Here is a 57671-nt window from a genome sequence, read left to right as displayed (position 1 = left end):
AGGAGACACCATGAGCGAGAAGCTCGCAGCCGAGAAGCGCACCGAGTTCGGCAAGGGCTACGCCCGCCGCACCCGCGCCGCCCACAAGATCCCTGCCGTCATCTACGGCCACGGCGCCGAGCCGATCCACGTCGCCCTCCCGGGCCACGAGACCATGATCGCCGTCCGCGTGCCCAACGCCCTCCTCACGCTCGACATCGCCGGCGAGGAGCACCTCGCCATCGTCAAGGACATCCAGCGCAACGCCGTGCGCCAGACCATCGAGCACATCGACCTCCTCACGGTGCGCCGTGGCGAGAAGGTCACCGTGGACGTCCCCGTGCATGTCACGGGCGAGGTCGCTGCCGGTGCCGTCGCCAACCAGGAGGCCGTCACCGTCTCCGTCGAGGCAGAGGCCACGCACCTGCCGACCGCCCTTGAGGTCAGCGTCGAGGGCCACGAGGCCGGCCAGCACGTCCACGCCTCCGACATCGCCCTCCCGCAGGGTGTGGCCCTCCTGACCGACCCCGAGACCCTCGTGGTGAACGTTGCCGAGGCCGTCGAGGTCGCCCCCGAGGAGGAGGCCGGCGAGGCCGAGGCTCCCGCCGAGGCGCCCGAGGCCGAGGAGGCCTCCGCCGAGTAGTCTTCCGACTCCTCACCCGTCAGGCGGCCCGTCCCACCCGGGGCGGGCCGCTTCGACGTGGCGGCCCCGGCCGCCGACCCCGCCGTCGCCTGCCAGACCAAGGAGCGCATCCATGAACGACACCTGGCTCATCGTGGGCCTCGGCAACCCCGGGCCCGAGTACAGCGGGAACCGCCACAACGTGGGCCAGATGGTCCTCGACGAGCTCGCCTCGCGCATGGGCGGGAAGTTCACCGCGCACAAGGGGGCACGCGCCGTCGTGCTCGAAGGACGCCTCTGGGTCGGCGGACCCCGGGCTGTGCTCGCCAAGCCCTTGACCTACATGAACGTCTCCGGAGGCCCGGCCTCCGCCCTGGCCAAGTACTACGGCATCGAGCCCTCGCACGTAGTGGCCGTACACGACGAGCTCGACATCCCGTTCAACACCGTCCGGCTCAAGCTCGGTGGAGGAGAAGGCGGCCACAATGGCCTGCGGGACATCTCGAAGGCGCTGGGCACCAAAGACTACCTCCGCATCCGTGTGGGCGTGGGCCGGCCGCCGGGCCGCATGGACGCCGCGGACTTCGTCCTGCGCGACTTCGCGGCGTCGGAGCGCAAGGAGCTGCCGTTCCTCATCGACGAAGCCGCCGACGCCGTCGAGATGCTCGTGCGCGAGGGCCTCACCGCCTCCCAGCAGAAGTTCCATCCCGCCAAGGCGTAGCCCGCCCGTGGCGTGCACCTGCCGAATATGACGCGGGCTCCTGACCCCCGGTGCCCAAGCGCGGTATCGTGGGCGCGGGCAACGGTCCGCCGGGGCGGACTGTTGTAGGGTCTGCGGAGGTTCCATGGGGATGAGGCTGGGGTTGTCCGGCGACGGGCACTTGGCCCGTGAGGCGCGTGCGCGGGTCGGCGACCGCTTGGCGTGGGCGCGGGTCGTGCGCGCGCGCGACGTCGGGAACGCCCTCGAGGCGCTCGCGGATCCGGCCACGTTCGGCGTCGTCATCACCGGGGATCCGAGCCTTGCGAAGTCGGCAGTGGGCTCGGTCGTGCTGAACGACCTCGAGGCCACCCACCACACAGTCCGGCTGCGCAGCACGATCGTGGGAACCGAGACCCCCTACGGCGCACTCGCCGTCCTCCTGGCAAGGCTGCCGGAGGACGCGCAGGACGACCCCGTCAGCATCATGCGCGGCATCATCGCGCTGCTCACGGCGGCCGCCGGGGGCAGGCCGACCGTGCTGCTGCTCGAGACCTCCAACAATCTGGACGAGCTGAGCACGGCCACGCTCGTGAACATCATGGTGACCGGCACGGCCAAGCTCGTGGTGGTGGCGGACAGGGCCAGCGACCTCCCTGCCGACTTCCACTGGATGCTCGCCGAGGAGCGCCTCCGGGAGGTGCCCCTCTCGACCCTCTCCGCCGATGCGATGCACGCCGGGCTCCGGGAACTGCTCGGGGGCATCGTCCCGCAGACCGTGAGCCTCCAGCTCGAGGCGCTCTCGCGGGGCAACCCGCAAGTGGCCTTCCTGACCGTCGCCGAGCTGCTCGCGCGCGGGGACCTGGAAGCGGTCGACGGCGTGTGGGTGCTCGCGCCGGATGCCGACACGACCGGGATGAGGCAGCTGGACGACCTCGTGCGGGCTCGGATTGAGCGGCTCCCCGCCGGCATCAAGAGCGCGATCGAGGCGATCGCCTGCGCCCGCCGCATCCCGCTCGCGCGGCTCACCACCGCGTTCGGCCATGAGGACATCGCCCGCATGGAGCGGGAAGGCCTCATCGCGGTCGAGGAGACGGGCCGGCATTCGGTGACACTCACGGACCCGCTCATGGGAGAGGTGGTGCGCGGATGGCTCTCGGTGCCCCGGCGCCGCGAGCTCCGTGCACTTCTTCTGGCTGACGGACTTCCGCCGCTCGAGGTGCTCACGCACTTCGAGCTCCTCGGACTGGCAGCATGGACGCACGAGTGCCACGCGCAGCTGCCCACCGGGCACGCGATCGCGGCCGCCAAGGAGTCGCTGCGCCTCTGGGACGCCAAGTTCGCGCTCGAGTGCCTGGACTGGGTCGAGCGCGACGAAGCCTTGTGGCCCGAGGTCCAGCGCCTGCGAGCGGGCGCCCTCCTCATGCTCCAGCTGCCCCATCAGGCCCTCGCATGCATGGACCAGGTGAGCGACGCCGAGCTCGAAGCGCAGTCGCGGCTCGACGTGGCGGCGTTCGCCTCCGTCAAGGCCACCGCGATGCGGAGCGTGCCCGGCCGGGCCGACGACGTCCCTGCCTACCTCGACACCGTCCGTGCCCGTCTCCTGGCGAAGGCAGGAGGACCCGACGCAGCCGGGGCCGGCCGAGATCCCGGCGCCGGCCGAGAGGGCGGCGCGGGCCGAGATGCCGACGGCACGGACCGCATCGTGGCGGCGCGCCTGGACCTTGCCGAGTTCGAGTACTGGGCCTTCTGCGGCGACTTCGCGCGCATCGTGGACCGCCTTGAGGCCGCGGTCGCGGAGAGCCAGCCCGCCGAGGAGGAGGCCCGTCTTGTGATGGCGAGCATCCTCATGGAGGCCCGCACCGTCCTGGGACGGGAGCGCGACGGGCTCGCGCTGCTGCACGAGCTCACCTCCGAGATCAGCCTCACGAGCGCATCGATCAGGGTGCGGCAGGCCTTCGCCACCCGCGCCTTCGACGTACTCCTGTACAACGGGCACTGGCGCCAGGCGCTCGCCGTCCTCCGGGCCACTCCTGACACCTCATCCCACTACCTGCGCAGTTCCGGAGCATCGGTGGAACTCGCGACGGGGCTCGCGCTCGTCATGGCGGGAAGGGGACAGGAGGCGATGGGCTCGCTTCAGGCGGCCATCGCGCTGCTCGAGCGGAGTCCGGCGGCCAGGTGGCTCGGCCTTGCCTACGCGGCTGCCGCCTTCGCCTGCGCCCAGCGGGGCGATGCGGCGGCGACCCGGTCCTGGCTCGCGAAGCTGGACTCGTCCGAGCCCGCAGAGGCCTACCGCACCCGCTTCTACACGCAGTTCTGCTCGGACATGGCACGGCGCTGGATCGGGGACGCCCACGCGGCCGCCCGGCTCGTGGCCTCTGCCCGTGAGGACATCGCGCACGGACGGTGGAATCCCGCGGGCATCAAGCTCGTGGGAGCTACCGTGGACGCCCGGCCGGACGAGCTGCGGCTCCTCGAAGAGGTCTGCCGGCACCGGCAGGGGCAGCTCGCCGAGATCGGGGGCCTCCTGGCGCGGGGCACGCGCACGGGCAGCCTGACCGATCTGGCTGCGGCTGCGGACCTCGCGGCCGGCCTCGAGCTCGACGCTGTGGAGTCGCGCTGCGCCGCCGTCGCCCTGGACAAGGCGCGTTCCCGCGGGAACACGGTCATGGCCAATCTCATGCAGGCGCGCCTCGACGCGCTCGAGGGACGCGTCGCCGTCCTGCCTGTCACCCCGAGCCAGGCCACTCCGACGCTGACCCAGCGTGAGCAGGAAGTCGCGGTCCTCGCGGCCGCCGGCACCTCGAATCGGCGCATCGCCGAGGACCTCGGGCTCTCGGTCCGCACTGTCGAGGGCCACCTCTACCAGGTCTTCGCCAAACTGTCCGTGTCGAACCGGGGCGAGCTCGCCGGCCTCGTGGTGGGCGGTGGCCGCGGCGGGCGCCCATGAGCGGTGAAGCCCGGAGCCCGTTCGAGCCGAGGGACACGGCGCGCGTGGTGGACCTCATCCGCCGTGCTGCCACCGCCGCCGTCCTCGTGCTCGGCGAGATGGGCGTCGGCAAGTCGGCACTGCTCGACGGAGCCTGCCGCCGGCTCGAGGACACGATGGAGCCGTTCCGCCTGCACGGCAGCCCCGCGCTATCCAAGGTGCCCTATGGTGTCCTCGCGCCGTTCCTCGGCGCGCTGCCCGCGGACGAGGCCGGGTCGCGTGTCCAGGTGCTGCGGGCGTTCTGGAGGGCTGTCGAGGCCCTTCGGCGGGACCGGAAGCGCGACCTGCTCCTCGTGATCGACGACGCGCAGGAGCTGGATGCGGCCTCGAGTGCCGTGGTCGCCGAGCTCGTCTCCGCCCGCTGGATGAAGGCCCTCGTGGCGGCTCCCAGCGGCGCGGCACTTCCGCGGCCGCTCATGGAGCTGTGGCTCGACGGGGGAGTTGAGCGGGTGGACCTCGGACCCCTGACGGTCGCCGAGGTGCGGGAGTTCATCGAAGCGGCTGTGGGGGGCGCGGTGCTGCCCTCGGTCGCCCAGTACCTGTGGCAGGAGTCCGAGGGGAACCCGCTTGTCCTCGGCCGCATCGTCGACGAGGCGCGCCGGGCCGGTGCCCTTGCCCTGCGTGGAAAGACCTGGCTCATTACGGCAGACCTCCCGGGCCGAGGTGAGGGACTTCTCGGGCTCGCCCGGGCACAGCTCGCCCGGCTCACGGACAACGAGCGGGAGGCGCTGAGCCTGATTGTGGTTGCCGAGCCGGCGCCGTTCGAGCTCATCGAGCGGGAATGCGGCGCGGAGGCCATCAGCCGCCTCGTCTCCACCCGGCTCGTCCGGCCCCCCGAGGGGCCGGAAGGGGTTCTCCGGCTGCGCCACCCCGTCTACGGGGACGCGCTCCTGAACCTCATCCCGTACACCACCTCGCTCAAGCTGCGCCGGCATGCCACCGCCTATACGGCCCGTCAGGCAGCCAGTGCCCAGGGGCTGCTCCGGGCCACCACGTGGGCCCTCGAGTGCGGCTTCCCCATCGAGGACTCGACGCTGCTGGACGCGGCGAGGCTCGCCCACCGGCTGTTCGAGAACGGACTGGCGGTGCGCGCGGCGCAGGCCGTGCAGGATCCAGACCTCCAGGCTGGCGCCCGCGAGGTCCTGGGGCAGGTCGCCTACGGCCGCGGCCAGTATGCGGAGGCGGTGGAGCTGCTCAGGCCCTTTGCCCTCCCCGACGGAGCCGTTCGCCCTGGCATCTCGGGGGCGCTCGTGTGGATCGCCGCCAGGATGGCCCTCGGCCATGCGCCGCAGGACATCCGGGCCGATCTGGACCAGCTTCCCGAGGGGGAGTGCCGCATTGTCCTCACGCTCGTCACCGACTTCCTCGCCAATGACTCCGAGCGGGTCGCGGCGGGCATCGCGAGCTGGCGCCGGAGGAACCCGCCCGGCGCCGGAGGCTCGCCGGCTGACGGGGCGGCCGCCGAGTCGGCCGGCGAACGCGCCGCGGAGGCCGTGGTCCGCACGGTCGAGGCGGAACAGCTCCTCGGCGCTGGCCAGCCCGTGCAGGCCATGGCCGTGCTGCGCGGAGTCCTCGAGAGTGCAGTCGCGGAAGGAGCCCTCGAACCGTACGTGCAGGCCTTCGCCGGGGTCCGGCTTGTCATCGCGGACCTCAGCGCGGGCGAGTGGGACACCGCCGAAGCCGACATCAGGAGGTTCCTGGCCGCCACGACCCTCGGACTCGTCTCGGACGGTGCCGCCGCAGAGACGGCACGCGGCCTGGCCCACCTGCGGCGTGGACGGTTCCGGAAGGCGCAGTCCACGCTCCTCCACGCGGTGGACGCTCTGCGCGAACGGGATCCGCAGCACATCCTTCCCCTCGCCGCCGCCGCGGCAGCCTACGCGAGCGCGCACCTCGGGGAGCACGACGGCGCGAGAGACCTCTTGGGCGAGGCAGGCTCCCGCTCCCGGGACTCAGAGGACAGCGCCGTCGTCGCGGCGCCCTTCGCAGGCCTGTTCGCCGCGGCCGCACGCGAGGTGCTCGGTGAGGGGACGGACGGAGCCGGTCTCGAGCAGGTCCTGGCCGATGTCTCGGACCGGGGGCGGCTCGACCTCGAACTCCAGGCCGAGATCCTCTGGTTCGAGGCCGGCCACCGCGACCGGCTCGAACGCCTCGCAGCGGTGGCGCGGCGTTCGGAAGGCCGGTGGGCGGCGTCGGCCGGGCGCACCGCGTCGGCCCTCGCGAGCGGCGACCCCGATGTGCTGCTCGAGGCGGGAGAGGCGCTCATGCGCGCCGGTGCCATCCGCTATGCGCGCGAGTGCTTCGCGGAGGCCTCTCGCGCCCTGGACAGGGCTCAGCGCCGCGCCGCTGCGCGTGCGGCGTGGTCCAGGGCGTTGGAGTGCGGTGCGGCACTTGGCGACGAGGAGCCGCGGAGGCCGCCCCACGCGCAGCGGCTCACGCGCCGGGAGCGGGAGGTCGTGGCGCTGGCCGTGGCCGGGCTGAGCGACAGGGATATCGCTGCCAGGCTCACGGTGTCCGTCCGGACGGTGGAGGGGCACCTCTACAGGGCCTACGCCAAGCTGGATGTGACAAGCCGCGAGCAGCTCACCATGGCGGTGGGCCCCGGGTCGGGTCCGGCGGCACCAGGAGCGGCAGCGCCAGGCCCCGGGGCACCAGGAGCGGCAGCGCCGCGGCCAGAAATCTCGCGGCCCGAAAACTGAGTACACGCCAAGGGCACCCAAGTAGTCCGTGCGCCTCTGCGGCCCCAAAGACGAGTAGTGGCTACGCATGTGCCCAAGATCACAGGGTGGGACTGTAGAGGGGTGGCGGGGCCAAGGCGGCCCGACCACCCTCCCAAGGACTGGGCCGGCGGCGTCGGAACCTCCCCGAGACCAAGGTTCCTCCCCCCAGCCGCCGCCGGCCCGATCTTGGATTCCGACTTGATTTCCCGTGGGACAATGATTCCGGCACGTCTGTGTGCCGTAATTCAGTCTGGCTGCGACCGCAGCCTCGTTCCACCGAAGGAGCCCGCGCCCGTGGCCCTGGTCAAGACGCCGCCAACACTCGTCCGCTCCCAGCCTGCGCTGGATGACGCCGAAGTCACCCGTATCCGCAACGACTTCCCGGTGCTTGACCAGCAGATCCACGGGCACCCGCTCGTCTACCTCGACTCGGGGGCAACCAGCCAGAAGCCGCGCACCGTCCTCGAGGCCGAGCAGGACTTCTACGAGCAGCGCAACGCCGCAGTCCACCGTGGGGCCCACGAGCTCGCCGTGCGCGCCACCGACGCGTACGAGGACGCCCGGGCCGCTGTCGCGGGATTCGTCGGCGCGTCGCCCGAGGAGATCGTGTGGACCTCCAACGCCACCGAGGCGATCAATCTGGTCGCCTACGCCCTCGGCACCGCCGCCATCTGGGCCGAGCGGGGCCGCGGCGGGGAGGCGGTCAAGGACCTCGCCCTCCGCCCGGGGGACGAGATCGTCGTGACCGAGCTCGAGCACCATGCCAACCTCATTCCCTGGCAGGAGCTCGCCTTCCGCACCGGTGCGTCGCTGCGGTGGATTCCGGTTGACGACGCGGGTCGCCTCCGGATGGACGAGGCCGAGAGGATCATCGGCCCGAAGACGCGGGTCGTGGCGTTTGCCCACGCCTCCAACGTGCTCGGCTCAGTCGCACCGGTCACCGAGCTCGTCGATCTCGCGCATCGCGCCGGGGCCCTGACCGTCCTCGATGCGTGCCAGTCCGCTCCGCACATGCCGCTGGACCTCGCCGCACTCGGCGTCGACTTCGCCGCCTTCTCCGGCCACAAGATGCTCGCCCCCACCGGGATCGGCGCCCTGTACGGGCGGCGCGAGCTGCTCGACGCGCTGCCGCCGTTCCTCGTGGGCGGCTCCATGATCACGACCGTGACGATGGAGCGCGCGGAGTACCTTCCCGCCCCGCAGCGCTTCGAGGCCGGCACCCAGCGCATCTCGCAGGCGGTGGCCTTCGCGGCCGCTGTCGACTACCTGGCGCAGGTGGGCCCAGACCGGATCCACGTGTGGGAGAGCGCGCTCGGGGAACGCCTCGCGGAAGGGATCGACGCGATCCCGGGCGTCCGCCTCCTCGGACCCGCACCCGGCACCGAATGGCACGGCTCGCCCCGCATCGGCCTGGCCGCCTTCGACGTCGAGGGGGTGCACGCGCACGACGTCGGGCAGTACCTCGACAGCGCCGGCATCGCCGTCCGCGTGGGGCACCACTGCGCCCAGCCGCTCCACCGGCGGCTCGGGCTCACTGCCTCCACCCGCGCGAGCGCCTACCTGTACACGACCACCGATGAGGTCGACGCCTTCCTCGAGGCGCTCGGCGAGGTCCGCGGCTACTTCGGAGCGGCACGATGAGCCTTGATTCCCTCTACCAGCAGCTCATCCTCGAGCACTCGAAAGCGCGCCACGGGGCCGGACTCGAGGGGGAGCCTGGGCCCCACGAGGGGCAGTCGCACCAGCTCAACCCGGTGTGCGGCGACGAGGTGACGGTGCGCGTCGAGGTGAGCGACGGCGTCGTGCGCGCCATCCGCTGGGACGGGCAGGGCTGCTCGATCTCGATGGCCTCCGCGTCGGTGCTGCACGACGAGGCCGAAGGGCTGACGGTCGAGGAGTTCGGCGGCCTGGTGGACACGTTCCGCGAGATGCTGCGCTCCCGCGGGAAGGTGGCGGCGGACCCGGAGGTGCTCGGCGACGCGGCCGCGTTCGAGGGAGTGTCACGCTACGCCGCGCGGGTCAAGTGCGCCATGATCTCGTGGGTCGCCGCGGAGGATGCCGCACGGCAGGCGCAAGCCTAGTCGTTCGACCGGCCCCGCCGCGCCTACACCGCTCGCGCACCGGGCAGCGCTACCCGGCGCTGCCGCTCTGGAATGCGTCCGGCACGCCGTCCCCATCCGCGTCTTGCGCCTCGCGGGCTTCGACCTGCCGGTAGTGCCAGTTGCGGATGCGCAGCACGACGGCGGCGAGCAGTGCCGCGATCAGCGACCCTGCGAGGATCGCGGCCTTCGCATGCTCGGCGTGCAGGGAGCCGGCGGCGGAGGAGGGATCGAACGAGAGCTCGGCGATGAGCAGCGAGACGGTGAACCCGACCCCCGCCAGGAGCGCCAGCCCGAACACGTCGATCCAGGCAAGGTCCGGGTCGAGGTCGGCGTGGCGACTCTTGGTGACGAGCCACGTGGAGCCGAAGACTCCGATCGTCTTGCCGGCCACGAGCGCCACGGCGATGCCCACGGCGACCGGGTCCCGCAGGGCCGAGAGGATGCCGTCCCAGCCCCCGGGCGCGACCCCGGCCGAGAAGAATGCGAAGAGGGGCACCGCCACGCCCGCGGAAAGCGGCCTGAGGCGGTGCTCGAAGTGCTCGGCGAGGCCGGGGCCGGCATCGGGCCCACCGTTCCGCTCGCTGCGCAGCACCGGCACGGTGAAGGCGAGCAGCACGCCGGCCACCGTCGCGTGCACGCCGGAGGCATGCACGAGCGCCCACGCGAGCGCAGCCAGCGGCACGAGCAGGTACCACGCGCGCACGCGCCGCTGGACGAGGACGCCGAACGCCGCGAGCGGCACGAGCGCGAGCGCGAGGAAGACGGGCTGGAGGTCCGTGGAGTAGAAGAAGGCGATGATCCCGATGGCGAGGAGATCGTCCACCACGGCCAGGGTGAGCAGGAATGTGCGCAGCGCGGCCGGCAGGTGCGTGCTGATGACGGCGAGCACGGCCAGTGCGAAGGCGATGTCGGTCGCGGTGGGGATGGCCCAGCCCTGGAGCGCGTCCGATCCTGCCACCAGGTTGACGCCGGTGTAGATGAGCGCGGGGACCACGACCCCTCCGCACGCCGCGACGATCGGAACGACCGCTGTGGCGGGCCGGCGGAGGTCGCCGGCAACGAACTCGCGCTTGAGCTCGAGGCCAGCCACGAAGAAGAACAGCGCGAGCAGCCCGTCGGCCGCCCAGGCCCCGACGCTGAGCTCCAAGTGCCACGGCGCGTAGCCGACCCGCGCATCGCGCAGTGCGGCGTACGCGCCGCCGGCGGGGGAGTTGGCCCACACGAGGGCAGCGACGGTCGCAAGGAGCAGCAGTGCGCCCCCCACCGTCTCCTTGCGCAGGATCTCGGCGATGCGCCGGTACTCGGGGTAGGTTCCGCGGGCAAGGATCCGCAAGGCGTTCGGGTGTGCACGACGGCGCTGGGCCGGGTTCTCCATCAGCAGTTCCGTTCAGGTCGGGGGCAGCCCACACGAGGTAGGGGCAATCACACGCCGACCAGACTTCCCGGCACACCTGAGAACCATTCTAGCCGGAGGCGAGCGGCGGCCGGCACCTGTGAAGGTCCCGGCCGCCGCTGTCGATCAGGAGGCTCCTCTCAGAAGAGCGTCCTGATGCCCACCACGGCCACCGCGACGCCGAGCGTCAGCGAGATGGCCACGAGGAGGAGGTGGACGGTCAGGAACCGCGTGGCGCGGCCCTCACTGTCCTTGGCCCGCGGGTCCTTCATGACGCGGCGCAGGAACTGCGGCCACACCACGAGGTTCCACACCCCGGCCACGATGAGCAGCCAGGACAGGCCGACGGGGAGCTGCATCAGTTGATCTCCCCGGCGAGCCAGGCCTCGGCCTGGGTCGCCTGGATGTTGAGGGCCTTGCCGACCATGGGCTCTGCAGCCGAGGCGATCTTGCCGCCGAGCAGCGGCACCGAGGAGCTCACGGTGCCGTTGAGCTCGATCTTGGTCGCATCGCCCTCGGCCGCGAGCCGCTGCACGGCGGCGACGTCGACGGGGGCGCCGGCGACCTTGACCTTGATGTCGGCCTGGCGGGAGCCGTCCGCCTCCGGGGCGCCCCAGGTCTCGGTCTGGGTCACGTTGAGGAACTCGCCGACCACCTTGCGGGCGATCTCGGGCAGGCGCTGGGTCGGGAGCTGGCGCACGACGGTTGCGGTGAACGCCCCGGCCACGTCGCCGTCGACCGTGAACGACTCGAGGCGGCCGCCCACGAGCTCGCTCACGTGGCGCTGGAACGCCTCGTCGGCGAACACTGCCGCGACGCGGTCCACGGGGTAGTTGAGGGTCTGGCTGGCTGAGAGTGCCAAGGGGATCCTTCCGTTGGAGCTTGGGGGTGCGGACATGGTCCGTGGTGGCGCAGGGGAGCGCGCCGACACCCATCCTAGGGGTGCCGGATGCGTGCCGAACGTCGGCGGCCGGTCGCGTAAGCTGGGGTAACACCCCGGCCTCATCGAGAGTCGGGGCTGCTGTGTTGTCTGCGAGCGTGCTGCCCGCGGCGCCACGCTGTCGGGGGATGCGTGTGCCGCCTGCGGAGCCGTGCCTCTGGGAGGAGCCCCACCGTGTCTGTTGACGTCGCCCGACCGGCGAGCCGCGAGGGCGCGCCCATCCTCGACGGGCTGCGCCGTGCCGTCGGCCAGGACCCGAGCGTCGCCCGGCTCATCGAGTACGCCTCCAAGCCGGCAGCCCGGCGCAGCCAGGACCTCCAGGTGGTCGCACCCACGGGTCTGCGCCCGGTGGTCATCGCCGAGGTGCTCGACGCGCTCCCGGAACCGGCCGGCGTCGTGCTCGCCGTGACGGCCACCGAGAGGGAGGCCGAGGACCTCGTGGACTCCCTCGGCGCGTACGTGCCGGCGGGGTCGGTAGCGCTGTTCCCGAGCTGGGAGACGCTCCCGCACGAGCGCCTCTCGCCGCGCTCCGACACCGTGGGGCGCCGGCTCGCCGTCCTGCGCCGCCTCGCCCACCCCGCCGCGCCCACGGGCCAGAGTCCCGCGCGCGGGGACGGGACCGACGGCGCACACCACGGCGCGCACGACGGCGGCGGCTCCCCGCTGCGGGTCGTGGTCGCCCCCGTGCGGGCGGTCCTGCAGCCGCTCGTGGCCGGCCTGGGCGATCTCGAGCCGGTTTCGCTCGCGGTGGGCCAGGAGGTGCCGTTCGACGCGGTGGTCCATGCCCTCGCGGACGCCGCCTACGCCCGGGTGGACATGGTCACGCACCGCGGCGAGTTCGCCGTGCGCGGCGGGATCATCGACGTCTTCCCTCCCACCGAGGACCATCCCGTGCGCGTGGAGTTCTTCGGCGACGAGGTCGAGCAGATGCGCTGGTTCGCGGTTGCCGACCAGCGCTCGCTGACCGGACCCGGAGCCCATCACCCGACGGCGCTGTTCGCCCCGCCATGCCGTGAACTCCTCATCACCCCGGCGGTCATGAGCCGTGCCGCGAAGCTCAAGGGCTCCCTCCCGGCGGCCGCGGACATGCTCGAGAAGATCGCCGGCGGGATCGCGGTGGAGGGCATGGAGTCCCTCGCGCCCCTGCTCGTGGACCGGATGGTGCCCTTCATCGGCGAGCTGCCCGAGGGGTCCCTCACGCTCGTCGTCGAGCCGGAGAAGGTCCGTGCCCGCGCCCACGACCTCGCGGCCACGAACGAGGAGTTCCTCGCCGCCGCCTGGGCCACCGCGTCCGACGGCGGGGCGGCGCCCCTCGATGTCGGCCTCGCCGCCGCAGCTGGAACCGGCGCCGACGCCGCCGAGCACGCGGGACGGCTCGAGGATGCGAGCTTCGCGACCCTCGGCGAGGTCCGCGGGGAGGCCCAGTCGCGGGGCGTGACGTGGTGGTCTCTGACCTCCCTCGGGGTCGATGCGGAGACGGTGGCCGACGTCGACGTCGTGACCATTGCCGCGCGCGAGCCCCGCGGGTACCAGGGTGACGTGGGCGAGATGATGGAGTTCATCGGCTCGCGGGTCCGGGACCAGTGGCGGATCGTCGTCGCGACCGACGGCGCCGGCCCGGCGCAGCGGCTCGCCGAACTGTTCCACGACGCAGGCATCCCGTGCGCCCGGATTGACGGGCTGGACCGGCTGCCGGAGCCGGGCATCATCGAGATCACGAAGGCTCCCGCGGGCAAGGGCTTCGTGCTCGACGGGCTCACGCTCGGCCTCCTGACCGAGGCGGACCTGCTCGGGCGTGCCAGTGCCGCCGGGACCCGCGACATGCGCAGGATGCCCTCCCGGCGCCGCAACGCCGTCGACCCCCTCTCGCTCCACGCCGGCGACTTCGTGGTGCACGAGCAGCACGGGATCGGGAAGTTCGTGGAGCTCGTGCAGCGCCGGGCCGGCGGCGCGGGCTCGGACGCGACCCGCGAGTACCTCGTGCTCGAGTATGCGCCCTCGAAGCGCGGCGCCCCGGGGGACAGGCTGTTCGTCCCGACTGACCAGCTCGACCAGGTGACCCGGTACGTGGGAGGGGACACCCCCTCACTGTCCAAGATGGGCGGGGCCGACTGGGCCTCGACCAAGTCCAAGGCCAAGAAGGCGGTCAAGGAGATCGCGGGGGAGCTCATCCGGCTCTATTCGGCCCGCATGGCTTCCAAGGGGCACGCGTTCGGCCCGGACACCCCGTGGCAGCGCGAGCTCGAGGAGGCGTTCCCGTACGTCGAGACGCCCGACCAGCTCACCACCATCAATGAGGTCAAGGCGGACATGGAGCGGGAGGTCCCCATGGACCGCCTCGTCTCCGGCGACGTGGGCTACGGCAAGACGGAAATCGCCGTGCGCGCCGCCTTCAAGGCCGTCCAGGACGGCAAGCAGGTGGCCGTGCTCGTGCCCACCACGCTCCTCGCCCAGCAGCACTTCGAGACCTTCTCGGAGCGGTTCTCGGGCTTCCCTGTGCGCGTGCGGGCGCTCTCCCGCTTCCAGACGGCGGCGGAGGCGAAGGAGACGCTCGAGGGGCTCAAGAACGGCTCCGTCGACGTCGTGATCGGCACACACCGGCTCCTGTCGAAGGAGGTCCAGTTCAAGGACCTCGGCCTCGTGATCATCGACGAGGAGCAGCGCTTCGGCGTCGAGCACAAGGAAGAGCTCAAGAAGATGCGCACCAATGTGGATGTCCTCGCGATGTCCGCGACGCCGATCCCGCGCACGCTCGAGATGTCGCTGACGGGCATCCGCGAGACATCAACGCTCGCGACGCCGCCCGAGGAGCGGCACCCCGTCCTCACCTATGTGGGGCCGTACACGGACAAGCAGGTCTCCGCGGCGATCCGGCGCGAGCTCATGCGCGAGGGCCAGGTGTTCTTTGTCCACAATCGGGTCTCCTCCATCGAGAAGCAGGCCGCCGCGATCCGCGAGCTCGTCCCCGAGGCCCGGGTCGAGGTGGCCCACGGGCAGATGTCCGAGTCCCGGCTCGAGAAGATCATCGTGGACTTCTGGGAGAAGCGCTTCGATGTGCTTGTGTGCACCACGATCATCGAGACCGGCCTGGACATCTCCAACGCGAACACCCTGATCATCGACCGCGCTGACCAGTACGGCCTCTCCCAGCTCCACCAGCTGCGCGGCCGTGTGGGCCGCGGCCGCGAGCGTGCCTACGCCTACTTCCTCTACCCGGCCGAGAAGCCCCTCGGCGAAGTGGCGCTCGAACGGCTCAAGGCAGTCGCGGCCCACAATGAGCTGGGCGCGGGCATGCAGCTGGCCATGAAGGACCTCGAGATCCGCGGGGCGGGCAACCTGCTCGGCGGCGAGCAGTCGGGCCACATCCAGGGGGTGGGCTTCGACCTGTACATCCGCCTCGTGGGCGAGGCCGTGGCCGACTTCCGGGGAGAGGGCGAGGAGAAGGTGGCCGAGATGAAGATCGAGCTGCCCGTCAACGCCCACCTCCCGCACGACTACGTGCCGGGGGAGAGGCTGCGCCTCGAGGCCTACCGCAAGCTCGCGGCCGCGACCGACGACGCCGGCATCGCCGAGGTCATGGATGAGCTCACCGACCGCTACGGCGAGCCGCCCGCACCTGTGCAGAACCTCGCCGCCGTGGCGCGCTTCCGTGTCCGTGCGCGCGCTGCCGGGCTGACCGACGTCGCCCTCCAGGGGAACATGGTGCGGTTCGCGCCCGCCGATCTGCCCGAGTCGAAGCAGATGCGCCTGACCCGCATGTACAAGGGCGCCCAGTACAAGCCGGCACTCCATGCGGTGCTCGTCCCCAAGCCCAAGACCGCCCCCGTGGGCGGCCGCGACCTCGTCGACGGCGAGATCCTCGCGTGGGCGGACCAGGTGGTGGAGGCGATCTTTGCCCCAGCCCCCGCGACCACTGCCTGACCCGGCGAGCGCCCGCTCAGCCCGTCGAGTCCGCTGGGGCGGTATAGGCTCCGATGCATGGCACCCAGAGACCTTGTGGTCAGCATTCCGGACCCAGCGCTCGGGCGGGCCTTCGGCGAGGCCCCGGAGGGCGTCGAGGTCATCCCGTGGGACATGTCGGGGCCGGCTCCGCGCGCTGAGATCGACATCGTGGTCCCGCCCTACATGAGCGCGCCCAGCCTTCTGGCTGCCCTCGACGGCGTGGCAACCCGGCTCGTCCAGAGCCAGTCGATCGGATACGACGGCGTGGCCGCGGCTCTCCCGCCCGGCCATGTGTTCGCCAACGCGGTGACCGTGCACGAGACGTCCACGGCGGAACTGGCAGTCGCCCTCATGCTCGCCGCCCAACGGGGCCTGCCCGACTTTGTCCGCGCAGCCTCACGGGGTTCATGGGCGCCTGCGCGCTATGCCTCCCTCGCGGACCGGACCGTTCTGCTGCTGGGCTACGGCGGGGTGGGCCGGGCGATCGATGAACGGCTGCAGGGGTTCGAGGCGACTGTGCTGAGGGCGGCGTCGCGTGCCCGCGAGGAAGACGGTGTCCAGGTGCACGGGATGGACGAGATCGACGCGCTCCTGCCGCAGGCCGACATCGTCGTCGTCGGCGTGCCGCTGAATGAGAGGACGGTGCGCCTTGTCGACGACAGGTTCCTCTCGCTCATGCCTGAGGGCGCACTCCTCGTGAACATGGCGCGCGGACCTGTTGCGGACACCGACGCGATCCTCGACCATGCTCGGCGCGGGCGCCTGCGGTTCGCGCTGGACGTGACCGACCCCGAGCCCCTGCCAGACGGACATCCGCTGTTCGGACTGCCCAATGTGCTGATCACCCCACACGTCGGCGGGGCGTCGAGCGCCATGACACCCAGAATGGCGCGGCTCCTGCGGCGTCAGGTCGAGCGCATGCAGCGCGGTGCCGAGCCGGAGAACGTCGTCCTCCGCACCTGAGGACGCGAAACGGGCCTTCAATGGCCAACGCCCGCCGGCTCCATTGGGGAGGCGACGGGCGTCCGTGCGTCGTGGGGGCGTCAGCGGCGGTGCTGGCTCCCCGTATCGTTCCGGGCGAGGAACGTCATGGGAATGCCGAAGGCCGCGGCGTAGAGGAAGATCAGCGCGGCCATCTGCCACACGTTCGTGAAGTCGACCCACTGCACGATGTACAGGCCCAGCAGGAACAGGACCATGAAGATCACGAAGAGGATGATGCTGCCGCCCAGGGGGTTCGGCTCGAGGGGGCGGTTGTACTGGTCTTCAGACATGTCTCTCCTGTACGTGCGTCTAGTAGCCGCCGGCAGCCGCGGAGGCCCCGGTGACGATGGCCACGCCGGAGCTCGCTCCGATCCGGGTGGCACCTGCTGCAATCATAGCCCGCGCGTCATCGGCAGTGCGTACACCGCCGGACGCCTTGACGCCGATATCCGGTCCCACCGTGGCGCGCATGAGGGCGACGTCCTCGACGGTGGCTCCGCCGCCGTTGAAGCCCGTCGACGTCTTCACGAAGTCGGCCCCTGCCTCGACGGCGGCCTCGCACGCGAGGACCTTCTGCGCATGGCTCAGGAGCGAGGTCTCGATGATGACCTTGAGGATCGAGGAGCTTCCGTGCACGGCCTCGGCCACCGCCTGGATGTCCTCGACCAGGGCACCCCTCTCGTTGGCGCGGGCGGCGGCGATGTTGATGACCATGTCCACCTCGTCGGCGCCGTCCAGCGTGGCTCCGCGGGCCTCGAAGACCTTGACGTCTGTCGGAGTGGCACCGAGCGGGAATCCCGCGACGGCGCACGTGAGCACGCCGGAACCGCGCAGGGCCTTCGTGGCCGTCTTGACCCAGATCGGGTTCACGCACACCGACTTGAAGCCGTGCTGCACGGCCTCGCTGCACAGGGTGAGGATATCGGCCTCGCTCGCCTCGGGCTTGAGGAGGGTGTGGTCGATGTAGCCGGCAAGGTCCGCGGGCGTCAGTGCGGGCTCGGAAGACACGTCAGCGTCCTTTCGCTTGGGTCATCCCATACTGGCATATCGGCTACCGGCATATCGGCTACCGGCACACGTTATTGCTGGCACACGCTATGCCGTGACCCGGAGCCTGTACCCCCTCTTCACCACGGTCTGCACGAGCCCGGGCGCGGGGAGTGCGCTGCGCAGCCGGCTCACGGCCATGTCGAGGGCGTGGTCGGAGGCGGTGGGGGACACGAGCCGAGCGAGCGTCTCCCGGGGAACGACGGCGCCGCCGGCCTCGAACAGGGTCCGGAACAGCAGCGTTGCGGCGGGACCGAGGATCAGTTCCTCTGCCCCGACGGTGATGGCCCGTCCATGCAGGCGGATCGCTCCTGCGGGGCTCGTCAGGGTGCGGCCGGAGCGGCGGCCGAGGTTGTCGGCGACGAGCTTGACGAGGGCTCCCATGCGGAAGCGCTCGGGGACCCAGGGACGCAGCCCCGCCGCTTCGAGGGGCGCTGCCGTGATGGGCCCCACCGCGGCAGTGTCCACCCGCCGCCGCAGCGCCGAGATGAGCTCTGGGTAGAGGCCCAGCTCGTGCGCGGTGCTGAACAGGGCGTCCACAGCTGGCGCGCTCGTGAACGTGAGGACATCGAGCTCGCCTGAGCAGGCCGCGTCGATGAGGGCCCGGACCGGGCCGCCGTTCTCGGGCCGGACCCAGCGGTACGGGGTGACGGTCTGGAGCTCGGCGCCGGCCTCACGCAGCCGGTCGAGCTGCACGCCGTCGGTGTAGCCGTGGAGCTGCACGACCACCCGGCGGCCCGCGATCCCGCCGGGCACGCGCAGCACGAGGTCGACGAGGGTCGCAGTGGTCTCGTCGCTCGAAATGCCGACGTCGGCGAGGCCTGCTGCGCGGACGGCGCCGCGGGCCTTGGGGCCGCGCACATACAGCTCCGCGCGGCTCAGGGTTTCCTGGAGCTCCTCGCCGAGCCCGGACGCGTCCGCCACCTCGAGCCAACGGCGCATGCCGTAGGCGGTGGTGATGATGCAGACGTCGGGCCGGGAAGCGATGATCCTGCGCGTGTCCTCGAGGAGGTCGACGTCCTCGGCCGCTGGAGCGATGGTGAGGATAGGGGCGTGGAGCACCTCGGCGCCGCGCCGCTCGAGGGCGTCGATGAGATCCTCTGACCGCCGGTGGGACGTGACGCCGATGCGGTAGCCCTTCAGCGGCGCTGTTGACGCGGTCACGCGGCACCCACCAGGCCGGCGGCCAGGGCGGCCGCGCCGGTTCCGTCCGCCGCGAGCCGCACGACCTCGCCGATGACGATCACCGCGGGATTCGCACAGCCGGCCGTGTCCACCGTCGCGGCACCGAGCGTGGTCAGGGTGGTGCGCTGCCCGGGCTGGTGCCCGCGCTCCACGACGGCGAGCGGGGTCTGCGCCGTGAGGCCGGCCCTGCCGAGTCCCGCCGCGAGATGCGGCAGGTTCGCGATGCCCATGAGCACGACGACGGTCCCACCCTCCCCGGCGAGCCCTGCCAGATGGCGGTGCTCGGCATCGCTGAGCGGTGCATGCCCGGAGACGACGGTGAACGCGTGGCTCATGTTGCGGTGTGTGACTGGGATGCCGGCGGCTGCGGGAACGGCGATCGAGCTTGAGATCCCCGAGACGACCCGCACGGGCACTCCGGCCTCGGCGCACGCGGCGGCCTCCTCGGCGCCTCGGCCGAACACGAACGGGTCCCCTCCCTTGAGCCGGACCACGTTCGCGCCCGCCCCGCCCGTTCGGCCCGCCCCGGCTGTTCGCTCAGACCCATCGACCCGTCCCACGGCATGCTCCACGAGGAGGCGATTGATCTCGTCCTGCGGGACCTTGTGGTGGCCTGGGAGCTTGCCGACGTCGACCAGCAGCCCGGTCGTGAGCTCGGCCAGGTCCCGCCAGGGCGCAAGCCGGTCGAAGAGCACGACGTCCGCGTCCCGCAGCGCCTCGACGGCATCCACGGTGAGCAGGCCGCGGGAGCCCGGTCCGCCGCCCACGAGGGTGACGTGCCCCCGCGGGCCGGCGGGCGGCTCCTCGACGACGGGCACGCCGAGGGCGCGGAAGCGGTCCACCACTGGCGACCACGCGGCGTCGTACGCGGCGTTCCCGGGATTGCGCACGACGGCGACGAGCGCCGGCCGCGCCGGTGCCGCCGCCCGGGGCGCGCACTGGTCAGGCGCCAGCTTCTCAGGCGCGGGCTGGTCAGGCGCGAGCTTCTCGGGCGCGGCCGCAGCGCTCGACAGGGACTCTCCGAATGCCTCAGGGCACTCGTAGTGCGAGACGAGGGCTCCGGCCCTGCGGTACCGCGCGAGCGCTTGGCGGGAGGCGTCCGCATCGCCCAGCACGGCAACAGGGAGGCCCTTGAGCATGATCTCGACCTTCATGTCAGGCCTCCTCGAGGTGGGGGCGGAGCGGGATGCCGGCGCCGAGCGAGACGCGTTCGGCGGTGGTGGCGGGCCGGACCTGGTCGCGCTCGGGGACGTGCACGATCGAGTCGTCGGCGGCGTCGGGGGCGTTGACGAAGGTACGGAAGCGGCGCAGGCGCTCGGGGTCCTTCAGCGTCGCGGCCCACTCGTCCTCGTAGTGCTCGACGTGGCTGGCCATGGCGGCCTCGAGCTCGGCGGCGATCCCGAGCGAGTCCTCGACGACGACCTGGCGCACGTGCTCGAGCCCGCCGTCGAGCTCCTCCTGCCAGCGAGCGGTGCGCTGCAGGCGGTCGGCGGTGCGGATGTAGTACATGAAGTAGCGGTCGATGTACCTGATGAGCGTCTCATCGTCCAGGTCCTTGGCCAGGAGCTGGGCGTGGGCCGGGGTCGCGCCGCCGTTGCCGCCCACGTACAGGTTCCAGCCGTCCGCGGTCGCGATGACGCCCACGTCCTTGCCGCGGGCCTCGGCGCACTCGCGCGCACAGCCCGAGACGCCGAGCTTGAGCTTGTGCGGGCTGCGCAGGCCCCGGTAGCGCAGCTCGAGCTGGATCGCCATGCCCACGGAGTCCTGCTGGCCGTAGCGGCACCAGGTTGACCCGACGCAGCTCTTCACCGTCCGCAGGCTCTTGCCGTACGCCTGCCCCGACTCCATGCCCGCCGCGATGAGCTCGGCCCAGATGTCGGGAAGCTGCTCGAGCCGGGCGCCGAACATGTCGATCCGCTGGCCGCCGGTGATCTTGGTGTAGAGGCTGTACTTCTGGGCGACCGACGCGATGACCCCGAGCTTCTCGGGGGTGATCTCGCCCCCGGGGATGCGCGGCACGACCGAGTACGTGCCGTCCTTCTGCATGTTGGCCAGGGCCCGGTCGTTGGTGTCCTGGAGGGTGCCGCGGCCGGCGTCGAGCACGTAGGCCGAGTGCTGGGATGCGAGGATCGAGGCGATGGTGGGCTTGCAGATGTCGCACCCGGCGCCGGACCCGTAGCGGGACATGATGTCCTCGAAGGAGGTCAGGCCGAGCACCCGGATCCTGTCGAAGAGTTCCTGCCGCGAGAGCGGGATGTGCTCGCACAGCGCCTTGCTCACGGACACCCCGGACTTGGCGAGCTCGCCTTCGAGGAGCTTCTTGATCATCGGCACGCACGAGCCGCACTGCGTCCCGGCGCGCGTGCACGACTTGAGGCCGGCCACGTCCTGCACAGGCTCCTTCCCTTCGCAGGTCCCGCAGGAGTTGACGGCATCGCGGAGCGTCCCGGCCGCGACGTTGTTGCAGGAGCACAGGATCGCGTCATCCGGCAGCTCTGCCTGCGCTGCCTCGGAACCCTCGGAGCCGGCAGCCGACAGGAACGCCGCCGGTTCGGCAGGGAGCTCCCGGCCGATCAGGGGACGCAGGCTCATGTAGGGGGAGGCGTCCCCGACGAAGATGCCGCCGAGGAGGGTGCGTGCGTCGTCTGTCGTGACGATCTTCTGGTAGACGCCGCGGGCGGGATCCGCATAGACGATCTCGAGTGCGCCCGGCTCCGCCGCGAATGCGTCGCCGAAGCTCGCCACGTCCACGCCGGAGAGCTTGAGCTTGGTCGCGGTATCGAACCCGGGGAAGGCGGCGTCGCCGCCGTGGAGGCGGTCGGCCACGATCTCCGCCATGGTGTTAGCGGGAGCCACAAGGCCGAGGCACATGCCGCCGAAGCTCGCGACCTCCCCGATGGCCCACACGTGGGGCGCTCCGGTCGCGCAGGCCTCGTCGATCACGACGCCGCCCCGCGGGCCGAGCTCGAAGGTCGCCTGCGCTTGGTCCGGGCGCCCCTGCGCGGCAGATTCCTCTTCCGTGTGCAGCGCGGACTGACCATCCAGCCCAGACTGGGCATCCAGTGCAGAGCGGATGAGCTCGTCGCGGGGCCGGACGCCGATGGCCACCACCACGAGGTCTGCGGCGACCACCGTCCCGTCGGCCAGGAGCACCCCGGAGACGCGGCCGCCGTCGTCCGTGGTCCCTGATTCCGGGCCTGCAGGGCGGGTCGCGGCCGCGCGCTCGTCCTCGACCAGGATCTCCGACGGGAAGACGCCGCCATGGAGGGCGAGACCCTTGGCTGCGATGAGCCGTGTGAGCGCTTGCCCGGCACCCTCGTCGAGCTGCCGGTTCATAGGCCACGGGGAGCCGTCGATGATCGCGGCCTCGGCGCCGAGGGACTGGGCGCCCGCGGCAGCCTCGATGCCCAGCAGCCCGCCCCCGACGACCGCCACGCGTGGCGCACGGCCGAGGCGCGTGGTGAGCCGCGCGATCTCCTCGCGGAGGAACCAGACGTCCTCGAGGGTGCGGTATACGTGGGTGCGGTCGGCGCCGGGGATCGGCAGGCGGGCTGCGCTCGAGCCCGTCGCGAGGACGAGCTCGTCGTAGGGGTGTTCATGGACGGTTCCGTCCGGGCCGAGGGCCGTGACCGTCCGCGCGGCGGTGTCGACTGCGGTGACGCGAGAGCCTGTACGCAGGGTGATCCCGGGCGTGGCCCAGAGCGAGGCGGCTCCGAGGGTGAGGTCGACGTCGGAGGGGTCGCCCGTGAGCGCCTTGGACAGTGCCACGCGGTCGTAGGGGAGATGCGCCTCCTCGGTGAGCACGGTGACCTCGAAGCGTCGGGAACCGTCCAGACGATCGAGGCCTCGGGCGGCCATGGCCTCCGTGAACCGATGGGCCGCGGGACCGCCGCCGACAACGACCACCCTCGTTGCGCTGGCCGCGGACGTCGGCGACGTTGCGCTGGCCGGGGATGTCAGTGATGCCGGGGATATCGGCGAAGCCGCCGGCTGCTGCTCGGGGGAGGTTCCGGGGACGGGAGCGGGGGCGGGCGAGGGACTGGGGATGGGGCGCTGGCTGATGCTCACAGTCGGGCCTTCCGTAGGGTGGTGCCGGAGCGCACGTGCGCATTCCGGCGGGTTTCCTCAACCCTAGGAAGCCGCGATTTCGGACCAGTTGCCCGAGCGTAACGGGCGATTAACTTCCCTGTCACAGGCGTGTTTCCGCGGCGGTGAGGTCGGTTTTACGCGGCTGTGATGTGCGGTCAACCCAGACGAAACTGCTCCTTCCCTAGCGTGGAGGCATGACGATCACAGCGCTTCCGCACCTGGCCGCCTCGAGCTCCCTCCGATCGAGCTCGACAGATCCTGACGACCCTTTTCTCTCGGCCTCCCCGGCACGTTGGCACGATGTCTGCCGCCTGTCAGACCTCGAGACCAACTGGGGCGAGGCGGCCCTCGTCGGCGGCCGGCAGGTCGCCCTCTTCCGCCTCCCCGGCAACGAGGTCTTCGCTGTCGAGCAGCGCGACCCCGCTACCGGAGCCCACGTCATGGCGCGGGGGATTGTCGGTTCCCGGAGCGGTCGACCGACCATCGCCTCACCCCTGCACAAGCAGGTCTACGACCTGGTCACCGGCGAGCGTCTCGATGCTGCCGGCACCCCGCTTGCCGCCTTCGCTGCGCGCGTGGTCGGCGGCGTGGTGCAGATCGCGGCGTGAGACTCGGGCCGCGATCCGATCTTCGCGCGGACAGTGAGGCAGCGAGTAGAAGCACGTGTCAATCTAGATTGACAGCGCAGCACTGTAAGCGAAGGGCTCCTCGAGGCTCGGCGTAGGGGCGACCGACGGATCGGCACGCAGCATCTGCTGCTGGGACTGCTCCACGACCCGGAAGGCGCGGCGGCACTCGGCGTGAGCCTCGCCCAGGCGCGCGCCGGCGAGGAGGTGCTTGACCGTGAAGCGCTCGCCGCCGTCGGGATCGATCCAGGGCTGCCCGGCGCCCCCGCGGCGTCGGTCCAGGAGGGCATCGGGGACGCGGCCGGGGACGGCCGGGTCCCCAGCGCCGCGGCTAGCAGGACCGGGCGCCTGCCGTTCACTTCCGGCGCCAAGGACGTGCTCGCGCGCTCCGTCAAGTACGCGGCCGCAGAGCGGTCACGCCTTCTCACCGAGCGGCACCTGCTGCTCGCCCTGCTGGACGATCGGATTCCGGATCCAGCGGCATCACTGCTCGCCCATCTCGGCGTCAACACGGATGAGGTGCGCGCCCGCCTGAACGCCGCGTAGGACACAGCGGCTGGGGCGGTCGCCACCCCTGGAAGTGCCGAGTGCCACAGAAGGGCACGCGTGACTACGCCGACAGCGCGCCGCGTGCCGCTCAGAACGGCGGTGGCGGATCTCCTTCGGGGTATGTGATGTACCTGCGTCCCGTGGGAGAGGTCCACTCGATGGTCCCGTGCGGGTGCTCCGGAGTCCGAGAGTCCTGGTCGCGTGAGCCAATCGGCGGCGCCTTTGCCACAGCGACCTGACGGCAGTCCGGCGTGAGTGCGTCGGCTGGCGGTGGCCCGATCTGGCGGGGCCGCCAGTAGCCCTCGCTCTTGAGGCGGTGATGCTCGCGGCAGAGCAGCGCGAGGTTGGCCACGCTGGTCTCGCCTCCGTTGGCCCAAGCGTTTGTATGATCCGCCTCGGTCGCTCCGGCGGGCTTGTCGCATCCGGGGAAACGGCACGTCATGTCGCGAGCGCCGAGCTGTCGCCGCATTGCTGCTGTGGGGGTGTAGCGGGTGCGCCCCACCGCCAGTGGTGCCCCTGTGAAGGGGTCAACCCACATCCGGGTCCATGTCGCCGCTTGGGCCGCGAGGAGTCGAGCCGCTTTGGGGTCGATCTGACCGTAGCCGAGGATCTCTCCAGGCTCCTCCGAGATGCCCTGCAGGGTCCGGGCGGGGATGGTGGCGATGATGTGAGCCCGGGTTCCTCCGGGGGTGCTTCGACCGCGATCTGGATCGGAGCGTGCTGTGAGCAGGTCCGCGAGGACGTCGGCGCGCAGTTGGGGAAGCGTGCGTGCCTCCCCGACGCCCTGCAAGGACCGGGCAGTGCTCTCGAGCAGAGTGTCGAGGCGTGCTTGTCCGCCGCCCGCCGCAGACGGCGGCTCAGTGCTCCCGGGGCAGGAATCCGATCCAGATCCGGGGCACCATCGGAAAGCGTGGGTGCGGCGATGGCGATGGCCTCCGCCAGGAAGCGGGTCAACTTCTCCTCTGGCACGGGAAGGGCTGCGTCAAGTACCGCTCGCACACGGCGCTGGGGCAGCACTCCGCGGCGCATTGCGTCCAGGAGCGGACGCCACGCGGGCGTGTTGAGCTCGAGGGCTTCGGTCACCATTCTCTTGGCAGTGCGGGCAGAGACCTTCAGGGTCGCTGAGACCAACGAGGCCACAATGGAAGGAGCATCCCGCCGCAGAAGGGGATCGTCTGAGGCGGCGCCCAGCGCGCGGGCGAGGGCGCCCAAGGCCACGACCCTTTCACCCGCCCGTGCCCCGTCCTCCCGGTCGAGCCGCTCGAGGCGCGCGACCAGTAGGTCTGCCGCCTCCGCATGGAGGTCGGCAACGGCGGCCGTGGGGGAGGGCAGTTCCTCGTCGGCAGGCAGCAGCCCGTCCTCGGCACCGGGCAATTCCGGGTCACGCTGCTCAGGTTCCTCCCCGACGAGCCGCAACAGATCGTCGTCGAGCCGCGGTGCTCGGACTGGCAGCGTCGACGGGGAATCGTCGAGCTTCCACTCGGTCAGCATCCACGGCTCGGGATCTACAGGGTGCCCGGCGGCGGCGAGCGCATCTTCGGCATCGAGCAGGTTCTGAAGTTCGAGCGCCTCCCACCAGGGCAGCGGGCCCTGCGGCCGCCCTGGATCGCGTTCGAACGCCTGTTCGGTGCTCATGATCGCAACCTACTCGGCGCCTCCGACATTTCTCGGCGGCCAGCGGCAGCCGCACGCGGCCGCCCAGCCCGCGGCTCCTCAGAGGCCGAGGGCCTCGCGCACGTCGTTCATCGCGGCGTCAAGCGCGGTGCGGGCGGCCTCGCGGGCCTCGGCCAGCTCGGCCGAGTTGTCCACGGGCCTGATCACCTCGAAGTAGCACTTGAGCTTCGGCTCGGTTCCGCTCGGGCGGATGATCACGCGGGTTGCGTCCCGCGTCAGCCACGCCAGCCCCTCGGTCGGAGGCAGTGTCTCCGTCCCCTCGGACAGGTCCACCTCCGTCTCGACAGGGGAGTCGGCGAATGAGGCGGGTGGATCGTGCCGCAGGCGGGACATCATGGCGTCGAGCAGGCCGAGATCAGCCACCCGGACGCTGAGCTGGTCGGTCAGATGCACACCGTGGAGCACGTGCAGGGCATCGAGCCGGTCGAACAGGGTCTGCCCCTCGGCCTTCGCTGCGGCCGCCATCTCGGCGACCAGAAGGGCTGCTGAGACGCCGTCCTTGTCCTTCACGAGGCGGGGCGCCACGCAGTAGCCGAGAGCCTCTTCGTACCCGTAGACGAGTCCCGGCACGCGCGAGATCCACTTGAAGCCCGTGAGCGTCTCGCGGTGGGACAGGCCCGCGGCATCGGCGATCCGCGCCAGCAGCCGCGAGGAGACGATCGAGTTGGCGAACACCACGGAGGGGTCGCCCGAGCCCTCGGGCAGTTCCAGCCGCTGTACCACGTGCGCGCCGAGCAGCGCCCCGACCTCGTCGCCGCGCAGCATGCGCCACTCACCGGTGGCTGGGTCCGGGGCTGCAACGGCGCAGCGGTCGGCGTCCGGGTCGTTCGCGATCACGAGGTCAGCGCCCTGGGCCCTGGCCGCCTCGAGGGCGAGGTCGAGCGCACCGGGCTCCTCGGGGTTCGGGAACGCCACGGTCGGGAAGGCGGGATCTGGCTCGGCCTGTTCCTCCACGATGGTCACGTCGGTGAACCCGGCATCGCGCAGCACGGACAGGGCAGTCTCGCCGCCCACGCCGTGCAGGGGAGTGAGGACGACCTTGAGATCCCGCGCCGGGAAGAGTCCCGGCTTGGCGAGATGCACGACGGCGTCCCGGTAGTCCGCGGCGATGCTCGCCGGCAGCACGGTCCATCCGCGCTCGGCGAGTGCGATCGACTCCACCGGCCCGGCCTGGTCGATCAGCTCCGAGATCTCGGCGTCAATGGGGGAGACGATCTGGGCTCCCCTGCCCGCCTCGTCGACGGCACGGCCGCCGAGGTAGACCTTGTACCCGTTGTCCTGCGGGGGATTGTGGCTTGCGGTGACCATGACCCCGGCGTCGCAGCCGAGCGCCTGGAGCGCGTACGCGAGCACGGGCGTGGGCAGAGCGGACGGCATCAGGTAGGCGTCGATCCCCGCCGCAGTGAAGATCGCGGCCGTTTCGGCCGCGAACACGTCGGAGTTGATGCGCGCGTCATAGCCCACGACGGCGCGCGGCCGGGCGGCGCTGTCGGAGGTGGCAGTGCCGCCGTCGGACGCCGCGCCCTGAGAACCCGCACCGGATGACGCCGTGCCCCCGGAAGCGGCGGCCCCCACGCGCCGCATGAGGAACTCCGCGAGCCCGGCCGCGGCACGGCGCACCGTGACCCGGTTCATCCTGTTGGGTCCGGGACCCAGCGCTGCCCGGAGGCCTGCGGTGCCGAACTGCAGTGTGCCGCAGAACGCGTCGGAGAGCTCTTGGAGGGCCGCGTCCCGGGCCACGGAGGGCTCGGGATCGTGGGCCCGGGCGAGCGTCTCGCGCAGCTGGGCTGCGGTGGCGGGGTCGGGGTCGGCGGCGGCCCAGGTTTCGGCGCGGTGGGATAGCTCGGCGAGGTCCGGCGTCCCGGCGGGGATCGTGCTCATGTCGGCGTAGTCCTTCGTAGTGGCGTGGTCGTCCGGGGCAGCGCCGTCACATGGCGGCGATGACGTCGGCGAGGAGCCGCGAGATCCGGGGGCCCGCGGCGGCGCCCGCTGCGAGGACCTCCTCATGGCTGAGGGGTTCCGGGCTGATTCCGGCCGCGAGGTTGGTCACGAGCGAGATGCCGAACACCTCGAGTCCGGCGTGACGGGCGGCGATGGCCTCGAGCGCGGTGGACATGCCGATGAGGTCGGCGCCGATCCGTTTGGCGTACTGGACCTCGGCCGGAGTCTCGTAGTGGGGGCCGGGGAACTGCGCGTAGACTCCCTCGGCCAGGCTTGGGTCCACCGAGCGGGCGAGGGCACGCAGCCGCGGCGAGTAGAGGTCGGTGAGGTCCACGAAGGTGGCTCCCTCGAGCGGGGAGGCCGCTGTGAGGTTGATGTGGTCGCTGATGAGCACCGGGGTGCCGGGCGCCCAGTCGGGGTTGAGCCCGCCGCAGCCGTTGGTGAGCACGACGACGCGGCAGCCCGCCGCCGCGGCCGTCCGGACGCCGTGCACCACGGACCGCACGCCCTTGCCCTCGTAGTAGTGGGTGCGGGCGCCGAGCACGAGCGCGCGCTTGCCGTCGGGGGTGGCCACGGACCGGATTGTGCCGACATGGCCTTCCACGGCCGGTGCCGAGAACCCCGGCACGTCCACTGCCGGGATCGTCGCCGTCGTCTCGCCGATGAGCTCCGCCGCGGCGCCCCAGCCCGAGCCGAGCACGAGCGCGATGTCGTGGGCAGGGACCCCGGTGGCGCGGGCGATCGAGTCTGCCGCCGCCCGGGCCAGCACGAAGGGATCGTCGGTGGTCGCCGCTGCTGCCGTTGTCGTCACAAGGAAGAACCTACCAATCCGTGCCCCCTGACACGCGCTCGCGGGGGAGGTGATGACACAATGGGTGTCCGTGACGACCAACCCTGATTTTGCGGCTCCCCACATTGCGATCCTCGGCGGCGGCCCCGGAGGCTACGAGGCGGCGTCTGTTGCTGCCTCGCTCGGGGCGAAGGTCACGATCGTGGAACGCGCGGGGCTCGGCGGCTCGGCCGTGCTCACGGACGTGGTGCCGTCGAAGACCCTGATCGCCACGTCGGATCTCATGACCCGCGTCGAGGAGGCCTCCGCCGCGCTCGGCCTCCGCCTCACCTCGAACGGCCGCGAGACCCTCGACCGCGCGGACCTCCGGGCGGATCTGCGCATCGTCAACGACAGGCTCCTCGGTCTCGCCCGCCAGCAGTCCGAGGACATCCTCGCGGGGCTCGAGGCGCAGGGCGTGCGCGTCGTCATGGGCTCCGGTCGCCTCGTGGACGGCAGCGTCATCGAGGCCACGACCGTGGACGGGGTCGAGCGGATCGAGGCCGACGCCGTCATCCTCGCCGTGGGTGCACACCCCCGCGAGCTGCCGGCGGCGCGCCCGGACGGCGAGCGCATCCTGAACTGGGCGCAGATCTACAACCTCGAGGAGATCCCCGAGGAGCTCATCGTGGTCGGCTCGGGCGTCACGGGTGCCGAGTTCGCCTCCGCCTACAACGGCCTCGGCTCCAAGGTCACCCTCATTTCCTCCCGCGACAGGGTGCTGCCGGGGTCTGACCCGAACGGTGCGGAGCTGCTCGAGAAGGTCTTTGCGCGCCGCGGCGTGCGGGTCCTCTCCCGCTCGCGTGCGGAGGCGGTCGAGCGCACGGGCGACGGCGTGGCGGTCACCCTCGGCGACGGCACGAAGGTCACGGGCTCCCACTGCCTCCTGTGCGTCGGCTCGATCCCCAACACCGACGGCATCGGCCTCGAGCAGGCGGGCGTGGCGGTGACCGAGAGCGGCCACATCAGGGTCGACGGCGTCTCCCGGACCACCGCGACGAACGTCTACGCCGCGGGCGACTGCACCGGGGTCCTCGCCCTCGCCTCGGTCGCCGCGATGCAGGGGCGCATCGCCATCGCGCACATCCTCGGCGACCAGGTCACCCCGCTCAACCTCAACCACGTGGCCTCCAACATCTTCACCTCTCCCGAGATCGCCTCGGTGGGAGCCTCGGAGGCGGATGTCGCGAGCGGCAAGGTCGCGGGCGACGTCGTGATGCTCCGGCTCAAGAGCAACCCCAGGGCCAAGATGCGCAACACCACCGACGGGTTCGTGAAGGTCATCTCGCGCAAGGGCACGGGTACGGTAATCGGAGCCGTCGTCATGGGCTCCAATGCCTCCGAGCTGATCTTCGCCCTCGCCATGGCGGTCGAGCAGAAGCTCCACGTGGACGACATCGCCAACACCTACGCCGTGTACCCTTCGCTGTCCGGATCGATCGCCGAGGCCGCCCGCCGGCTGCACGTGCACATGTAGCCGAGCGGCACACGCAGCCAGGTACACGCCCCGCAACCGCTTCGGGCTCTTGGTCCCTTGAGGACTGTCGGAGGTGCGGGGGACCATGGCGGCATGGCACACACGCACGCACACGGTTTCAAGGACGACGAGGACGCGCTGGCCGCCGTCGAGGAGCATCACGGGCACATGCTCGAGCGGGTGACGGCCCTCTCCGACGCCCTGCTTGCCGCAGTGGAGGCGGGCGACGGCGGCGCCGCCTACGACGAGAAGGCCAACCTCGTGGGCTGGTGCGAGGACGAGCTGATCCCGCACGCCCTGGCCGAGGAGGGACCACTGTACGGCCCGGCGCGGGAGACACCGGAGGCGCGTCTGCTCGTGGAGGGGATGCTCCAGGACCATCAGGCCATCGTGGGCCTCGTGGAGGAGCTGCGGGACGCGGACGGGGCCCGTGCCGCCGCCGTCGGGCTCGCGATCGCCCGGGCGTTCGCCCTCCACCTGCGCAAGGAGAACGGACTCCTCTTCCCGTTCATGGTCGAGAACCCGGACCTCTCCCTTGCCCAGGCCGTCGAGGGGCTCGAGGAAGTCGTGGGGTGATCCATACGGAGATCGTCTCGGTTGAGAGGGGCGATCTCCGCTAGCGTGTCCGCGTGACCTCAGCGAAGACGATGGAAGGGACCCGGACGCGGGCCCGGAGCGGGATGCTCGCCGACGCGTCCTTCTCCGCGATCGCGGCGGGATTCATCGCGGTCGCGGTCTCCTATGCGGGGCCGATGATCGTGGTGCTGCAGGCGGCCCAGTCGGCGCACCTCGGCCCGGCTCTGACCGCCTCGTGGATGAGCGCGATTGCCATCGCGAGCGGCATCACGTGCGTCGTGCTGAGCCTGCTGACACGCCAGCCCGTCGTCGTGGCGTGGTCGGTGCCGGGCGCGGCCCTGCTGCTCACCGCCCTCGGGCACTACTCGTACAGCGACGCCCTCGGCGCGTACGTCGTCGCGGCCGCGCTCGCGATCGTGCTCGGCGCGACGGGGTGGTTCGGCCGGCTCATGGGGGCCGTGCCGCGTCCCGTGGTCGCCGCGGTCCTCGCGGGGGTGCTGCTGCCGTTCGTGCTCAAGGCGTGCGGCGCCGTCGTCGAGTCCCCGCTCGTGGGCGGCGGGCTCGTCCTCGCATTCCTCGTGGGCCGCCGATTCGCCCCGCGCTACGCGGTCCTCGTGGCGCTCGCCGCGGGCGTGGCGCTCGCGGTCGCGACGGGCGGCGTCGCGGCCCAGGCCCTGGCTTGGGACCTCTCGGGGCCGGTCTGGACCACGCCGACGTTCGGCCTGCCGGCAATCGTCGGCATCTCGGTGCCGCTCCTCGTGGTCACCATGGCCGGGCAGAACGCGCCCGGCCTCGCGATGATGCGCCAGCTGGGGTACGACGCCGGGGATCGCCTCATGGTGGGCGGCGCCTCCCTCGCGTGGCTCGTCTCAGCGCCCTTCGGCTCGCACGGGATCAACCTCGCCGCCATCACTGCGGGGATCTGTGCGGGGCGCGAGGCACATCCCGACGCGGACCGCCGGTACGTCGCGGGCATCTCGTGCGGCGTGTTCTACATCCTGTTCGGGCTGTTCAGCACCACGGCCGTGGCGCTCGTCGCCGCCGTGCCGCCGGCCCTGCTGACCGTCCTGGCCGGCGTCGCCCTCCTCGCGGCGACGCAGGGCGCGATCATCGATTCGGTGACCCACGCCCGTGACGACGCCCGCGCCGCGCCGCACGCCATCGAGGCCGCAGTCATCACGCTCGCTGTGACCGCGTCGGGGATCAGCGCGTTCGGCATCGTCTCGGCCTTCTGGGGCATCCTCGCCGGCGCTGTCGCCTACGCGGCGCTGGGAATGCTCAGGCCGCGGCGAAGTGCTGTTCGATGAGCTCGCGCACCTGATCCCGGCAGCCTCCGCATCCCGTCCCGGCCCGCGTCTGGCGGGAGACGTCCTCGAGCGTCGAGCACCCGTCCGTGACGGCCTGCGCCACGGCGCCCCGGCTCACCCCGGCGCATCGGCACATCGTCGATTCCGGGCCGGCCGACGTTCCCACGCCGCCGGATCTCGTGCTGCCGCCCGGCGCAGACGATTCGACGCCGTCGAGCCGGAGCATGAGGGAGCGGTCTGCAGGCAGCTCTGCGCCGGATTCGAAGAGCAGCGTGAGCTCGGCGGCGGCGCGCGGCGCTCCGAGGGCCACGAAACCCGTGAGGACGCCTCCGCGGGTGGCCATCTTGACGTAGGCCCCGTGCTCCGGGTCGGACCAGAGCGACACGCGCACGGGCTCCCTCGACCGGCCCTGCGGATCCCCTGCTGAGCAGGGGTGTTCGGCGTCGAACTCGTCCCATGGCTCGGCCATGACGTCTCCGGCCACGGCGAGGTTCACTCCGCGCGCCTTGAGCAGGATCACGGGGGCCCGCTCGCTGGTGAGCGGTTCCGGGGCGGGCCCGCCGAGGAGGTCGTGCCGGAACCGGGCGGCGAGCCAGTCCGCCTGCCGCCAGCCGGGTGCGATGAGCCCGCTGGGTGCGTCCTCGCCGACCTGGGCGCAGTCGCCGATCGCGAACACGTGCTCGGTGTGGAGTCCCCGGAGCGAGCGGTCCACGAGGATGCCCTCTCCGACGGCCAGCCCAGCGCCGTGCGCGAGCTCTGTCCGTGGGCGGGCGCCGCACGCGAGGACGAGCAGGTCGCCATCGATCGCCGAGCCGTCCTCGAGGAGCAGGGCCCGGAACGCGCCGTCCTGCCCGGTTTCCAGGCCGGTGGAGCGCGCATTCCCGGCCACGCGCACGCCCTGGCGGCGCAGGGCGGCCGCGAGGCTCCGGCCGCCGGTCCTGTCGAGGGAGCGCGCCAGCGGCCGGTCGCCGTGGTGGACGACCGTGACGGTGGCGCCCTCCTCGCTCGCCGCGAGCGCAGCCTCAAGCCCGAGCACACCGCCGCCGAGGACGACGACCCGGCGGCGGCCCTGGACGGCGTGGGCGAGCCGCGCGGCGTCGTGCACGTCCCGGAGGGCGGTGACGCCGAGCGGCAGGACGGGGTGCAGGGGGTCCGGGTTGAGCCCGGTGAGCGGAGGCACGACGGCGCGTGCCCCGGCTGCGAGGACGGCGCGGTCGTAGGGCAGGGACGCGCCGTCGGCGAGGTGGACGAGGCGACGGGCCCGGTCGAGCCGGGCGACGCGCGTGGAGGTGAGGACCCGTACGCCGTCCGCGGCGAGTTCGGCAGGGTCTGCCAGGCCCATGGATGCCAGGCTCGAGCGGCCCACTCCGAGGTCTGCGACGAGCACCCGGTTGTAGGCGGCGTGCTCTTCCTCGCCGACCACCGTGAGCTCGATCGCGCCGGCCGCGGCGGCGGGTCGCAGCCCGTCCACGAACCGCGCCGCCACGGGGCCGAAGCCGATCACCACGATCCTCGGGGAGTGCCGGTCCTCGGGATGGCTCGTCATGGCTGCTCCTTTCCGCAGGGCTCGACCACGACCCGCGTCGTCTTGAACTCGGGCATGCCCGAGAACGGGTCCTGGGACGCGTGGGTGAGGAGGTTGGCCGAGCCCGTGCCCGGGAAGTGGAACGGGAGGAAGACCGTGTCGGGGCGGACGGCGGTGGCCAGCTCGGCGCGGCACAGCACCTCGGGCAGCCCGGCGCTGCTGCCCCGTGCCTCCGCTGCGCGGCGCACGCGCACCCACGCGCCGTCGTCGATGCCGAGGCGCGCTGCGGGGCCGGGGTGGATCGCGAGGCGTGCCTCGGGCTGCGCGGCCGCGAGGCTCGCCACACGGCGGGTCTGTGCGCCTGACTGGTAGTGCTCGAGGAGCCGGCCGGTCGCGAGATGGAATGTGCCCGGGCGGGACTCGGAGGCGGTCACGGGAGCGCCGGCCCGAACGGGGATCATCCTCGCCCGGCCGTCCGGATGAGCGAACCGGTCCGTGAAGAGCCGCGGCGTCCCCGGACTCCCCTGCGGGCACGGCCAGTGGAGTGCCTCGCCGGCGTCGAGCCGCTCGTAGGTGACGCCGGAGTAGTCGGCGGGGCCTCCGGCGGAGGCCGCGCGCAGCTCCTCGAACACCTCGCGGGGGTCCTCGGGGAAGCGCGAGGGGGCGTCCAGCAGCGCCGCGATCCGGTTCATGATCCACAGCTCGCTGCGGGCTCCGGGCGGGGGCTGCACGGCGCCGCGCCGCCGCAGGACGCGCCCCTCGAGGTTCGTCATGGTGCCCTCCTCCTCGGCCCACTGCAGGACGGGGAGCACCAGGTCCGCCTCCATCGCCGTCTCGGACAGGAAGGCGTCACAGACCACGAGGAAGTCCAGGGCCCGGAGCCTCTCGCGTACGGCCGCGGCGTCCGGCGCCGAGACCGCAACGTTGGCGCCGTGCACGAGGAGGCACCGCACGCCGTCGTCCGTGCCGAGCGAGGCGAGGAGCTCGACGGCGGGCAGTCCCGGGCCGGGGAGGCTCGCCTCGGGCACTCCCCACACGCGTGCCACGTGCGCCCGGGCGGCGGGGTCGGTGATCTTCCGGTAGCCGGGGAGCTGGTCGGCCTTCTGCCCGTGCTCGCGCCCTCCCTGCCCGTTGCCCTGGCCGGTGAGCGTGCCGAAGCCGCCGTGTGCCGAGCCGGGCAGGCCGAGAAGCAGCGCGAGGTTGATCGCCGCGGTGACGGTGTCCGTCCCGTCGGCGTGCTGCTCGATCCCGCGGCCTGTGAGGATGTAGCACGAGCCGGCCCTTGCGGACTCCGCGAGCCGATGGGCCGTCTGGCGTAGAAGCGGTGCCGGGACGCCGGTGGCCGCCTGGACGCGCTCGGGCCACCACTGGGCGACCGAGCGTGCCACCGGCGCAAGGCCGATGGTCCGCTCCTCGAGGTAGCGCTCGTGCGCGAGTCCCTCGGCCAGCACCACGTGCGCGAGCCCGAGCAGGAGGACGAGGTCCGTGTGCGGCGCCGGCTGGAGGTGGAGGCCAGCCCCGTCGGCGGTGAGGGCCGCGGTCGCCGAGCGCCGGGGATCGACCACGATGAGGCCGCCCGCCTCCCGCGCGCCAGCGAGGTGCTGCACGAACGGGGGCATCGTGTCCGCGGCGTTGGAGCCGAGCATCAGGACGGTGTCCGCCGCCGCGAGGTCCTCCAGCGGGAAGGGCAGGCCGCGGTCGATCCCGAACGCACGATTCGCGGCGGCTGCCGCCGAGGACATGCAGAACCGGCCGTTGTAGTCGATCCGCGAGGTGCCGAGCGCGACCCGGGCGAACTTGCCCAGCAGGTAGGCCTTCTCATTGGTCAGCCCGCCGCCGCCGAACACCCCTACGGCGTCCTTCCCATGCTCGGCCTGCGCACGCCGGATCTCCGCTGCGACGCGCGCGAGCGCAACGTCCCAGCCCACGGCGACCAGCTCGCCGTCGTCTGTGCGCAGCAGCGGTTCGGTGACCCTCTCGGGGTGGACCAGGAGCTCTGCGGACGTCCACCCCTTCCGGCACAGCCCGCCGCGGTTGGTCGGGAATTCGCGGCCGGCCACCTCGGCAACCGCCGTCGGCGAGGGTGCGGGCGTTACCGTCATCGCGCACTGGAGCGCGCAGTACGGGCAGTGCGTGGCCGTCATGCTCACGCCCCCACCCGGGCAGTGCGGGATCCCCGGCGCAGGTAGCACGCCCACGCTACGGCGAGCATGAGCACGTAGGCGGCCACGAAGCCGTAGAAGGCCGGGACGTAGGAGCCGCTCGCGCTCGCCGACGCGCCGAGGACCTGCGGGATCGCGAAGCCCCCGTACGCGCCGATCGCGGAGACCAGCCCGAGCGCCGCCGAGGCGAGGCGGGAGGTGGACGACGGCGCGGCGCCGGCCCGTGCGGCGCGGCTCGCGGTCGCGAACACGGCGGGGATCATGCGGTAGGTCGAGCCGTTGCCGATCCCGCTCGCCGTGAAGAGGGCCAGGAACAGGGCGAGGAAGAGCCAGAAGTTCTTGGCCGGGAGGGTGGCGATGACGGCGAGGGTCGCCACGGCCATGGCGGCGAATGAGGCGACGGTGATCCTCGCACCGCCGAACCTGTCCGCGAGCCGGCCGCCGTAGGGCCGGGCGAGTGAGCCGACCAGCGGCCCGAGGAAGGCGAGGGAGAGCGCTGCCGTGGCGCCTCCGAGAGGGAGCGGAAGCGCCGAGAAGGCCGGGAAGATGTCGTGGATGAGCTTGGGGAAGACCCCGCTGAAGCCGATGAACGAGCCGAAGGTGCCCACGTACAGGAGGGCGATGACCCACAGGTGCGGTTCCTTCAGCGCGGCGAGCGAGCCCGCGACGTCGCCCCTTGCGTGGGCGAGGTTGTCCATGCGCCTGAACGCCCCGACGGCGGCGACGAGGATGAGCGGGACCCACAGGAGGCCGGCGACGGCGAGGCTGGCCCCTGAGGCGAACAGCGCCGTGACGCTCACGGCGATCGGCACGACGAGCTGGGCGACGGCCGCGCCGAGGTTGCCGCCGGCCGCGTTGAGGCCGAGCGCCCAGCCCTTCTCCCTAGCAGGGAAGAAGAAGGTGATGTTGGCCATCGAGCTCGCGAAGTTCCCTCCGCCGAACCCCGCGAGGCCCGCGACCGCGAGCATGAGCCAGAACGGTGTGGACGGGTTCGCCACGCAGGCGGCCAGCCCGACGGTGGGGAGGAGGAGCAGCAGGGCGGAGACAATGGTCCAGTTGCGGCCTCCGAACCGCGGGACCATGAAGGTGTAGGGGATGCGCAGGGTCGCTCCGACGAGGCTCGGCATCGACAGGAGCCAGAACAGCTGGGGCGTGCTGAACGCGAAGCCGGCCGAAGGGAGCTGGACGACCACGATCGACCAGAGCTGCCACACCACGAACCCGAGGAACTCGGCGGTGATCGACCAGCGAAGGTTCCGACGGGCGATCGCCCTGCCCTCGCGTTCCCACTGCTCCGCGTCCTCGGGGTCCCAGTGCTCGATCCAGCGGCCCCTGCGCGTGTCGAGCCGCAGCGAGGGTGAGGATGGGCGCTCGGACGAGGTGGCGGCTTCGTGCGCGATGCGCGGTTCTGTGCTCATGGCTGCTCCTAGGGAGACGGATGATCGGGGGAAGGGGGACTGGCTTCCACGCTAGGAGCGGCGCGTTTCGTCCGGCGGCGCGCGCTGTGAACGGGCCGTGACATCGGCCTCTCGCGCGCCGGGCGCCGGTGTGAGGTCCGGCCGCGATCCACAAGCGAGTGCTGTACATCACTTGCGTCTCGGGATGTGGACATGTCGTCCGGGAGATGGACTGGCCGGACGTAGGATGGTTCGTACCCAAACACCGGACAGAAAGTCAATGTCCGGTCCAGCATGTGAAAGCGAACCCATGTCCAGCACTTCTGCGGTGACGGAGCCCTCGGCCGGCCAGGCGGCCAATACCAAGGGCCGTGTCATCTTCTCGAGCCTCATCGGCACGACGATCGAGTTCTTCGACTTCTACGCGTACGCGACCGCGTCGGTCCTCGTGTTCCCCAAGCTCTTCTTCCCGAACGCGTCCGACATCAATGCGATCCTGTCCTCGTTCGCCATTTTCGGCGTCGCGTTCATTGCCCGGCCGGTCGGCTCGATCCTGTTCGGGCACTTCGGCGACAAGCTCGGGCGCAAGGGGACCCTCGTCGCGTCGCTGCTCACCATGGGCGTTGCCACGTTCCTCATCGGCCTCCTGCCGCCGGCCACGACGCCCGGCTGGATGGTCCTCGCCCCGCTTGCCCTCGTGATCCTGCGCTTCCTGCAGGGACTGGCGCTGGGCGGCGAGTGGTCCGGCGCGGCCCTGCTGGCCACCGAGAACGCGCCCGAGGGCAAGCGTGCCGTGTGGGGCACCTTCCCGCAGCTGGGCGCCCCCATCGGGTTCATCGTCGCCAACGTGATGTACGTGGTGATGAACGGGTTCCTCACCCCGGCCCAGTTCGAGGCGTGGGGCTGGCGCATCCCGTTCCTCTTCAGCATCATCATGGTCGCCATCGGCCTGTACGTGCGCCTCAAGCTCGTGGAGAGCACCTCGTTCAAGAAGGTCATCGATGAGGAGAAGGTCGCCAAGGTCCCGCTCGCCGCGACGTTCAAGCACCACTGGCGCGCCGTCGTCGCCGGCACGTTCATCATGCTCGCGACCTATGTGCTCTTCTACCTGACCACGAGCTTCACCCTCACCTACGGCACGGCCCCGGCCTCTCCCGAGGTGGCACGCGCTGCGGCCCAGAAGGCCGGCAAGGCCTTTGACGCGGCGTCCTTCGTCCCGGGCCTGGGGATCGACCGGGGGCTGTTCCTGTGGATGCTCATCATCGGCGTGGTGTTCTTCGGCGTCTTCACCGTGCTCTCCGGTCCGCTGGCGGAGAAGTACGGCCGCCGCAAGTTCCTTCTCTGGGTCACCGGGCTGATCTTCGTGTTCGGCCTGACATGGGGCCTCATGTTCGGACCGGGCACCGGCGCCGCCATGGTGGGCCTGATCGTGGGCTTCGCGCTCATGGGTGCCACGTTCGGCCCGATGGCGGCGATCCTGCCCGAGCTCTTCCCCGCCAACGTGCGCTACACCGGCTCCGCGATCGCGTACAACCTCTCGTCCGTGATCGGCGCGGCCCCGGCGTCATTCGTGGCGATCGCGCTGTGGCAGTTCGGCAAGGGCAACACCGTCTGGGTCGGCGTATACCTCGCGGTCGCCGCAGTGCTGACCTTCGTGGCGCTCCTCCTCACCAAGGAGACCCGCGATGCGAAGTTCGAGGACAACGTCTCGGCCTAGCTGGCTCCTCCGGCCTGGGGTGGTGGCTCCTCGCGACAACGGAGGTGGCTCTTCGCGACAGGGGTGGTGGCTCTTCGCGACAACGGAGGTGGCTCTTCGCGACAACGGAGGTGGCTCTTCGGCGGATGCCCGCCGGGGGCCACCTCCGTTGCCGCATCGTGGGTGCTTGTAATAAATCACGGTGATGGATATATTCGCATCGGCTTGCTCGGCTAGGTTGAGCAGCTGGGGTGGGGGGCCCTTGGTCCAGGTTCCCCGGGGTACCCCGCGTACGCGCCGCCGGCGATGCCGGCACAACGACGTCCGGCGGGGGCCGGCGTCGACACTTGTGAAACGTGTCACCGCACCTTCGAGAGAGACCTTCCATGAACCAGACCTTCTGGCGCTCTGCAGCCGTGCTCAGCGCAGTCACCGCCCTATCCCTCACCGCACTCCCGGCCCATGCCGTGACGTCGACAACGGACCTCACGACCCAGACCGCGACTGACCTTGCCAACACACTTCTCGGCTCCGGCGTGACGGCGAGCAACGTCGTCTACACGGGCGCGGCTGGTGCGTCGGGAACGTTCGCGGGCGGCGCCGCCAGCGTCGGCTTTGACACCGGCGTGCTGCTGACCACCGGTTCGACGGCGTCAGTCGTCGGCCCCAACAAGGCCCCGAATACGAGTACGGCCAACGGAGTGGCTGGCGACGCCGACCTGACGGCGCTCTCCGGCGTCACGACGCACGACGCGAGCGTCCTCGAGTTCGACTTCACGCCGAACGCGGACACCGTCTACTTCCAGTACGTCTTCGGCTCCGAGGAATACCTCGAGTACGTGGGGTCAAACTTCAACGACTCCTTCGCCTTCTTCGTCAACGGGACGAACTACGCTCTCGTGGACAATGGCGGGGTCCTCCAGCCCATCACTGTCAACAACATCAACCCGGGCAGCAACCCTGCGCTCTACGTGGACAACCCCTGGGGATCCGCATCCCGCAACGTTGAGTATGACGGACTCACGACGGTGCTGACGTTCATGGCGCCCGTCAATGCCGGCGTTCCGAACCACATCAAGCTCGCCATCGCCGACGGCTCGGACTTCGTCTATGACAGCGGAGTGTTCCTCAAGGCAGGGTCGTTCAGCACGACCCCGCCCCAAGGCACCGCAAAGGTGACGGGCGGCGGGACGGTGGCTCAGGCTGACGGTGACGTCACGCTGGGCACCCAGGTGATCAGCGACGCCCAGGGACTCCGGGGCAACCTGCAGGTCAATGACCACAGGACAGGTGCGAAGTTCCACGGCACCAGCGTCACCGCCTTCACCTCGTCCGGCACCACGGCGACGTGGTCCGGGGCCGGCCGCCTCAACGGCGTTGACGGATACACCTTCACGGCGACCGTCGGGGACAACCGCCAGGGCAACTCCGCCAAGAAGGGCAGCCCGGACACCGTCCACGTCGTGATCAAGGACCAGGGCGGCGCCGTCGTCTGGGAAAACACCGCGACCGACCTATGGGGCAACCTCACGGTGCACCAGCAGTAGGGCGGCGAGTCGGGGCCTCACAGCCGAGTGCCAGAGACCCCACAGCCGAGTGCCAGAGACCCCACAGCCCTCTTCGGGGGCTGTGGGGTCTCTGGCGTTGCGTTGAGGGTCCCGCCTCAGTCCTCGATGGTCGCGATGAGCGCGCCCGCGCCTACAGTCTGGCCGGGCTCGGCCGTGAGGCCCTTGATCATGCCCCCCTTGTGGGCGGTGAGGGGCTGCTCCATCTTCATGGCCTCGAGCACGACGACGAGATCGCCTTCTGCGACCACGTCGCCGTCCGCGACGGCCACCTTCACGATCGTGCCCTGCATCGGCGCCGTGAGGGCGTCGCCGCTCGCCGCCCCGCCGGCGGCCGCCGACCGGGAACCCCGTGACTTCTTCTTGGTCTTGGGGGCTTTGCCGCTTGCCAGTGACAGTGCGCCGGGGATCGTCACCTCGAGCCGCTTGCCGCCCACCTCGACGACGACGCTCTGCCGCGAGCCGTCGTCGTCCGCGCCGCCCTCGGCGCCGAGCAGGCCGGCGTAGGGCGGAATCGTGTTGTCGAACTCGGTCTCGATCCACCGCGTGTGCACGCTGAACGGGCCCTCGGCCGGGGCGAATGCGGGGTCGCTCACGACAGCGCGATGGAACGGCACGACGGTGGGCATCCCGGTGATCGTCAGCTCGTCGAGCGCGCGGCGCGCCCGCTGGAGCGCCTGCTCGCGGGAAGAGCCGGAGACGATGAGCTTGGCGAGCATCGAGTCGAAGTTGCCGGAGACCACATCACCGGCCACGACGCCGGAATCGACTCGCACGCCCGGGCCCGCCGGATAGGTGAGGGTCTCGACGACACCCGGAGCCGGCATGAAGCCCCGTCCGGCGTCCTCGCCGTTGATGCGGAACTCGAAGGAGTGGCCGCGGATCTCGGGGTCGTCGTAGCCGAGCTCCTCCCCGCGCGCGAGTCGGAACTGCTCGCGGACGAGGTCCAGGCCGGTGACCTCCTCGGACACGCAGTGCTCCACCTGGAGGCGCGTGTTGACCTCGAGGAAGCTGATGGTCCCGTCCTGGCCCACGAGGAATTCGCACGTGCCGGCGCCGAGGTACTTGGCTTCGCGCAGGATGGCCTTGGAGGCCTCGTAGAGCCGCTTGGTCTGCTCCTCGGTCAGGAAGGGGGCGGGCGCCTCCTCGACGAGCTTCTGGTTGCGGCGCTGGAGCGAGCAGTCGCGGGTCGAGACGACGACGACGTTCCCCGCCGCATCCGCGAGGCACTGGGTCTCCACGTGGCGCGGCGCGTCGAGGAAGCGCTCGATGAAGCACTCGCCCCGGCCGAAGGCCGCCGTGGCCTCGCGCACCGCAGAGTCGAACAGTTCGGGGATCTCCTCGAAGCTGCGGGCCACCTTGATGCCGCGGCCGCCGCCGCCGTACGCGGCCTTGATCGCCACCGGCAGGCCGAACTCGCGCGCGAAGTCGAGGACCTCGTCCGCGGAGCCGACCGGGTCGGCGGTGCCGGGCACGAGGGGGGCCCCGACCTTCTCGGCGATGTGGCGTGCCCGGACCTTGTCGCCGAGGGCGGCGATGGACTCTGGGGAGGGGCCGATCCAGGTCAGGCCCGCGTCGATGACGCGCTGGGCGAACTCGGCGTTCTCCGAGAGGAAGCCGTAGCCGGGGTGGACGGCGTCTGCGCCCGACGCGCGGGCGGCGTCGATGATCTTGTCCATCACGAGGTAGGACTCGGCGGCCGTGGTTCCACCCAGCGCGTAGGCATCGTCCGCGAGGCGCACGTGCAGCGCGTCGCGGTCCGGCTCGGCATACACGGCGACGGAGGCAAGGCCCTCGTCGCGGGCGGCGCGGATCACGCGCACGGCGATCTCACCGCGATTGGCGATGAGCACCTTGGTGAAGGGCCGGGTGGTGGTCTCCCCGCTGGGGGAATCTGCGGGGCGGGACGCGGCATTCGACGACAAGGGCAACTCCGTTCTGTACTCCGCGAAGCCTAACGCCCCTTTGGTGGGATCGCCCATATTGGTGGCGGATTCCGTGCGGAGCAGGCCGATCCGTTGTAGGAGACCTACAAAAATCGCTCAATGGTCGACGGCGGCGGCCCACCAGTCCGTGAGGCGTACTCCCGCGTGGGCCAAGAGGGCGCGCAGGGTCGAGATGGACAGCCCGACGACGGTGTGCGGATCGCCGTCGACCCTGGAGAGGAATGCGCCGCCGAGGCCGTCGATCGTGAACGAGCCGGCGCAGTGGAGCGGCTCCCCGGTCGCCACGTAGGCGGCGATTTCCTGGGGATCCATCGTCGTGAACTCAACCCCCGCGGACGCGACCTCGCCGACGGCGGCCTCGTGCGGGTGGGGTGTCTGAGGGGCCAGGCCGCGCCGGTCCACGAGCCAGTGACCCGTATGGAGGATGCCCGACCGCCCGCTCATCGCGGCGAGCCGCTCGCGGGCCACCTCCGGGGTGTACGGCTTGCCGAGGGCCTGCCCGTCGAGCTCGAAGACCGAGTCGCAGCCCAGGACGAGCGTGCCCGCCGCAGCCGGCAGCGCGGCCACCGCCTCGGCCTTGGCCCGCGCGAGGAGGAGGGCCGTCTCCGCGGGGGAGGCGTCGGGGTGCTTCGCGGCAACGGCCTCCTCATCGACGGCGGAGACGAGGACGCGGTGGGGGATCCCGGCCTCCTCGAGCAGTCTGGTGCGCGCCGGCGACTTGGACGCGAGGATCAGGGTGGGCGGGTGCGGCCAGGAGGAGTGGGCCACCGGGGCGGGATGGACAGTCACGGCGCCCATGCTAGGTCACGGCCGGCGTGCGAGGCCCTCATCCTGCCCGTTGATCTCCACTGTGGGGCTTGATCTCGATCCTGGGCTTGATCAGCACCCTGCGGGAGCGGGTAGGAGTAATTCACGAAGCATTCGAACCGGCAAGGAGGCCACATGGCTGAGCCAGACATCGACTACTACCCAGACATCGACTACCCAGACATCGACTACTACTTCGACCCCGTCTGTCCCTTCGCGTGGATGACGAGCAAGTGGGTCCGCATGGTGGCGGACCAGCGCGGCTACAGCGTGAGGTGGCGGTTCATCTCGCTGCGGATGCTCAACGCACACGTGGACTACGAGAGCCAGTTCCCGCCCGGCTACGAGGCCGGCCACACCTCGGGCCTACGGCTGCTGCGGGTGGCCGCGCGGGCCCGGGAGGAGTACGGCGACGCGGTAGTTGGGCCGCTCTATGCGGCGATCGGGCGCGAGGTCTTCGACTCCGAGCGGGCCGAGACGCTTGAGCCGGCCGAACGGGGCACGCGGGCATTCGTGGAGCCCCTGCTGGCTGAGGTGGGCCTGCCGGCGTCCCTGGCCGACGCGCTCGAGGACACCGGCCGCGATGCCGAGCTGCGCGCGGAGACGGACCACGCGCTCTCGTTGACGGGCAAGGACGTCGGAACCCCGATCATCCACTTCAGGCCACCGGAGGGGACCGCCTTCTTCGGCCCGGTGATCAGCCGCATGCCCGCAGAGGCAGACGCGGGGCGGCTGTGGGACCACGTCGTCGGGCTCGCCGAGTTCCCGGGTTTCGCCGAGCTCAAGCGGAGCCTTCGCGAGCGTCCACAGCTGCGCAGCTTCGGCGTGGCACCCGACGAGACTGGACGTGAGGAGGACTGGCACGGCGGCAGCAGGCGGCTCAAGCGCTGAATCCGGCCAACTGCTTGAACCGGCTCGGGCCTGAACCGGCTCGGGCCTGAGCCGCGGCCTCCGGTCCACCTGCCGATCGGCCCGCCTCTCCGCTCAGCCTGCCACCGGCTCCGCTTCCTCCTCCGCGCGGGGCTGGCCAGCCGCCGTCGTGCGCTCGAGCTTGGCGCCCTCGATGTCCAGGTCGGGCAGGATGCGGTCGAGCCAGCGGGGCAGCCACCAGGCTGCCCTACCGAAGAGTCGCATGACGGCGGGCACGAGGGTCATGCGGACCACGAACGCATCCAGCAGCACCCCGAGCGCGAGCCCGAACCCGAGCGGACGGACCATCGTGAGGTGGCTGAAGATGAAGCCGGCGAACACGCTCACCATGATGATGGCCGCGGCCGTGATGACCCGCGCCGCGTGGTGGAAGCCCGTCCGGATCGCCACGTGGGCCTCCTGGCCGTGGGCGAACGACTCCCGGATGCCGGAGGTGATGAACACCTGGTAGTCCATTGCGAGGCCGAACAGGATGCCGATGAGCAGGATGGGCATGAAGCTCAGGATCGGGCCCGGGTGCGTGATGTCGAAGACCGGACCGAGCCAGCCCCACTGGTAGACAGCGACGACCGAGCCGAACGCCGCGCCCAGCGAGAGCAGGAACCCGGCCGTGGCGAGCACCGGAACGAGCAGCGACCGGAACACGAGCAGCAGCAGGAGGAACGAGAGTCCCACCACGATCGCCAGGTACACCGGCAGCGCGTCTGCGATCTTGGAGGTCACATCCACGTTGGCCGCGGTCTGGCCCGTGAGGCCGATCGAGACGCCGGTCTGCGACTGGATCGCCGGGCCCTGTGCGCGCAGGTCATTGACCACCTGCACCGTGCTGGCGCTGGCTGGGCCGTCGGTCGGGATCACTCGGAACACGGCCGTCCGATGGTCCGGGCTCAGCGCGAGGGGCACGGCCGCGACCACGCCCCGCACCGTGCGGAGCTGGTCGGCGACGTCGAGCTCCTTGACCTTGGCCGCGGTGTCATCGAGGCCCGCGGGCATCTCGCCGACGACGACGATGGGCCCGGTCATCCCTGCCCCGAAGTACTTGCCCGTCGCGTCGTAGGCCTTGAACGACGTCGAGTCCACGGGGTCGGCGCCGCCGTCCGGGAGGGCGAGGCGCAGCTGGGCAGCAGGGATGGTGAGCGCGCCGAGCAGGAGCACGGAGGCGACGACCGCGATCCACGGGTGCCGCGTGACCCACGCGCCCCAGCCGCGGTTGGACTTGTCGAGGTCCGCGCGGGCCTCCTCCGCCTCGTGCCCCGGCGCCGCGTTCTGCTGCGCGGCCCTCGCCCAGCGGCGCTTCGAGACGAGGCGCCGTCCGACAAGGCTCAGGACGGCGGGCAGGAGCGTGATCGCAATGAGCACCGCCACCGCAACGGTCGCGGCAGCCGCGACGCCCATGACCGCGAGGAACGGCAGACCGGGGACCACGAGCGCCACGAGTGCGATGACCACCGTGAGGCCGGCGAACACGACGGCGGTGCCGGACGTGCCGATCGCGAGCGCCACGGATTCGCGGGGATCCATGCCGTTCAGCAGCTGGTTGCGGTGCCGGTTGAGGATGAACAGGGAGTAGTCGATGCCTACGGCGAGGCCGAGCATGAGGCCGAGCATCGGGGTCACCGAGCTCATCTCGATCACGCCCGTCAGGGCGAATGTGCCTCCGACGCCGACGGCCACACCCACGAGGGCCATGATGAGCGGCAGGCCGGCGGCGACGAACGTGCCCAGCATGACGATGAGCACGAGGGCCGCGACGGCCACGCCGATGGTCTCGGCCGGTCCGAAGATCTGGTTGATGTCCTGGGTGAGTTCCTTGCTTGCGTACCCCTTGACCCCGTCGACACTCGAAGCGATGTCCTGGATCTGCGTGCGCAGCGAGGCCGGGAGGCTGTCCGTGGACTTGGTGAACTGGATCGGCGCGATCGCCGCGCGGTTGTCGGTGGAGACGAACCTCAGGCCGGCAGATGCGTCGGCCTGGCGCTGCGCGAGGGCCAGATCGGCCTTCTTCTGTGTGATCGTCGCGGCGGCGTCGGCGGCCTGCTTGGCGCCGGCGTCGTACTTCGCCTTGCCTGCATCGTACTGCGCTCTGCCGGCGTCGAGCTGGGCTTGGGCGGACGCGGTGGCCTGGGCGATCGCGGCCGCAGGCAGTCCTTGGGCAGCGAGCGCCTGCTTCTGCGCGTCGAGCTGTGCCTGGCCTGCGTCGAGCTGGGCCTTGGACGCATCGAGCTGCGCCTTCGCCGCGTCCAGCTGAGGCTTCCCTGCATCGAGCTGGGCCTGGGCCGCCGCGAGCTGCTTCTGGCCGTCAGCGATCTGCGCGGCGGCGCCGTCGAGCTGCGCCTGTGTGGCGAACGGGTCGGTGACGCCCTGGACGCCGTCGAGGCCCTTGATCTTCTCCAGCGCTGCGCTGAGGTCCTTCTTCTGCGCGTCCGTGAATGGCGAACCGGGGGATTCGAAGATGAGCGTAGCGTTGCCGCCGGCCGAGGACGGCAGGTCTGCCTTGAGCTTGTCCAGCATGCGCTGGGTCTCCGTGCCGGGGATCTGGAACGTGTTGGTCGTGGTGCCGTGGAAAGCGGCAGCGGAGCCTCCGACGGCCGCGATGATGACGACCCACAGGGCGATGACGAGCCACCGGCGGTCGTAGGCGAACCTGCCGATGCGGTAGAGGAGCGAAGCCATGGCGATCTCTCTCTGGGGAGGAGGGGACGGAGTACTGGAATGTGTGGGGAGCCGGGGGAAGTCGGGCAGCGGTGTGGGGTGTCAGCTTCGTCGGGTCGGAGCTCCGGGCGGTCCGGGGGCGGCGAAGCCAGCCCGGAGGTGGGTGATCGCCTCGCGGAGCAGCTCCCGGAGCCTGCTGAGGGACGACGGCGTGAGGTCGCCGCCGCGCTCGGCGAGCCACACCTCGAGGGCGGCCTTCCCGCACGCGATGACGCTCGCCGAGAGGGCCTCGACGTAGAGGGGGCTGAGGCGTGGCTCGCGGGCGAGGATCGCGGTGGCGATCTTCTCGCCGCATTCGTCGAAGGCCTGCAGCTGGTAGCGGGTCACGGGGTCGTGGCCGACGGCCAGGAGGAAGGACTGGGCCATGGGCGCGATGAGGTCGTTGTCGGCGAGGCCGGTCAGCACGTGGAGTGCGGAGTCGAGGAGCGGCTCGTCCGCGGGCCGGTCGGTGAGCTTGCCGAGAGCCGTGTCGAGGAAGCCGAACGTGGGCGCGGCGATGGCCTCGTCCACGCTGCCGAAGTAGTTGAAGAACGTCCGGCGCGAGACCCCGGCGGCCTCCGCCAGTTCCTCGGCCGTGAACCCGCCGAGGCCCCGCTCGGCGGCGAGCGCGAGCCCGGCGGCGATGATCGACTCCCGCGTCGCGGCCTTGTTCTGTTCGCGTCGGGAGGGTGTCTCGGTGGTCACTCACTTACACTACGTGCAAGTTTGCATTGAGTGCAACTTGATAGCCGGCGGTGTGGGGGAACCGCGTGATGCGGGCCGAGGGTGCATTGCGGCGCCCCTGAACAGGGACCTTCGCCCGTGGAAGGCCAGACCACGCTGTCCCGAGACGGAACGCCGCCCCAGGGCAGCGCCGTCCTTCCGAGGTGAAGGAGGCACGCCCCCGGGGCGGCGTTGTGGAGTCAGCCCGAGAGAGCGTCTGTAGCGGCGCGCCCGCGGCTCGGGTGGACGGTCAGTGCGCGGCGGCCAGCTCGCCGTCGTGCGCGTCCGCGGTGCCCCCACCCGCGGTGCCCCCACCCGCGGTGCCCTCGCCCGTGGCGCTCGCGTCCGCCGACTCGTCGTTGAATGGGTCGCCGTGGCGCAGTGCGTTGTAGAGCCCGAGGTCGAGCATTCCCTGGCGCTTGGCGACGATGGTCGGGACGAGGGCCTGGCCGGCCACGTTGACCGCGGTGCGGCCCATGTCCAGGATCGGGTCAATCGCGAGGAGCAGGCCCACCCCTGCCAGCGGCAGGCCGAGGGTCGAGAGCGTGAGGGTCAGCATGACGACGGCGCCTGTGGTCCCCGCCGTCGCGGCGGAGCCGAGGACCGAGACCAGCACGATCAGCAGGTACTGGCTGAAGTCCAGGCTGATGCCGAAGAACTGGGCCACGAAGATCGCGGCGACGGCCGGGTAGATCGCGGCGCAGCCGTCCATCTTCGTGGTCGCCCCGAGGGGTACGGCGAATGATGCATAGCCGGAGGGCACGCCGAGGTTGCGCTCGGCGACGCGCTGCGTGAGCGGCAGCGTGCCGATCGAGGAGCGGGAGACGAACCCGAGCTGGACCGCCGGCCAGACGCCGGAGAAGTACTGCTTGATCGAGAGCCCGTGGGTCTTGACCAGGATCGGATACACCACGAACAGCACCAGGATGAGGCCCGCGTAGATGGCGACGGCGAACTTGCCGAGTGCCCCGATCGTGTCCCAGCCGTACACGGCCACCGCGTTGCCGATCAGGCCGACGGTGCCGAGCGGCGCGAGGCGGATGATCCACCACAGGACCTTCTGGATGATCTCCAGGGCCGAGCGGTTGAAGGTGAGGAAGGGCTCGGCCTTCGCGCCGATCTTCAGCGCGGCGACGCCCACTGCGATCGCGATGACGAGGATCTGCAGGACGTTGAAGCTCACGCTCGTGGTGACCGCCCCGCCGTCGGCCACCGAGGAGCTGGCAGAGAGCCCGAGGAAGTTCTTCGGGAAGAGGCCGGTGAGGAAGGCCCACCAGTCGCCCGTCTTGCCCGAGTACTTGGCCTGCTGGGTGATGCCCGTGTTGGCGCCCGGCTGCAGGAACACGCCGAGGCCGATCCCGATCATGACGGCGATGAAGGCCGTGATCGCGAACCACAGGAGCGTGTTCCACGCGAGCTTGGCCGCGTTGGAGACCTGGCGGAGGTTCGCGATCGAGCTGACCACGGCGGTGAAGATGAGGGGCACGACGGCGGTCTGCAGCAGGCTCACGTAGCTGCTGCCGATCGTCGCGAGGGTCGCGCCGAGGCCGTTGGGGCTGGTCTTGGTGCTGCCCGTGTACTTCGCGAGGAGGCCGAGGGCAAGGCCCACGATGAGGGCGGCGATGATCTGGGGTCCGAACGAGGTGACCCACTTCGGGAGACGGCGCTCGGTGCGCTGGGGGCTGCTGGAGGTGCTCACCGGACTACCGTAGGGCGGAGATTTCTAGCACACGAAGCCTATGTTTCGCAGTGTGACGCAGAGTGTGACGGCGCGGACCGGAGCCGTTGCCCGGAAAACCGCGCCGTCACACGTCTTCTGTTACGCTATTCCGGCCGCGTCAGTGGGATATGTCACTCCACCCGATCAACCCGCCAGGGCCCGACGCAGCGTGTCCAAGCCGACCGATCCGAGGTTGAGGGCGCGCGTGTGGAAGGCCTTGAGATCGAACTCTTTGCCCTCGGCCTCCGCCTTGGCCTTGAGCTCGCCGCGGATCTGCTCCCACAGCCGCTGGCCCACCTTGTATGACGGCGCCTGGCCCGGCCAGCCGAGGTAGCGGTGGAACTCGAAGTCGAGCTGCCCTTCGGAGATGTCCAGGTTCTTGGCGAGGAATTCGCGCCCCTTCTCGGGCGTCCAGGTGCCGGTGCCCCAGCGCTCCGGCACCTCGAGCTCGAGGTGCACTCCGATGTCGAACACCACGCGCGCGGCGCGCATGCGCTGGCCGTCCAGCATGCCCATGCGGTCGCCGAGGTCGGAGAGGTAGCCGAGCTCGTCCATGAGGCGCTCTGCGTAGAGGGCCCACCCCTCGCCGTGGCCGGAGACCCAGCAGATGTTGCGGCGCCAGTCGTTCAGCAGCTCCCGGCGGTAGACGGCGGTGGCGCACTGCAGGTGGTGGCCCGGGACCCCCTCGTGGTACACGGTGCTGGTCTCGGCCCAGGTGGTGAACGTATCCTCGCCTTCGGGCACGGACCACCACATGCGTCCGGGCCGGGAGAAGTCGTCCGACGGCGCGGTGTAGTAGATGCCACCGTCCTGCGTCGGTGCGATCATGCACTCGAGCCTGCGCATGGGCTCGGCGATCTCGAAGTGCGTCCCGGCCAGGCCGGCCACGGCGCGGTCGGAGAGGCCCTGCATCCACGCCTTGAGGGCGTCGGTTCCGTGGAGCTGCCGGGCCGGGTCGGCGTTGAGGAGCGCCTTGGCCTCCGCGATCGTGGCCCCTGGCTTGATCCGCTCGGCTACGGCCTCCTGCTCGGCGATGATGCGGTCAAGCTCCGCCACGCCCCACGCGTAGGTCTCCTCGAGATCCACGGTGGCGCCGAGGAATCGGCGGGAGGCAAGGGCGTACCGCTCGCGGCCCACGGCGTCCTTCTCGGGAGCCTGGGGGAGCAGCTCGTCCTCCAGGAAGTCCGCGAGCCTCAGGTAGGCGGACGACGCCGCGCGCGTGCCTTCCGCGAGCGCGGCGGCGACGTCGGGCGGCAGCTGCGCGTCGCCGTCGTGCGCGGTGCCCAGCCTGGCGCCTGCAGCGAGCTGGGCGAAGAAGCCCGTGCCCTCTTGGCCGTACTTCCGGCACTGGGCGATCACCGCGTGCACCTGCCTGGCCGCGGCGACCTTGCCGTCCGCCGCACCCGAGCGGAGGGCCGTGATGTAGCCCTCGACCGCAGCGGGCACGTTGGAGGCGCGGCCCGCGATGCGCGACCACTGCTCGGCCGTGTCGGTGGGCATGAGGTCGAACGTGGCGCGGATGTGCTGCGCGGGGGAGTCGATGTTGTTCAGGTCTGCGGCGACCCAGCCGCTCTCATGGCGCTCCACCTCGAGGCCGAGCCGCTCGCGCATCGCGTCGACGGTGACCTCATCGACCTCGTCGGCTGGCGTGGCCGAGCCGAGCGCGGCGAGGGTCTCCCGGACCAGCGCGACGCGCGCGTCGATGCCGGCGGGGGAGTAGTCCGGGTACTCGGTCTCATGCCCGGGGTAGCCGAGCTCGGTCGCGAGGGCCGGTTCGAGTTCGAGGAGCCTGGCGGTGAACTCGTTGGCGATGCCGTCCACCGCGCTGGGCTTCCGTGCGGAGGAGGGGCTGGAGATGGTCTCGTCAGTGTTCTGCGTCACGTGACGAGCCTAGCGCGGCTCACCGACACGTGAAAGAACCGGTGCACATTGCCGTCCCGATGACCCGAGGTCATCCCCAATGACACGAGCGCTGAGGGCTCGGGGCCCGGGTCTCAGAGCCTCCCGCGGCGTTGGGCCATCATGTGCCTCGGCCGCAGCGTGGCGCGGCGGATGCGGTCGCGCCGCGTCGGCGCGGCGTCGGGCGCTCCCTGGGAGGGGGCGGAGGCCGCGGCCGCGAGGACCGCGGTGAGCGCGGCGATCTCCTCCGGCGTCGGATTGCCCTTGGTGACGGAGAACAGCACCGGCGCGGCCCCGCCGTCGTGCGCACCCTCGACGCCCGCGTGCTGCTCGGTGTGCATCTGCCGCGCCTGCTGCTCGGTGCTCACAGCGGGATGTTCCCGTGCTTCTTGGCGGGCATGGACGCGTGCTTATCGCGCAGGGCGCGCAGGCCGCGGAGCAGCTGGACGCGGGTCTCGGAGGGGGCGATGACGGCGTCGACGTACCCGAGCTCCGCGGCCTGGTACGGGTTGAGGAGCTCCTCCTCGTAGTTCTGGACGAGCTCGGCGCGCTTGGCGTCGACGTCCCCGCCTTCGGCGATGACCGCGGCCAGCTCCCGCCGGTACAGGATGTTCACGGCACCCTGCGCGCCCATGACGCCGATCTGCGCGGTGGGCCACGCAAAGTTAAGGTCCGCTCCGAGCTTCTTGGACCCCATGACGATGTACGCCCCGCCGTAGGCCTTCCGGCAGATGACGGTCAGCTTCGGCACGGTGGCCTCGGCGTACGCGTAGAGCAGCTTGGCACCGCGGCGGATGATGCCCTGGAACTCCTGGTCCTTGCCGGGAAGGAAGCCGGGGACGTCCACGAGGGTGATGATCGGGATGTTGAACGCGTCGCAGTGCCGCACGAACCGGGCCGCCTTCTCCGAGGCCGAGATGTCCAGGGTGCCGGCGAACTGGATGGGCTGGTTCGCCACGATCCCGACGGTGTGCCCCTCCATGCGCCCGTATCCGATGATCACGTTGGGCGCGTAGAGGGACTGCATCTCGAGGAAGTTGCCGTCGTCGACGATCCCCTCGATCACGGTGCGCATGTCGTAGCCCTGGGACGCGGAGTCGGGCACGAGGCCGTCCAGCGTGCCGTCCTCGTCCGTCTCCTCGAGCTCCTGGTCGGACTCGAGGACGGGTGCCTCCACGAGGTTGTTCGAGGGCAGGAAGTCGAGGAGCTCGCGCACGAAGTCGAGGGCGTCCGCCTCGTCCGAGGCGAGGTAGGTGGCGGTGCCGGTGGTGGCGTTGTGCTGGCGCGCGCCGCCGAGCGTCTCCATGTCCACCTCTTCGCCGGTGACCGTCTTGATGACGTCTGGCCCCGTGATGAACATGTGGCTCGTCTTGTCCACCATGACGATGTAGTCGGTGAGCGCGGGCGAGTAGGCCGCGCCGCCCGCGGAGGGGCCCATGATCACCGAGATCTGGGGGACCACGCCCGAGGCGGCCACGTTGTTCCGGAAGATGTCCGCGAACATCGCCAGCGAGGCGACGCCCTCCTGGATGCGGGCACCTCCGCCGTCGAGGATGCCGACCACGGGGAAGCCGTTGCGGAGGGCGAACTCCTGGACCTTCACGATCTTCTCGCCGTTGACCTGGCTCAGGGAGCCGCCGTAGACGGTGAAGTCCTGGCTGTACACGGCGACGGGGCGCCCGTCCACCGTGCCGTAGCCCGAGACGAGCCCGTCGCCGAGGGGCTTCTTCTTCCCCATGCCGAATGCCGTGGAGTGATGGACCCGGAGGCTGTCGAGCTCCACAAAGCTGCCCTCGTCCAGGAGCATGTCGATGCGCTCCCGGGCCGTGCCCTTGCCGCGCGCGTGCTGCTTCTCGATCGCCTCCTGCCCCGAGGGTGCGAGCGAGGCCGCCCGCCGGTCGCGGAAGTCCGCGATCTTGCCTGCGGTGGTGGTCAGGTCGTGGGTCACGCTCACTCCAGCTCGTCGGTCCATGCGCACTCGTGGTGGCTTTCGTAGGTTTCGCACAGTGCGTCCCGCACGCTCGGCAGGCACGTCACCACAGTCTAGTGAGGCTCCTGTGCATGGCGTGTGTAGGAACCCTACAATTTCTCGCGGACGGGTCGCGTGCGCCGCACGACGGTGGCGGGTGGGCTCTGCGCCAGGGCTGTGTGCCGAATGTTACTCGTTGGTAACATTGTCCCGTACACTGTCCCCATGACGAGCATCACACCCGGGACTGCCGCGTCCCTCTCCGGGCGAACCATCCTCATGAGCGGCGGCAGCCGCGGCATCGGCCTCGCGATCGCCAAGCGTGCGGCGGCGGACGGCGCCAACGTGGCCCTTCTGGCCAAGACGGCCCAGCCGCACGCGAAACTCGCCGGCACCGTCTACACGGCCGCCGAGGAGATCCAGGCTGCGGGTGGCCACGCGCTCCCGATCGTCGGCGACGTGCGCAGCGACGAGGATGTGGCCCGCGCGGTCGAGGAGACGCTCGAGCGCTTCGGAGACATCGACGCCGTGGTCAACAACGCCTCCGCGATCGACCTCTCCGCCACCGAAGCCGTGGACATGAAGCGCTACGACCTCATGCAGGACATCAACGTCCGCGGCACCTTCCTGCTCTCCAAGCTGTCCCTCCCCGCCCTGCGGGACGCGGCCCGGACCGGCGGCGCGCACATCCTCACGCTCTCCCCGCCCCTGAACCTCGAGCCGAAGTGGGCGGGCCGCCACCTCGCCTACACCATCGCCAAATATGGGATGAGCCTCACCACGCTGGGCCTCGCAGAGGAGCTGCGCGCCGCCGGGATCGCAGTCAACTCGCTCTGGCCCGCCACCCTCATCGACACCGCCGCGATCCGCGCGATGCCCGACGGCGACACCCTCGCCTCGGCGGGCCGCTCGCCGCAGATCGTCGCGGACGCCGCCCACGCCATCCTCACGAGCGATCCACGTGCCACGACCGGCAACTTCTTCACCGACGAGCAGGTCCTGCGGGCGGCCGGCGTCACCGACTTCACTCCGTACAGCCTCGGAGCCCCCGAGGACCGCCTCGTGCCGGACATCTTCCTGTGACGGCTGGCAGCTCGCTCTGACGGCCACCGAGTCTCCTGACTGGCGTCCCGGGCCGCGCGACTGGCCTCCCGGGCCGCGCGACTGGCAGTCCCCGGCCGCGCGACTGGGTCCCGGGCCGCGGCCAGCGGTCCCGGGCTGGGCGCCCCCAGATCGGTAGGATTCACGCATGGATGATCACGCGCAGCCCGAGGCCACCGGCGGGGACACCCGCGCCCCCCTCGACCGGACGCTCCTGGGGCCGGAGCTCGCGCGCGAGGCCGGCCTCTCGCGGCTCGAAGTCATCGACGACATCGGCTCGACCAACGCCGAGCTCCTGCGCCTCGCCGAGGCCGACGCGGACAGCTGGGGCGACCTTTCCGTCCTTGCCACGAGCCACCAGAGTGCCGGGCGGGGGCGCCTGCACCGCCACTGGGAGTCGCCCTTCGGCACATCCATCGCGGTCTCCTTCCTGCTGCGGCCGCGCAACCGCGACGGCCGGCCGCTGCCTACCCAGAGCTACTCGTGGTTCTCGCCGCTGGCCGCCCTCGCGCTCCGCGAGGCGCTCGCAGTCTGCGCGGGGCTGGAGGCGAGCGTCAAGTGGCCCAATGACGTGGTGGTGGACGGGAAGAAGATCTCGGGCATCCTTGCCCAGCTCGCGCCGGGAGCGCACGGCGCGCCGCCCGCCGTCGTGCTCGGAACCGGTATCAACGTGGGCCAGACCGAGGACGAGCTTCCTGTCACGACGGCCACGAGCGTCCTCGTGGCCGCGGGGCGACGCGTTCGCCGCGAGGACCTCCTTGCGGCGTATCTGGCCGCATTCGGGCGCCGGTACCGCGAGTTCTGCGCGGCCGACGGCGACCCCGACGCTCCGCTCGCCGGCGGCCGTGGGCTGTGGGGCGAGGTGGAGGACGCGACCATCACGCTCGGCAAGCGCGTGCGCGTGGAGCTGCCGGGCGGGCAGACCCTCGTGGGGCGGGCCACCGGCCTCGACGCCCATGGGGCGCTCCGGGTCGTCGAAGAGGACGGTTCGCGCCACTCGGTCGCGGCGGGGGATGTGGTCCACCTGCGCCCGGCCGACGGCGGCTATGCGTAAGATCCTCACCCCGGGGGAACAGCTCATCGTCGCCACGCACCGGCACGAGCGGATGCTCGTGCTGCCCGCGGTGGTGCTTGTCGTCGTGTGCGGCGCGGGTGCATTCGCCGCCGGATGGCTCTCGCGCGGACACCTCGAGCAGACCTTCCCGTGGCTTCCGCCCGGTTCGCGCCTGTGGCTCGCACTCGTCCCCGCTCTTCTGGGCCTGTGGATCCTGCTCGGCTACTGCCTGCGCGAGCTCGTCGCCTGGCGCTCCGTGACGTATGTCCTGACCAGTCGGAGGATCATGCGCCGCGAGCGCGGCATCGTGCGCCGCGATCGCGCCATGCCACTCTCGCTCGTCCGGGACGTCAACCTGCATCAGGGGTTCATGCAGGGGATGCTCAGGTCCGGGACGATAACCTTGACTTCGGGCCAGTCGGCGCAGCTTACGCTCACCGACGTGCCGGAGGCGCGCCGCTTCAGCCAGTTCATCCTCGAGGCCATCGAGGAGCTGCCCGAGGACGTGTCGTGGCCGGCTCCCGGCGACGAGATCACCGATTCCAGCGACGAGTCGCTGCCGTGGGAACTGAGGGAGGACTGATGGACGGTTCGACGGACGAGGCCCAGATCGACGACGCCCTGACTCCCGAGGCGTTCTCCGTCGACGACGAAGCCCCGGTCCCTGTGGCCGACGACGTTCGCCCCTCCTCGGGGCCGACCGCCGGGCCACGCAAGGTGAATTCGAAGGAGCTCGAGGCGCTCCTCCTCGGCGGCGAACGGACGCTCAAGCGACGCGAGGTGGCCTCCGGCGTCGGGCTCTCCCTTTACTCCGCTCGGAAGCTCTGGCGTGCCCTCGGCATGCCGAATTTCACGGACGACGACCTGGCGTTCACCCGCACCGACCTCGAGCACCTCAAGGTGGTGCCGAAGCTCGTGCGCGAGGGCGTGCTCACCGAGGACGCCGCGATCTCCGTGACCCGTGCCATCGGCCAGATGACCGACCGGATGGTCGTGTGGCAGGTCGAGGCACTCGTGGAGGACATGGTCTCGAACGAGGGCATGACGGACGCCGAGGCGCGCATCGCGCTCATCGACCGCATCCCGGAGCTCATCGCCCCGCTCGAGGAGATGCTCGTCTACTCCTGGCGGCGCCAGCTCAGCGCGGGCGTGCAGCGGCTCGCTGTCCGTGCCCAGGCGGGTCTCGAGCGCAGCGAGGAGGGCCGCGACGGGACGGAGGACGACGCGCCGCTGCCTCTCGCCCGCGCCGTCGGCTTCGCAGACCTGGTCTCCTACACGTCCCTGTCCCGGAGGATGAACGAGAAGACCCTCGCCCAGCTGGTCCAGCGTTTCGAGAACCGGTGCTCCGAGATCATCACCGTGGGCGGCGGACGCCTCGTCAAGACGATCGGCGACGAGGTCCTCTACATTGCCGAGACGCCGACGGCCGGTGCCCAGATCTCCCTCGCACTGGCGAAGGAGTTCGCCCACGATGAGATCCTTCCCCAATGCCGCGTGGCCATGGTGTGGGGTCGGGTGCTGAGCCGGCTCGGCGACATCTACGGGCCCACCGTGAACCTCGCGGCCCGGCTCATCGCGTTGGCGGATCCGGGCCAGGTGCTCGTGGACGATGTCACGGCGAACGCCCTCAGCAACGACGAGCGCTTTGTCCTCGAGCCCCGCGAACCGCAGAACGTGCGCGGGTTCGGGGAGATCCATCCTGTGGCCCTGCGGCCTGGCGAGGGCCCCGGGATCGTCCTCGACTGAGCGTTTGCGGCGCCCGCGCGTCGTGGTCTGCTGGGCGGCATCCCGCCTGCCCGGCGTGTCGCATCCTCGACCTCGCCGCGCCCGCCAGCATCCCACGCGCCCGGTTCGTCGCCTATGCCGCGGCCGCCGCGCCCGATGGCCTCCCGTCCAGCGCGGGCGCCTGTGGCAGGATGGTCCGGCGGGCCAAGAGGGGATGTGCGAACCATGGTGAATCGTTCTTTGCGAGCGGAAGGAGGCCAGCGTGGCACACTCTCACGACGTTGAGCCGCGGCTCACGCTCACGGTGGGCTCCGGCACCGACCGTGGATTGCGGAGGGAGCTGAACGAGGACTCGCTACTCGCCCGTGATCCGGTCTTCATGGTCGCCGACGGCATGGGGGGCCACGAGGCCGGAGAGGTTGCAAGCCAGCTGTGCGTGCAGACGCTCGGCGATTCGCGCGCTCTTGCCCCTGGGACGCACCGGGCCACTGCGCAGGACCTCCAGCACGTGCTCGAGGAGGCCGACTGGCGCATCCGCGAGGCCACGGGCGCGCGGGCCGGCACGACCCTCTCTGGCGCCGTGCTCATCGACATCGCCTCAGTGCCGTACTGGCTTGTGGCGAACGTGGGAGACTCCCGCACCTATCGCCTGTCCGCCGCCGGGCAGCTCACCCAGATCACCGTGGACCACTCCGAGGTGCGCGAGCTCGTCGACGCGGGGGAGATCACGCCCGAAGAGGCGCTGTTCCACCCGCGTCGCCATGTGGTGACCCGTGCCCTCGGTACGGGCGAGGACGCCGAGGCTGACTTCTGGCTGCTTCCGGTCGACGACGGCGACCGTCTTCTCGTCTGCTCCGACGGGCTCACGAATGAGCTGCGCGACGAGGAGATCCTCGGCATCCTCGCGGGCCAAACACATCCCCAGGACGCCGCCGATGCACTGATCGCTGCTGCGATCGATGCGGGCGGCCGGGACAACATCACGGTCATCGTGGTCGACGCCCGTGACTCGGAGGCGGCGTAGGGCGCCGGCGCTCGGAGTCCCCTGCGCTCGGAATCCCCGGTGCTCGGAGTCCCCGGTGCTCGGAGT

The 57671-nt window shown here is 71.1% G+C and carries 43 protein-coding genes and 1 pseudogene; 21 read left to right on the top strand and 23 right to left on the bottom strand.

The genetic code is table 11. From position 1 onward, the window contains the following. Positions 1–10: 10 nt before the first annotated feature. The 6 genes from IE231_RS07950 to sufU all read left to right on the top strand — a co-directional run bounded on the left by IE231_RS07950 (position 11) and on the right by sufU (position 9091). Entirely contained in the window at positions 11–622 is a 612-nt protein-coding gene (locus IE231_RS07950) for a 50S ribosomal protein L25/general stress protein Ctc (protein ID WP_189693407.1), read from the top strand. Between the two features lie 112 nt (positions 623–734). Next, positions 735–1322 carry an aminoacyl-tRNA hydrolase gene (gene pth, locus IE231_RS07945; RefSeq protein WP_189693406.1) on the top strand — a complete coding sequence of 196 codons (588 nt, stop codon included), beginning with the start codon at positions 735–737 and terminating at the stop codon, positions 1320–1322. A 130-nt stretch (positions 1323–1452) separates the two neighbouring features. Beyond that, entirely contained in the window at positions 1453–4251 is a 2799-nt protein-coding gene (locus IE231_RS07940) for a helix-turn-helix transcriptional regulator (RefSeq protein WP_189693405.1), read from the top strand. After that, complete coding sequence (locus tag IE231_RS07935) at positions 4248–6989, top strand: helix-turn-helix transcriptional regulator (protein WP_189693404.1); 2742 nt, start codon at positions 4248–4250, stop codon at positions 6987–6989. Before IE231_RS07940 ends, IE231_RS07935 begins: the two co-directional genes overlap by 4 nt. 315 nt (positions 6990–7304) lie before the next feature. After that, positions 7305–8651 carry a cysteine desulfurase gene (locus IE231_RS07930; protein ID WP_189693403.1) on the top strand — a complete coding sequence of 449 codons (1347 nt, stop codon included), beginning with the start codon at positions 7305–7307 and terminating at the stop codon, positions 8649–8651. Continuing rightward, on the top strand, positions 8648–9091 hold the full coding sequence (gene sufU, locus IE231_RS07925) for a Fe-S cluster assembly sulfur transfer protein SufU (RefSeq protein WP_189693402.1): 444 nt from the start codon (positions 8648–8650) through the stop codon (positions 9089–9091). Before IE231_RS07930 ends, sufU begins: the two co-directional genes overlap by 4 nt. Before the next feature lie 49 nt (positions 9092–9140). Here sufU and nhaA read toward each other — a convergent pair whose 3' ends face one another. The 3 genes from nhaA to IE231_RS07910 form a co-directional block, all read right to left on the bottom strand. Then, positions 9141–10487 (bottom strand): Na+/H+ antiporter NhaA, encoded by a 1347-nt coding sequence (gene nhaA / locus IE231_RS07920; RefSeq protein WP_189693401.1) that lies wholly within the window; start codon positions 10485–10487, stop codon positions 9141–9143. Positions 10488–10645: 158 nt separating this feature from the next. Beyond that, on the bottom strand, positions 10646–10864 hold the full coding sequence (locus IE231_RS07915; RefSeq protein WP_189693400.1) for an SCO4848 family membrane protein: 219 nt from the start codon (positions 10862–10864) through the stop codon (positions 10646–10648). Next, the gene (locus IE231_RS07910) at positions 10864–11367 is read right to left on the bottom strand and encodes a DUF2505 domain-containing protein (protein WP_189693399.1); all 504 of its coding nucleotides are present in this window, start codon (positions 11365–11367) and stop codon (positions 10864–10866) included. Before IE231_RS07910 ends, IE231_RS07915 begins: the two co-directional genes overlap by 1 nt. 351 nt (positions 11368–11718) lie before the next feature. Between IE231_RS07910 and mfd the strand changes: the two genes are divergently transcribed. After that, positions 11719–15366 (top strand): transcription-repair coupling factor, encoded by a 3648-nt coding sequence (gene mfd / locus IE231_RS07905; protein ID WP_374189428.1) that lies wholly within the window; start codon positions 11719–11721, stop codon positions 15364–15366. 57 nt (positions 15367–15423) lie between these two features. Next, positions 15424–16350, top strand: coding sequence for a 2-hydroxyacid dehydrogenase (locus IE231_RS07900; protein WP_189693397.1), 927 nt, complete (start codon positions 15424–15426; stop codon positions 16348–16350). A gap of 80 nt (positions 16351–16430) precedes the next feature. Here the strand turns inward: IE231_RS07900 and IE231_RS07895 are convergent, their stop codons facing one another. The 5 genes from IE231_RS07895 to nirB form a co-directional block, all read right to left on the bottom strand. Then, a complete protein-coding gene (locus IE231_RS07895) occupies positions 16431–16661 on the bottom strand; it encodes a hypothetical protein (protein WP_189693396.1) in 231 nt (76 codons plus the stop codon). Between the two features lie 19 nt (positions 16662–16680). Continuing rightward, a complete protein-coding gene (gene deoC / locus IE231_RS07890) occupies positions 16681–17379 on the bottom strand; it encodes a deoxyribose-phosphate aldolase (protein ID WP_189693395.1) in 699 nt (232 codons plus the stop codon). Between the two features lie 87 nt (positions 17380–17466). Continuing rightward, positions 17467–18582 (bottom strand): uroporphyrinogen-III synthase, encoded by a 1116-nt coding sequence (locus IE231_RS07885; protein ID WP_189693394.1) that lies wholly within the window; start codon positions 18580–18582, stop codon positions 17467–17469. Continuing rightward, a complete protein-coding gene (gene cobA / locus IE231_RS07880; protein ID WP_189693393.1) occupies positions 18579–19757 on the bottom strand; it encodes a uroporphyrinogen-III C-methyltransferase in 1179 nt (392 codons plus the stop codon). The genes IE231_RS07885 and cobA overlap by 4 nt, the downstream gene beginning before the upstream one ends. 1 nt (position 19758) lies before the next feature. Then, complete coding sequence (gene nirB, locus IE231_RS07875; RefSeq protein ID WP_229866579.1) at positions 19759–22461, bottom strand: nitrite reductase large subunit NirB; 2703 nt, start codon at positions 22459–22461, stop codon at positions 19759–19761. A gap of 425 nt (positions 22462–22886) precedes the next feature. On the opposite strand from nirB, the gene nirD reads away from it, so the two are divergent. Together nirD and IE231_RS07865 are read left to right on the top strand one after the other, a co-directional pair. After that, positions 22887–23300 carry a nitrite reductase small subunit NirD gene (gene nirD, locus IE231_RS07870; RefSeq protein WP_189693392.1) on the top strand — a complete coding sequence of 138 codons (414 nt, stop codon included), beginning with the start codon at positions 22887–22889 and terminating at the stop codon, positions 23298–23300. A 192-nt stretch (positions 23301–23492) separates the two neighbouring features. Further along, complete coding sequence (locus IE231_RS07865; RefSeq protein WP_229866578.1) at positions 23493–23864, top strand: Clp protease N-terminal domain-containing protein; 372 nt, start codon at positions 23493–23495, stop codon at positions 23862–23864. 91 nt (positions 23865–23955) lie between these two features. Here IE231_RS07865 and IE231_RS18555 read toward each other — a convergent pair whose 3' ends face one another. From IE231_RS18555 to IE231_RS07850, 4 genes and pseudogenes are all read right to left on the bottom strand, one after another. After that, on the bottom strand, positions 23956–24309 hold the full coding sequence (locus tag IE231_RS18555; RefSeq protein WP_374189427.1) for an HNH endonuclease signature motif containing protein: 354 nt from the start codon (positions 24307–24309) through the stop codon (positions 23956–23958). A 12-nt stretch (positions 24310–24321) separates the two neighbouring features. Next, positions 24322–24687, bottom strand: a pseudogene (locus tag IE231_RS18550) (DUF222 domain-containing protein); the annotation flags it as partial. Between the two features lie 893 nt (positions 24688–25580). After that, the gene (locus IE231_RS07855; protein WP_189693390.1) at positions 25581–27422 is read right to left on the bottom strand and encodes a phospho-sugar mutase; all 1842 of its coding nucleotides are present in this window, start codon (positions 27420–27422) and stop codon (positions 25581–25583) included. Positions 27423–27468: 46 nt separating this feature from the next. After that, on the bottom strand, positions 27469–28293 hold the full coding sequence (locus tag IE231_RS07850; protein WP_229866577.1) for a purine-nucleoside phosphorylase: 825 nt from the start codon (positions 28291–28293) through the stop codon (positions 27469–27471). A gap of 70 nt (positions 28294–28363) precedes the next feature. On the opposite strand from IE231_RS07850, the gene IE231_RS07845 reads away from it, so the two are divergent. From IE231_RS07845 to IE231_RS07835, 3 genes are all read left to right on the top strand, one after another. Next, on the top strand, positions 28364–29788 hold the full coding sequence (locus IE231_RS07845) for an NAD(P)H-quinone dehydrogenase (protein WP_189693388.1): 1425 nt from the start codon (positions 28364–28366) through the stop codon (positions 29786–29788). Between the two features lie 93 nt (positions 29789–29881). Beyond that, the gene (locus IE231_RS07840) at positions 29882–30364 is read left to right on the top strand and encodes a hemerythrin domain-containing protein (RefSeq protein ID WP_189693387.1); all 483 of its coding nucleotides are present in this window, start codon (positions 29882–29884) and stop codon (positions 30362–30364) included. 53 nt (positions 30365–30417) lie between these two features. After that, positions 30418–31671: a benzoate/H(+) symporter BenE family transporter gene (locus IE231_RS07835; protein ID WP_229866576.1), complete on the top strand. Its 1254-nt coding sequence runs from the start codon at positions 30418–30420 to the stop codon at positions 31669–31671. Here the strand turns inward: IE231_RS07835 and IE231_RS07830 are convergent. Genes IE231_RS07830 through IE231_RS07820 form a run of 3 tightly spaced genes read right to left on the bottom strand, consistent with a single transcriptional unit; the run spans position 31643 to position 36776 of the window. After that, a complete protein-coding gene (locus tag IE231_RS07830) occupies positions 31643–33217 on the bottom strand; it encodes an FAD-dependent oxidoreductase (RefSeq protein ID WP_189693386.1) in 1575 nt (524 codons plus the stop codon). The genes IE231_RS07835 and IE231_RS07830 overlap by 29 nt on opposite strands. Beyond that, the gene (locus IE231_RS07825; protein ID WP_189693385.1) at positions 33214–35340 is read right to left on the bottom strand and encodes a molybdopterin oxidoreductase family protein; all 2127 of its coding nucleotides are present in this window, start codon (positions 35338–35340) and stop codon (positions 33214–33216) included. The genes IE231_RS07830 and IE231_RS07825 overlap by 4 nt, the downstream gene beginning before the upstream one ends. A 2-nt stretch (positions 35341–35342) precedes the next feature. Further along, positions 35343–36776, bottom strand: coding sequence for an MFS transporter (locus tag IE231_RS07820; protein ID WP_189693384.1), 1434 nt, complete (start codon positions 36774–36776; stop codon positions 35343–35345). A 289-nt stretch (positions 36777–37065) separates the two neighbouring features. On the opposite strand from IE231_RS07820, the gene IE231_RS07815 reads away from it, so the two are divergent. After that, positions 37066–38472 carry an MFS transporter gene (locus tag IE231_RS07815; protein ID WP_189693383.1) on the top strand — a complete coding sequence of 469 codons (1407 nt, stop codon included), beginning with the start codon at positions 37066–37068 and terminating at the stop codon, positions 38470–38472. A 365-nt stretch (positions 38473–38837) separates the two neighbouring features. Then, entirely contained in the window at positions 38838–39998 is a 1161-nt protein-coding gene (locus tag IE231_RS07810) for a choice-of-anchor L domain-containing protein (RefSeq protein WP_189693382.1), read from the top strand. Positions 39999–40114: 116 nt separating this feature from the next. On the opposite strand, the gene IE231_RS07805 is transcribed toward IE231_RS07810, so the two are convergent. Together IE231_RS07805 and IE231_RS07800 are read right to left on the bottom strand one after the other, a co-directional pair. Beyond that, positions 40115–41869 (bottom strand): acetyl/propionyl/methylcrotonyl-CoA carboxylase subunit alpha, encoded by a 1755-nt coding sequence (locus IE231_RS07805; RefSeq protein WP_229866600.1) that lies wholly within the window; start codon positions 41867–41869, stop codon positions 40115–40117. A 189-nt stretch (positions 41870–42058) separates the two neighbouring features. After that, on the bottom strand, positions 42059–42751 hold the full coding sequence (locus IE231_RS07800) for a Maf family protein (RefSeq protein WP_229866575.1): 693 nt from the start codon (positions 42749–42751) through the stop codon (positions 42059–42061). A gap of 153 nt (positions 42752–42904) precedes the next feature. On the opposite strand from IE231_RS07800, the gene IE231_RS07795 reads away from it, so the two are divergent. Continuing rightward, positions 42905–43660, top strand: a complete 756-nt coding sequence (locus IE231_RS07795) for a mycothiol-dependent nitroreductase Rv2466c family protein (protein ID WP_201896874.1) — start codon at positions 42905–42907, stop codon at positions 43658–43660. A 93-nt stretch (positions 43661–43753) separates the two neighbouring features. On the opposite strand, the gene IE231_RS07790 is transcribed toward IE231_RS07795, so the two are convergent. The 6 genes from IE231_RS07790 to IE231_RS07765 form a co-directional block, all read right to left on the bottom strand. Next, complete coding sequence (locus IE231_RS07790) at positions 43754–46372, bottom strand: MMPL family transporter (RefSeq protein ID WP_189693379.1); 2619 nt, start codon at positions 46370–46372, stop codon at positions 43754–43756. A gap of 81 nt (positions 46373–46453) precedes the next feature. After that, positions 46454–47095, bottom strand: coding sequence for a TetR/AcrR family transcriptional regulator (locus tag IE231_RS07785; protein ID WP_189693378.1), 642 nt, complete (start codon positions 47093–47095; stop codon positions 46454–46456). A gap of 268 nt (positions 47096–47363) precedes the next feature. Beyond that, entirely contained in the window at positions 47364–48812 is a 1449-nt protein-coding gene (locus tag IE231_RS07780; RefSeq protein ID WP_189693377.1) for a dicarboxylate/amino acid:cation symporter, read from the bottom strand. Between the two features lie 165 nt (positions 48813–48977). Continuing rightward, the gene (locus IE231_RS07775; protein ID WP_229866574.1) at positions 48978–50714 is read right to left on the bottom strand and encodes a DUF885 domain-containing protein; all 1737 of its coding nucleotides are present in this window, start codon (positions 50712–50714) and stop codon (positions 48978–48980) included. 113 nt (positions 50715–50827) lie between these two features. Next, the gene (locus IE231_RS07770; RefSeq protein ID WP_229866573.1) at positions 50828–51100 is read right to left on the bottom strand and encodes an acyl-CoA carboxylase epsilon subunit; all 273 of its coding nucleotides are present in this window, start codon (positions 51098–51100) and stop codon (positions 50828–50830) included. Then, the gene (locus tag IE231_RS07765) at positions 51097–52680 is read right to left on the bottom strand and encodes an acyl-CoA carboxylase subunit beta (RefSeq protein ID WP_189693376.1); all 1584 of its coding nucleotides are present in this window, start codon (positions 52678–52680) and stop codon (positions 51097–51099) included. The genes IE231_RS07770 and IE231_RS07765 overlap by 4 nt, the downstream gene beginning before the upstream one ends. A 246-nt stretch (positions 52681–52926) precedes the next feature. Here IE231_RS07765 and IE231_RS07760 point away from each other — a divergent pair, with 246 nt between their 5' ends. The 5 genes from IE231_RS07760 (at position 52927) to IE231_RS07740 (ending at position 57605) form a co-directional block, all read left to right on the top strand. Next, entirely contained in the window at positions 52927–53784 is an 858-nt protein-coding gene (locus tag IE231_RS07760; RefSeq protein WP_189693375.1) for an SDR family oxidoreductase, read from the top strand. 166 nt (positions 53785–53950) lie between these two features. After that, positions 53951–54856 carry a biotin--[acetyl-CoA-carboxylase] ligase gene (locus IE231_RS07755; RefSeq protein ID WP_189693374.1) on the top strand — a complete coding sequence of 302 codons (906 nt, stop codon included), beginning with the start codon at positions 53951–53953 and terminating at the stop codon, positions 54854–54856. Next, positions 54849–55439, top strand: coding sequence for a PH domain-containing protein (locus tag IE231_RS07750; protein WP_189693373.1), 591 nt, complete (start codon positions 54849–54851; stop codon positions 55437–55439). Before IE231_RS07755 ends, IE231_RS07750 begins: the two co-directional genes overlap by 8 nt. Further along, the gene (locus IE231_RS07745; RefSeq protein WP_189693372.1) at positions 55439–56602 is read left to right on the top strand and encodes an adenylate/guanylate cyclase domain-containing protein; all 1164 of its coding nucleotides are present in this window, start codon (positions 55439–55441) and stop codon (positions 56600–56602) included. Before IE231_RS07750 ends, IE231_RS07745 begins: the two co-directional genes overlap by 1 nt. A 241-nt stretch (positions 56603–56843) precedes the next feature. Next, positions 56844–57605 carry a PP2C family protein-serine/threonine phosphatase gene (locus IE231_RS07740; RefSeq protein WP_229866572.1) on the top strand — a complete coding sequence of 254 codons (762 nt, stop codon included), beginning with the start codon at positions 56844–56846 and terminating at the stop codon, positions 57603–57605. Positions 57606–57671 lie beyond the last annotated feature (66 nt).

Source organism: Sinomonas cellulolyticus (assembly GCF_014656475.1).
Lineage (GTDB): Bacteria > Actinomycetota > Actinomycetes > Actinomycetales > Micrococcaceae > Sinomonas > Sinomonas cellulolyticus.
This window is presented reverse-complemented; position numbering and strand designations above follow the sequence as displayed.

Bases quoted from the DNA above. Each gene is read 5' to 3' on its own strand.
- IE231_RS07950 (WP_189693407.1), top strand. From the start codon at position 11: ATGAGCGAGAAGCTCGCAGCCGAGAAGCGCACCGAGTTCGGCAAGGGC.
- pth (WP_189693406.1), top strand. From the start codon at position 735: ATGAACGACACCTGGCTCATCGTGGGCCTCGGCAACCCCGGGCCCGAG.
- IE231_RS07940 (WP_189693405.1), top strand. From the start codon at position 1,453: ATGAGGCTGGGGTTGTCCGGCGACGGGCACTTGGCCCGTGAGGCGCGT.
- IE231_RS07935 (WP_189693404.1), top strand. From the start codon at position 4,248: ATGAGCGGTGAAGCCCGGAGCCCGTTCGAGCCGAGGGACACGGCGCGC.
- sufU (WP_189693402.1), top strand. From the start codon at position 8,648: ATGAGCCTTGATTCCCTCTACCAGCAGCTCATCCTCGAGCACTCGAAA.
- nhaA (WP_189693401.1), bottom strand. From the start codon at position 10,487: ATGGAGAACCCGGCCCAGCGCCGTCGTGCACACCCGAACGCCTTGCGG.
- IE231_RS07915 (WP_189693400.1), bottom strand. From the start codon at position 10,864: ATGCAGCTCCCCGTCGGCCTGTCCTGGCTGCTCATCGTGGCCGGGGTG.
- IE231_RS07900 (WP_189693397.1), top strand. From the start codon at position 15,424: ATGGCACCCAGAGACCTTGTGGTCAGCATTCCGGACCCAGCGCTCGGG.
- IE231_RS07895 (WP_189693396.1), bottom strand. From the start codon at position 16,661: ATGTCTGAAGACCAGTACAACCGCCCCCTCGAGCCGAACCCCCTGGGC.
- cobA (WP_189693393.1), bottom strand. From the start codon at position 19,757: ATGAAGGTCGAGATCATGCTCAAGGGCCTCCCTGTTGCCGTGCTGGGC.
- nirB (WP_229866579.1), bottom strand. From the start codon at position 22,461: ATGGCCGCCCGAGGCCTCGATCGTCTGGACGGTTCCCGACGCTTCGAG.
- nirD (WP_189693392.1), top strand. From the start codon at position 22,887: ATGACGATCACAGCGCTTCCGCACCTGGCCGCCTCGAGCTCCCTCCGA.
- IE231_RS18555 (WP_374189427.1), bottom strand. From the start codon at position 24,309: ATGACGTGCCGTTTCCCCGGATGCGACAAGCCCGCCGGAGCGACCGAG.
- IE231_RS07855 (WP_189693390.1), bottom strand. From the start codon at position 27,422: ATGAGCACGATCCCCGCCGGGACGCCGGACCTCGCCGAGCTATCCCAC.
- IE231_RS07840 (WP_189693387.1), top strand. From the start codon at position 29,882: ATGGCACACACGCACGCACACGGTTTCAAGGACGACGAGGACGCGCTG.
- IE231_RS07830 (WP_189693386.1), bottom strand. From the start codon at position 33,217: ATGACGAGCCATCCCGAGGACCGGCACTCCCCGAGGATCGTGGTGATC.
- IE231_RS07825 (WP_189693385.1), bottom strand. From the start codon at position 35,340: ATGACGGCCACGCACTGCCCGTACTGCGCGCTCCAGTGCGCGATGACG.
- IE231_RS07820 (WP_189693384.1), bottom strand. From the start codon at position 36,776: ATGAGCACAGAACCGCGCATCGCGCACGAAGCCGCCACCTCGTCCGAG.
- IE231_RS07815 (WP_189693383.1), top strand. From the start codon at position 37,066: ATGTCCAGCACTTCTGCGGTGACGGAGCCCTCGGCCGGCCAGGCGGCC.
- IE231_RS07810 (WP_189693382.1), top strand. From the start codon at position 38,838: ATGAACCAGACCTTCTGGCGCTCTGCAGCCGTGCTCAGCGCAGTCACC.
- IE231_RS07795 (WP_201896874.1), top strand. From the start codon at position 42,905: ATGGCTGAGCCAGACATCGACTACTACCCAGACATCGACTACCCAGAC.
- IE231_RS07790 (WP_189693379.1), bottom strand. From the start codon at position 46,372: ATGGCTTCGCTCCTCTACCGCATCGGCAGGTTCGCCTACGACCGCCGG.
- IE231_RS07760 (WP_189693375.1), top strand. From the start codon at position 52,927: ATGACGAGCATCACACCCGGGACTGCCGCGTCCCTCTCCGGGCGAACC.
- IE231_RS07755 (WP_189693374.1), top strand. From the start codon at position 53,951: ATGGATGATCACGCGCAGCCCGAGGCCACCGGCGGGGACACCCGCGCC.
- IE231_RS07750 (WP_189693373.1), top strand. From the start codon at position 54,849: ATGCGTAAGATCCTCACCCCGGGGGAACAGCTCATCGTCGCCACGCAC.
- IE231_RS07745 (WP_189693372.1), top strand. From the start codon at position 55,439: ATGGACGGTTCGACGGACGAGGCCCAGATCGACGACGCCCTGACTCCC.